This window comes from Sphingobium sp. SJ10-10 (assembly GCF_036038995.2).
Classification (GTDB): domain Bacteria; phylum Pseudomonadota; class Alphaproteobacteria; order Sphingomonadales; family Sphingomonadaceae; genus Sphingobium.
This window is the reverse complement of sequence record NZ_CP158132.1, coordinates 2481352-2537778: the sequence shown is the minus strand read 5'-3', so window position 1 is coordinate 2537778 and position 56427 is coordinate 2481352. Positions and strand designations below refer to the sequence as shown.

The following is a 56427-nucleotide window of genomic DNA, read 5'->3' as shown; positions in this document are numbered from 1 at the left end:
TGATGTACCCCCCTCATAAAGCCGTGTCGATAAGGCTTTACCACGCTTGAACGATCCCGCGCCTTTCGCCACATAGAATGCGAACGGGTTTTTCTTCGAACAAGGATGCATGAACGGCGATGGCTGCTGATCCCTACTCCATTTTGGGCGTCGCGCGCGGCGCGAGCGAGGCAGAGGTCAAGTCCGCCTATCGCAAGCTGGCCAAGGAACTGCATCCCGACCGGAACAAGGACAATCCCAAGGCGGCGGAGAAATTTTCCGCCGTTACCAGCGCCTATGACCTGCTGTCGGACAAGGACAAGCGCGCGCGCTTCGACCGGGGCGAGATTGACGGGGAAGGCAATCCGACCTCGCCCTTCGGCTTCGGCGGCGGGGGGGCAGGGGGCTTCCGTGGCCGGCCGGGACAGGGCGGCGGCTTCGAATTCCAGGAAGGCGGCGGGGATTTCGGGGATATTTTCGAAGGCCTGTTCGGTGGCGGCGCGGGACGCCGGGGCGGAGGGGGCGGGGGCTTTGGCGGCTTTGGCCGTGGGGCGCCGCCGCAAAAGGGCGCCAACGTCACCTATCGCCTGGCCGTCCAGTTCGTCGACGCCGCCACGCTCGCGCCGCAGCGGATCACGCTTCAGGACGGCAAGACCATCGACCTGAAACTGCCCGCGGGGGTCGAGACGGGCACGCAGATGCGGCTTTCCGGCAAGGGCCAGCAAGGCTCCGGCGGCGCGGGCGACGCGATCGTCACGATCGAGGTCAAGCCGCACGCCTTCTTCACCCGCGACGGCGACAATGTGCTGCTGGACCTGCCGATCACGCTCGACGAGGCGGTGAAGGGGGCGAAGGTCAAGGTTCCCACGGTCGATGGCCCGGTGATGCTGGGCGTGCCTGCGGGCGCATCCTCCGGCAAGACGCTGCGCCTGCGCGGCAAGGGCTTTACCGGCAAGAACGGCGGCCAGCGCGGCGACCAGCTCGTCACTTTGCTGATCGATGTGCCCGCCGACGATCCGGCGATCAAGGCGCTGGTCGAAGGCTGGCAGGACAGCCGCGCCGTGCGGACCCATCTCGGCGTCTAGGGTGTTAGAGGGGGATGCCGCAGCCTTCGCCTTATTCCCCCGAATCCCGCCGCCAGCGGCTTGCCGACGAAGCCCGCGCCCATTTCAACCGCCATATCGATCGGGTGCGTCCGGGCAGCCATGCCTTTGAAATCGCCAAGCGCGTGGCCGTCGGCACCTATAGCGACGGTTTCATTCATGCCGGGAACCTCGCCTATCTCTCGCTGATGACGCTGTTCCCCTTCTTCATCGTGGCGGCGGCGGTGGCGAGCATCTTCGGCCATTCGCAGGACGGGCTGGCGGCGGTCGGCGCCTTTCTGGCAACCGTGCCGCCGGGGGTTGCCGACGTGGTGCGCCAGCCGATCATCGACGTGCTGAACGCGCGCACGGGGCCATTGCTCTGGTTGGGCGGGCTGGTCGGGCTGTGGACGGTCGGCAGCCTGATCGAGACGATCCGCGATATCCTTCGCCGCGCCTATGGCACGAAAAGCACGCGGCCCTTCTGGCATTATCGGCTGACCGCCATCGGCATCACCCTGATCAGCGTCTTCGCGGTGATGTTCGCCTTCTCGATGCAGGTCATCATCACCGGCATCGACCAGTTCCTGCACCAGATCCTGCCCTTTGCCGACGAGGCGATCCAGATCGTCGCCTTCACCAAGCTGGTGCCGATGGCGATATTGTGCGTCGCGCTCTATTATCTCTATGTCTCGCTGACTCCCAGCCTGTACAAGGATCCGCGCTTCCCCAAATGGCCCGGCGCCATCGCCACGGCCCTGTGGTGGTATGGCGTCACATTGTTGCTGCCGGCCACGCTTTCGCTACTGGGCGGCTATGACATGACCTATGGCAGCCTGGCCGGCGTGATGATCACGCTCATTTTCTTCTTCCTTGTCGGGCTTGGCGTGGTAATTGGCGCGGAATTGAATGCGGCGCTGGCGGAGTTCCCGGAAGAGGAAGCCGAAGCCGCCGCGCAGGTCGACAAAGGGAATGGGACGACGAGATGACAGGCTTGATGGCGGGAAAACGCGGTCTGATCATGGGGCTGGCGAATGACAAGTCGCTGGCCTGGGGTATTTCGAAGGCGCTGCATGCGCAGGGTGCGGAACTGGCCTTCTCCTATCAGGGCGAAGCGCTCGCCAAGCGGGTGCGGCCGCTGGCGGAGGAACTGGGTTCCGATTTCCTGATCGACTGCGACGTGTCGGACATGGAAAAGCTCGATGGCGCCTTCGACGAGGTCAGGGCGCGCTGGGGCAAGCTGGATTTCGTGGTCCACGCCATCGGTTTTTCCGACAAGAATGAGCTGCGCGGCAAATATGTCGACACCAGCCTGGAAAATTTCCTGCTGACGATGAACATCTCGGCCTACAGCTTCGTCGCCGTCGCCAGGCGCGCGCGAGAATTGATGGCGGAGGGCGGCAGCCTGCTGACGCTGAGCTATTATGGCGCGGAAAAGGTCATCCCGCATTATAACGTCATGGGCGTGGCCAAGGCAGCGCTGGAAACCAGCGTCAAATATCTGGCGATGGACCTGGGCCCGGAAAATATCCGTGTCAACGCCATCTCCGCCGGTCCGATCAAGACGCTGGCGGCGAGCGGCATCGGGGATTTCCGCTACATCATGAAGTGGAACGAGCTGAACAGCCCGCTCCGCCGCAATGTGACGATCGAGGATGTGGGCGGCGCGGGCCTGTACCTGCTGTCCGATCTGGCATCGGGCGTGACCGGCGAAGTCCACCATGTCGATGCGGGCTACAATGTCATCGGTATGAAGGCCGAGGATGCGCCCGACATCGCACTGGACAAATGAGTCCATTGCTCATCTCCATGGCAATGACGGTTGCTCAGCCGGATGCTCCCGTTTCGCTATGCGGGCGTGAAGCCATATCTCTCCAGCTTTTTTCCCAGGCACTGGATGATGCGGTGGCGAAGCGAACCATGGTGCGTATGGATGAGGCCGGCCTGCGGATCTATAATCTGGATGAGCGGTCCATCCCGATGCCCCGGACCCGTATCTGGATGGGGACCTCCGCAAAGGACAAGGCGCATCCGGCCATTGCCTGCTATGATTATCATTATGGAACCGATGGTCTCGAGATCACGACGGACTTCCGCTGTGATGGAGAGGCTGCCGCCTGTGCAGCGCTCGCTGAGCGTTTGAAGATCAAAAAGGATCCAGGCTGATGTCGTTTAACAGCTTCGGCCGCGTCTTCCGCTTCTCGACCTGGGGCGAATCCCACGGTCCCGCCATTGGCGCGATGGTCGACGGCTGCCCTCCGGGCCTGCCTCTGTCCGAAGCCGACATCCAGCCTTTCCTCGACAAGCGCAAACCGGGCACGTCGAAATTCACCACCCAGCGCCGCGAACCGGACGAGGTGCGCATTCTCTCCGGCGTGTTCGAAGGCAAGACCACCGGCACCCCGATCAGCCTGATGATCGAGAATACCGACCAGCGCTCCAAGGATTATTCGGAGGTCGCCAAGGCCTATCGTCCCGGCCATGCCGACTATGCCTATGACGCCAAATATGGCTTTCGCGACTATCGCGGCGGCGGGCGTTCCTCGGCGCGTGAAACCGCCAGCCGGGTCGCGGCGGGCGCGGTGGCGCGGCTCGTTATCCCCGATGTCGACATCTTCGCCTATGTCAGCGAGATCGGCGGCGACGCCATCGACCATGCCCGCTTCGATGCGAGCGAGATCGACAACAACCCCTTTTTCTGCCCCGACCCGGAAGCGGCGAAGCGCTGGGAAAAGCTGGTCGATGATGCCCGGAAGGACGGCTCGTCGCTCGGCGCGGTGGTCGAATGCATCGCCAGCGGCGTCCCGGCTGGTTGGGGCGCGCCGCTCTATGCCAAGCTCGACAGCGAACTCGCCGCCGCGATGATGAGCATCAATGCGGTCAAGGGTGTGGAGATCGGTGACGGTTTCGCCGCCGCCCGCCTGCGCGGGGAGCAGAATGCCGATCCGATGCGGCCGGGCAATGACGGCAATCCGGTCTTCCTCGCCAATCATGCGGGCGGCATTGCGGGCGGCATCTCAACGGGGCAACCCATCAAGATTCGCATCGCCTTCAAGCCTACCAGCTCGATCCTGATCCCGGTCGAAACCGTCACCCGCGAAGGGGGTGCGTCGGACATCATCACCAAGGGCCGCCATGACCCCTGCGTCGGCATTCGCGGCGTGCCGGTGGTTGAAGCGATGATGGCGCTGGTGCTGGCGGACCAGAAACTCCTTCACCGGGCCCAGTGCGGCGAGGACTGAACGCGTCGAATGGAGCCATAATTCGGGCAAAGGCGCGATTCCCGCGAGACGACTCGCCCAATCTACGGTAACATCCCCGGCATGGATCGCCCGCGGGAGGGCGAGCGGCAGTGCGTAAGCCTGGGGAGCGCCATTCCTCTGCAACCTTCGGGTTCAGCATGGATTGACGGTCAAAACGTCCCCTTCAGCCGCGAACACGGGCCAGCCATCTTGCATGGCTGGCCCATTTCGTTTTTCGATTGCGGGCGGATGGGTCTGCGCATGCACGGCACTCAAGACCAGTTCCGCCCGATCGGCCCTGTCCCGGCGCCGATCGCAACGGCATGATGACGGGAAAATGCCAAAGGATCGCCCGTGACCAGCCTGCCCTTCATCCAGGTCGACGCTTTTGCCGACGCCCCCTTCACCGGCAATCCGGCTGCTGTCATGCCGCTCGGCCAATGGCTGGACGACGCCACGCTTCAGGCGATCGCGGCGGAAAACAATCTTTCCGAAACCGCCTTCACCATGCTCACGCCTGATGATCCGGATGCAGATTACGCGCTGCGCTGGTTCACCCCCGCCGTGGAGGTCAAGCTTTGCGGCCACGCCACGCTGGCGAGCGGCCATGTGCTGATGGGCGGCCGCACCGCCGTGCGTTTCCGCACGACTCATGCGGGGGTGCTCACCGTATCGCGCGACCGCGACGGCTATGCGCTCTCGCTCCCCGCCTGGACGACCGAGCCCAAGCCGTTGCCGGACCTTGCCATGGCCATGGGTGGCGATGTCCTCGAAACCCATTGGCGGGAGGGCGGCTATGCGATCTTCGTCTATAGCGACGCCGCTGCGATCCGGGCGCTGCAACCCGATTTCGCTGCGCTCAAGCAGGCGGGAGACATCCTCCTCATCGCCACCGCGCCCAGCGAGGACAGCGACATCATCAGCCGGGTCTTCGCGCCCGGCGCGGGCATAGACGAGGATCCCGTCACCGGCTCGGCCCATTGCCTGCTCACACCTTATTGGGTCAAGCGCCTCGACAAGAGCGGGCTTACCGCATTTCAGGCGTCCAGGCGCGGTGGTCGCCTGACCTGCCGCCTGTCCGGCAACCGGGTGATCCTGACCGGGGCTTGCCGGACGGTGATAGAGGGCAATTTCCTGCTTTAGCGTGGCTGCAATCACGAGATCCCAGCGAAAGCTGGGATGACGGACGGAAGCTCCACCTTCAACGCGAATAAAGTCCGACTAGCTTCGCCAGCCCCGCCTTCAGGGCATCGCGCTGCTCTTTGCCGGGCGACATGCCCAGCCGCACCACGGTCAGGCGCTGCGAAGGCGACACAAGAATATATTGCCCATCATGCCCCACGCAGCCGAACAGGCTCCGCGGCGCCCGCCCCGGCATCAGCGCGCTTTCCTCGCTATCCCGGTTGAGCCACAGATGCGCCCCATAAGCCGCATTGCGCGGCGATGGCGCGCGCATAAAGTCGATCCACTTTTCCGGCACGATCTGGTGCCCCACCACCCCGCGCCCATGGTTGCGCAGCAGCTCCCCGAAGCGCGCATAATCCCGCGCCGTCATATGCATGAAGCTGCCTCCGATCATCGTGCCCGCCGCATCATATTCGACGGTCAGGCTGTCGAGGCGCGCCGGAATCTTCAGCCGCCCGTCGATGAACATCTGCATCGCCCGCCGCCGCGCATCGGGGTCGGCGCTGTTGGTCAGCATCCGCGCCATCAGGTCGGTGAGGATGATCGTGCTGCCGGTCGAATAGGAGAAGACCGACCCCGGCGCATGGGCGAGCGGCTTGGCCCCCGCAAAGGCGCCCATATCCTGCGCGCCGTCGGTGAACAGCATCCGCACCGTATCGGCCTGCGCCACCGGCTCCGCATCCTCGACATGATCCAGGCCGGAGGTCATGGCCAGCAACTGCCGCAGGGTGATTCGTCCCCTTGGATCGCCCGGCTGGCCCCAGGCCGCCACCGGCACCGGCGAATCGAGCGCCAGCCGCCCGTCGGACACCATCAGCCCGATCAGCACCGCCGTCACGCTCTTGGCGGTGGACCAGGACGGCAGCCGGGTCTGCGGCTCATAGCCCGGCGCATAGCGCTCGGCCACGATCTCCCCATCGTGCATGACGACCAATGCCCGCGTCTCGCCAACCGAATCGTCGAACAGCGGATCGATGGCTGCACCCAGCGCCGCCGCATCCACATCCGAATCGCCTGCTATGTGGACGACCGGCTCTGGCCCGGCGGCGCGCACGGTCCACAGGCCGGCCACCGCCAGTGCGGCCAACATGCCGCCAATCGCGCCAAGGCGCTTTACGCTTTCCCGCTCAAGCCTCATAAGCCGCGGCCTTAGCACGGAGCGCGGGAAAGGGGAGTATGTCCGGTCGCCGGAAATGGATTTATGGGGCTTTGGCGGTGGCTCTGTTGCCGCTGGCGCTGTTTGCGTGGAACTGGAGCGACCTGCGCGCCCATGCCCAGGTCGGCGCGGGCTTCGGCGCGCGTGTCACCTGCTCCTGCCGCTATGTCGAGGGCCGCTCAATGGAGAGCTGCAAGGGCGACAAGGAACCCGGCATGTGGGCCGTGTCGTTGAAGGACTTGCCTGAATCGCAATCGGTCAACGCGGCGGTTCCCCTGCTTGCCTCCCGTACGGCGCGTTATCGCCAGGGCTGGGGCTGTTTGCTGGAGCCCTAGACTCAGACCCTTGGGCTGGCCCTCTGCCGATTGAGCCGCTAGAGCCATCCCGCATGCGTCCCGACATCCCGACCCTCCTCCACGACGTTTTCGGTTTTCCCGGCTTCAGGGGCGTGCAGGAACAGGTGGTCAGCCGCATCATGGCGGGCCAGCCGACGCTCGCGATCATGCCGACCGGCGCGGGCAAGTCGCTCTGCTACCAGCTTCCTGCCGTCGCGCTCGACGGCTGCTGCGTCGTCGTGTCCCCCTTGATCGCGCTGATGCACGACCAGCTTCGCGCCGCGCAGGCAGTCGGCATCCGCGCCGCCAGCCTCACCAGCGTCGACGCCGACTGGCGCGAGACGCAGGACCGGCTGCGCAATGGCGATCTCGACCTGCTCTATGTCGCGCCCGAACGCGCCAGCGGGGAGGGGTTCCGCAACCTCCTGCGCAGCGCCAAAATCGCTCTCTTCGCCATAGACGAGGCCCATTGCGTCTCCGAATGGGGCCATGATTTCCGCCCGGACTATCGCCTGCTGCGTCCGTTGCTGGATGAATTTCCGGATGTCCCGCGCCTTGCGCTCACCGCCACCGCCGACCATCACACCCGCGACGATATCCTGGTCCAATTGGGAATCCCCCGCGACGGCCTGATCATCGCGGGCTTCGACCGTCCGAACATCCGCTACGCCGTCCACCCCCGCGACGGTTTGCCACGCCAGCTCTCCGACCTGATCGCCAGCCGGACCGGCCCCGGCATCGTCTATGCGCCCACCCGTGCCGCGACCGAGAAACTGGCCGAGACTCTCGCCAAGACGGGCCGCCCGACCCGCGCCTATCATGCCGGGCTGGAGCCCCAGCTCCGCGCCGCCAATCAGGCCGCCTTCATCGCCAGCGAGGATATGGTGATGATCGCGACCATCGCCTTCGGCATGGGTATCGACAAGCCCGACGTCCGCTTCGTCGCCCATGCGGCGCTGCCCAAGTCGATCGAAGGCTATTATCAGGAATCCGGCCGCGCAGGCCGCGACGGCGAACCCGCCGAAGCGCATCTTTTCTGGGGCGCCGACGATTTCGCGCGCGCCCGGCAAAGGATTGGGGAACTCGACCCTCTCCGCCAGCAGGGCGAGCGCGTCCGCATCACGGCGCTGGGCGGGCTGGTCGAAACCGGCACCTGCCGCCGCGCCATATTGCTCCGCCATTTTGGCGAGAATCCTCCGCCGGGCTGCGGCAATTGCGACAATTGCCTCAATCCGCCGCCCAGCATCGACGCGACCCAGACCGCCCGCAAATTCCTGTCCGCCGTCTATCGCACCGGCCAGAGCTTCGGTGTCGGCCATATCGAGCAGGTGCTGACCGGTGCCGTCAGCGACAAGATTCGCGAGCGCGGCCATGACAAGATCTCGGTCTATGGCATCGTCGACGGCGAGGAGACGGCGCTGCTCCGTCCCGTCTCCCGCGCGCTGTTGGTTCGCGATGCGCTCCAGACGAACGAACATGGCGGCCTGGAATTCGGCCCCAATGCCCGCCCGATTCTGCGCGGCGAGGAAGAGGTCAGCCTGGTCCTTCCGCCCCGCAAGGAACGCCGCCGCAAGAACGCCCGCAACGGCAGCGCCGAGAACCCCGTGGGCGATCCGCTGTTCGACGCCCTGCGCGCCTGCCGTCGCGAACTGGCGCAGGAAGCGGGCGTGCCGCCCTATGTCGTCTTCCACGATTCGACCCTGCGCGAAATGGCGGAGCAGCGGCCCACCACGCTCACCGAACTGGGCCACATCAGCGGCGTGGGCCAGCGCAAGCTCGACGCCTATGGCGATGCGTTTCTGGCGGCGATCCGGTCTTATCTTTGACCGGAAAGTAAGGGATAGGAGCATGGCATTTTACAGCCTTATCCCTTGAAACGCTCGCTTCTTAGGAGCATGGCACGTCCGAAGAAGGAGTCCCGCCCATGTTCCGCCAGCTCACGCCTAATCTCTACGTTGCCCCGCAGATAAGCGTCGATCAGGTGGCGGAGGCCAAGGCGCTGGGCGTGACGATGATCGTCAACAACCGCCCCGACGACGAGGAACCGGGCCAGACCAACGGCGCGGAAATCGAAGCCGCCGCCAAGGCCGCTGGAATCGCTTATGCCGCCGTCCCGGTCGCCCATGGCGGCTTCGCCCCATGGCAGCTCGACGGCATGGCCGCCGCGCTCGAACAGGCGGGCGAAGGCAAGGTGTTGGCCTATTGCCGTTCCGGCACGCGCAGTACTCTGCTCTGGGCGCTGACCCGCGCTCGCGCGGGCGATCACCCCGCCGCCCTCACCGAACAGGCCGCGTCGGCTGGCTATGACGTCGCCCCGGTCCGCCAGATCATGGACGCGCTCGCCGCCGGTTGATGGCTTCCACAGCGGAAACCTATGACGCCATCGTCCTGGGCGCTGGCGGCGCCGGCCTCATGTGCGCGGCCATGGCGGGCCAGCGGGGCAAGCGCGTCCTCGTCATCGACCATGCCGACCAGCCGGGAAAGAAAATCCTGATTTCCGGCGGCGGCCGCTGCAACTTCACCAATATCCACACCGCGCCCGACCGCTATCTGTCGGCCAATCCGCATTTCGCCAAATCGGCGCTGGGCCGTTACACCGCGCAGGATTTCCTCACGCTTGTCGAACGCCATGGCATCGCCTGGCATGAAAAGACGCTGGGCCAGCTTTTCTGCGACCAAAGCGCGCGCCAGATCGTCGCCATGCTGCTGGCCGAATGCGAAGCGGGCGGCGTCGCGATCCGGCTCGACCAAGCCATTTCCTCCGTCACCCACGCCGACGGCCGTTACAGCGTCACCCATAGCGACAGCACCGCCACGGCCCCCGCACTCGTCATCGCCACCGGCGGCCCCTCCATCCCGAAGATCGGCGCGACCGCCTTCGCCTACGACCTTGCCCGCCAATTTGGTCTGAAGGTCGTGGAGCCTCGACCGGCGCTCGTCCCCTTGACCCTGGGCGGCGAAGACCTGCTTTTCCGCTCGCTTTCGGGGGTCTCGACCGAAGTCATCGCCCGCCATGGCAAGACCACCTTCCGTGAAGCCGCGCTGCTCACCCATCGGGGTCTGTCCGGCCCGGCGATTCTGCAGATTTCCTCCTATTGGCGGCATGGGGAAGCCATCACCCTCGACTTCCTGCCCGACCGGCCGCAAGGCTGGTTGACGGAGGCGAAGCGGAGCAAACCCCGCGCCACGGTGACGCAATCCTTGCGCGGTCACCTGCCCGATCGCCTGGCCGATGCCCTGGCGGAGCGGCTCGCGCTTCCCGGCGATCTCGGCAATATCCCGGACCGCAAGCTCCAGGACGCCGAACGCCGCCTCTCGGCCTGGTCCTTCACCCCCAATGGCACGGAAGGCTTCGCTAAGGCGGAAGTCACCATCGGGGGCATCTCGACCGCCGGATTGTCTTCGCAGACGATGGAGGCGCGGCACCTCCCGGGCCTTTACGCCATAGGCGAAGCGGTCGACGTCACCGGCTGGCTGGGCGGGTATAATTTCCAATGGGCATGGGCAAGCGGCTGGGTGGCGGGCCAGTTTATTTAGGGCCAATCGACATTCAGCCCTGACGGCCTGCAAATGGCGCTTTTCCGTGCTTCCGGTGCTCACGTACTTTTAGTACGCTGCGCTCCGGGTCACGAAAAACCACCATTTTCGGCACGTCATCATCTGAATGTCGATTGGCCCTAGCGAAACCGGCTCACCCAAAAAAAGCCCCGGCGCAAGGGGACGCCGGGGCCACAAAGAGGGATGTCCCGGCGGAAGGGGGGAGGAGAGCCGGGACAAGAACGAAATAGGAAAGTCTTTTTCCGTTTCAAGATGCTACGGAGAATATTCTCGAACAGGATTCTTCACGGCGTTGCTTTCCGCTCGAAAGGGTCGACATCCGCGCCGACGGAGCCGCGCCGAGGGCCATCAGGGCTGCGTTGATCATCTGCCGGTGCGCATCACTTCCCTTGGCCACATCGCGCCAGTCCTGCCCGGTCATCGATCCATGGCTGTCCTGCCAGATCTTGGAAGCGACCGAGTCCACCTCATCGTCGGTGGGCCGTCGCTGTTCGGCCAAACATTCCATCAAGAGGGCGTGGAAAATCCTTCCCGCAAAGGGCTTCGCAACAGGCATAAGGCCTCCTCTCCGACGGTATTTTCTTTGTTTCCGTAGGGGAAATTGGATGGCTGCCTGAGTCGAGTCAAGCCATTCCCAACCCGCTATCGCAGGAAATTGTCTGTGTGTCCGGTAGTTTCGCCATCCTAACCCTTAAGGATTACCTCTTCGGGGTAAGGGTGTCGGGCGCGCTTCCTATCCGCACTCCACCGTCACATGCTCCATGCGCGGCAAGGCGTGGACCTGACGGCGCACGGCGGCGACATCGGCGCCGGGGGCCAGGCTGATGATCGCGGCATGGGCATGCGGTCCGATGCGCCAGACGTGCAGGTCGTGGATGGTCGCCCCTTCCGCCTCGGCCAGTCTCTTGATCCGCGCCATCAGCGCCGGTTCGGCCGTGTCGAGCAGGATCGCGGCGGTATCCTGCATCAGCCCCCAGGCCCAGCGGGCAATGACCACCGCGCCCAGCAGGCCCACGGCAGGGTCGAGCCACCACCAGCCCATATAGCGTCCGGCCAGCAAGGCCACGATCGCCAGCACCGACGTCAGCGCATCGGTCAGCACATGCACATAGGCGGCGCGAAGATTATTGTCGGCATGGCCCGGTTTGTGATCATGATCGTGGGAATGGCCATGGTCATGGCTATGGTCATGCCCCAGCAGCAGCGCGCTGATCAGGTTGATGACCAGGCCAATCACCGCGACCAGCGTCGCTTCGCCAAAGGCCACCTTCACCGGCTCGAAAAAGCGCATGGTCGATTCGACGGCGATGAACAAAGCGGTGAAGGCCAGGATCAACGCGGAGGCGAAGCCGGACAAATCCCCGACCTTGCCGGTCCCGAAGGTGTAGCGCGGATTGCGCGCATGCCGCCGGGCATAGCCATAGGCGGCGGCCGCCACCGCCAGCGCGCCCGCATGGGTCGCCATGTGGAAGCCGTCGGCCAGCAAGGCCATCGACCCGGTCAGCCAGCCGAAGACGATTTCGACCACCATGGTCGCCGCGGTCAGCCACACCACCCACATCGTCTTGCGGGCATTTTCGTCATGCCCATGGGCCAGGTAGATATGGTCGAAATAATGGCTTTCCTCGCCATCTTCCATATTGGCCACCGGGACGTCATGCGCGTGGTCATGACCTTCATGATGGTGATGGCCGCCATGGCGGTGATCGTCATGCATGCTCATTTCCCGTAACGCCGGATCAACGCCAGCATTTCCTCTGCCGCGGCCTGTCGCGTTTCATCGCTGATGCCTGGGCGGGCGACATGTTCCCGCATATGCTGCTCGATCAGTTCTTCCATCAGGCTGCCCACGGCCCCCCGGACGGAGGCGACAAGTTGCAGCGTTTCCGAACAGCCCGCATCGCCCGACAATTGCCGTTCGACGGCGCCGATCTGCCCGGCGATGCGCCGCACCCGCGCCAGCAGCTTGTCCCGATCCGCTATGATATGCATAGGGTACCCCCCTATCCTATATTCTACCGGAAATCAATCCGTGCATTTCCCCGCGTACCCCCTAACAAGGGTGCGATGGCGACCATGACCGATTGCGACCTGGCGATAGTGGGCGGTGGCCTTGCCGGCAGCCTGACCGCGCTCGCCTTCGCCGCGCGCCATCCCGATGTCTCCCTGCTGCTGCTGGAAAGCGGCGACACGCTGGGCGGCAATCATATCTGGTCCTTTTTCGACAGCGATGTGGATGCCGGGGACCGCTGGCTTGTCGAGCCCCTGATCGCCCGTCGCTGGCCTGAAGGCTATGAGGTTCGCTTCCCCGGTCACAGCCGTCAGCTTGCCATGCCTTATAACAGCATCATATCGGCACGGCTCGACGCCCATGTTCGCGAGGTGCTTGGCGATGCGGTGCTGACCGGCGCGCAGGCCGCTGAATTGACGCCCACCACCGTCGCCTTGTCCGATGGCCGCATCATCCGCGCCAAGGCGGTGCTCGACGCCAGAGGGGGAGGCGATCTTTCCGTCCTGCGCTGCGGCTGGCAGAAATTCGTTGGCCAGACCCTGCGCCTGCATGCCCCGCACGGCCTTGCCCGCCCGGTCATCATGGACGCCACCGTCGAGCAGTTGGACGGCTATCGCTTCGTCTATCTGCTGCCCCGGGATGAGCGGACCCTCTTCGTCGAGGATACCTATTATAGCGACACCCCGGACCTTGACGGGCCCACGCTCGATGCCCGGATCGCCGCCTATGCGCAGGCGCAGGGCTGGCAGGTCGAGGCGGTCGTCCACAGCGAGAACGGCGTCCTGCCGGTCGTCCATGGCGGCGATTTCGACCGCTTCTGGCCGGAGGCAGACCCTGTGGCGCGGGCTGGGGTGAGGGCCGCGATGTTCCAGCCCATGACCGGCTATTCCCTGCCCGATGCGGTGCGCTTCGCGCTGCGCCTTGCGGACGAATGGCCGATGGAGGGGCGCCTGCTGGCGCATGTGACGCGGGAATGGGCCGCCATCCATTGGCGGCAGGGGCGCTATTGCCGGCTGCTCGGCCGCATGCTGTTCGGCGCGGCCCGGCCCGAGCAGCGCTGGCGCATCTTCGAGCGTTTCTATCGGCTTAGCCCTTCCCTGATCGGTCGATTTTATGCGGGGCGCTCCACGCTCGGGGATCGCATCCGCATCTTGTGCGGGCGGCCCCCGGTGCCCATAAGGGACGCCATGCGAGCATTGCTGAACCCTCCCGCCTGATGCACAGGCTCCGATGAACCGGAAAGCGATCGTCATCGGCGCGGGCTTTGGTGGCCTTGCGCTCGCCATCCGCCTGCAATCCGCCGGAATCGATACCACGCTGGTCGAAGCGCGGGACCGGCCGGGCGGTCGGGCCTATATGTGGGAAAAGGACGGCTTCGTCTTCGACGCCGGGCCGACCGTCATCACCGATCCCGATTGCCTGGGCGAGCTTTGGCGCCTTTCCGGCCATGACATGGCGGAGGATGTCAGCCTCGTCCCCGTCTCGCCTTTCTATCGGCTCAACTGGCGTGACGGCACCAATTTCGACTATTCCAACGACGAAACCGCGCTCCGCGCCCAGATCGCCAAGCTCAATCCCGAAGATATCGCAGGCTATGAAAGCTTCCTCGACTATGCCGACGGCGTGTATGAGGAGGGCTATCGCAAGCTTGGTTCGGTCGCCTTTCTCGACTTCGCCTCCATGGTCCGGGCCGCACCCGCGCTGATGAAGCATCAGGCGTGGCGATCGGTCTATTCGGTCGTTTCCTCCCATGTGAAGAATGAGAAGCTGCGTCAGGCGCTCTCCTTCCACACGCTGCTGGTCGGCGGCAATCCGATGCAGACCAGTTCGATCTACGCGCTGATCCACAAGCTGGAGAAGGATGGCGGCGTCTGGTTCGCTCGAGGAGGCACCAATCGCCTCGTCCAGGGGATGGCGACGCATTTCGAGCGCTTGGGCGGCACGCTGCGCCTGGCCGATCCGGTGGTGCAGATCGAAACCTATGGCGACCGCGCCGTCGCCGTGCGCACCGTTTCGGGTTGGCGGGGGGAGGCGGATGCCGTCGCCTCCAATGCCGACCTGATGCACAGCTATCGCGACCTGATCGGCCACCATCCGCGTGGGCAGAAACAGGCGGAAAAGCTCGCCCGCAAGCGCTGGTCGCCCAGCCTGTTTGTCCTGCATTTCGGCATCAAGGGAAGCTGGCCGGGTATCCCGCACCATATGATCCTGTTCGGCCCGCGCTATGAAGGGCTGTTGACCGACATTTACGATTATGGCGTGCTGCCGCAGGATTTCTCGCTCTATCTGCACCACCCGACCGTCACTGACCCAAGCATGGCACCGGAGGGCCATTCGACCTTCTACGCGCTTGCGCCAGTGCCGCATCTGGGCAAGCTGCCGATCGACTGGGAACGGTTCGCGCCGGTCTATGCTGAACGTATCCTCGACGAGATCCAGCACCGCCTGATCCCCGACATCCGCTCGCGCATCGTCACGCAATTCCACTATGCGCCGCCTGATTTCCGCCACGACCTGTCGGCGCATCTCGGCAGCGCCTTCAGCCTGGAGCCGCTGCTCACCCAAAGCGCCTGGTTCCGCGCGCATAATCGCGACGACGTCATTCCCAACCTCTATCTGGTGGGGGCGGGCACGCATCCGGGCGCAGGCATCCCCGGCGTGGTCGGCAGCGCCAAGGCGACGGCCGCGCTGATGCTGGAAGATCTGGCTCAATAAGCGAAGGATTTATGAAGAGACTGGCTGTCTATTGCGGCTCGGCTAACCCCGCTGATCCCATCTATGTCGAGGCCGCCCGCCATGTCGGGCGCGTCCTTGCCCGGCGCGGCATCGGCGTCGTCTATGGCGGCGGCCGCCTCGGCCTGATGGGCGCAGTGGCTGACGCCGCGCTGGAAGCGGGTGGCGAAGTCATCGGCGTTATTCCCGAAGCGCTGGTGGGGGCCGAAGTCGCCCATCGCGGCTGCACCGAACTGCGCGTCGTCCAGACCATGCACCAGCGCAAGCAGCTCTTCACCGACCTGTCCGATGGTTTCGTCACCCTGCCGGGCGGCGTCGGCACGATGGACGAATTGTGGGAAGCGATCAGTTGGGCGCAGCTTGGTTATCACCAAAAGCCGGTCGGCCTGCTCAACGTCGCGGGCTTCTACGACCAGCTTATCGCCTTCAACCGGCATATGGTCGGCGCGGGTTTCATCCGTGCCCAGCATGCCCATATCCTGATCCATGCCGATGCGATCGAAGCGCTGCTGGACAAGATGGCGGCCTATCAACCGCATGAGACGATCTTCGCTATGAAGGCTGAACGTCTCTGACTTTTTTCCCTCGCCTCCCGCTTGCGTCGCGGCGAGGCAAGTGACTCGACGCGAGGGGCGGGGGAGGGCATGTCGAGAACATGCCTCCTCTCACCTCTCTTCCTGACCGCTCCACCCTCGTTGCCCAAGCGCGCGACAGCATCGCTCGCGGCTCCAAATCCTTCGCGCTCGCCTCGAAGCTGTTCGACCGCCAGACTCGCGAGCGCGCCTGGCTGCTCTACGCCTGGTGCCGCAAATGCGACGACATAGCCGACGGCCAGGACCATGGCGGCACGATGCGCGGGGTCGCGGACGGCCAGGCCCGCCTCTCCACCATTCGCGTCCTTACCAGTGCAGCCCTCCGGGGCGATCCGACCGGCGATCCGGCTTTCGACGGTTTCGGCCTCGTCATGCGCGAATGCGCGATCCCGGAGCGCTACGCCCACGACCTGATCGAAGGCTTCGCCCTCGATGCCCGCGAATGGCGCCCCCGCAGCGAGGCGGACATGCTGCGCTATTGCTATCATGTCGCGGGCACGGTCGGCTGCATGATGGCGATCCTGATGGGCGTCGATCCCGATGACGAAGCCACGCTGGACCGTGCCTGTGACCTGGGCCTGGCCTTTCAGCTCGCCAATATCGCCCGCGACATCAGCGAGGATGAAGCCGCCGACCGCTGCTACCTGCCGGAAGAATGGCTGGTCGAAATGGACATCCCGCCCGGCGAGCATATGAAACCCTGGGTCCGCCCGCGCCTTGCGATCCTTGCCCGCCGCCTGGCCGACATGGCCGCCGCCTATGAGGAAAGCGCCCGCCACGGCACCGGGGTCTTGCCGCCCCGATCCGCCTGGGCAGTCCTCGCCGCCGCCGGCATCTATGGCGACATCGCCCGGGAAGTCGCCCGCCGGGGCGAACATGCCTGGGACCACCGCGTCACCACCCCAAAGAGTGACAAGCTGGGCTGGGTGCTGCGCGCGGGTCTCCAGGTTCCGGGCCGTGCCCACCGCTGGCCTGCCGCGACGTTCCGTCCGGCCACGCTCTGGACCCGCCCTCGAAGCTGACAGGCAAAAAAGGGACCGATACTTGCGTACCGGTCCCGAGGCATGTTCGCAGGAGGAACATCGTGAAGCGGGCGGGCCGTTCTTTCCGGCCCGCCCTGCCGAAGCTTAATAGTTGTAAGCGCGTTCGCCGTGGCTGGAGAGGTCGAGACCTTCCATTTCGGCTTCCTTGCTCGGACGCAGACCCAGGGTCTTGTCGATGATGAAGTAGAGGATCGCGCTGCCGATGCCGGAGAAGAGCAGGGTGAAGACCACCGCCTTGACCTGGATCCAGACCTGGGCCGGGATGCTGTAGGCTTCCGGATGGAAGGCCGCCGGGAAGACCGTGTAGTCGAACACGCCCTGACCGCCCAGCGAGGGAGCCGCGACGATGCCGGTGCCGATGGCGCCGACGATCCCGCCGATGCAGTGCACGCCGAACACGTCCAGACTGTCGTCATAGCCGACCTTGCCCTTCACGAACGCCACGAAGATGTAGCAGATCGGGGAGACGACGAAGCCGAGCGCGATCGAGGTCATCGGAGCCGCGAAGCCCGCAGCCGGGGTGATCGCGACCAGACCGGCCACGGCGCCCGTGACCGCGCCCAGCAGCGAAGCCTTGCCATGGTGGACCTGTTCGACCAGCGACCAGCTCACCGCCGCCGCGCAGGTGGCGACCATGGTGTTGATGAAGGCGACGCCGGTGACGGCATTGGCTTCCAGGTTGGAGCCGGCGTTGAAGCCGAACCAGCCGACCCACAGCAGGCTGGCGCCGATCATGGTCATGGTCAGCGAGTGCGGCGGCATGGGTTCCTTGGGGAAGCCGACGCGCTTGCCGATCATCAGCGCGCCCACCAGACCGGCGATACCGGCGTTGATGTGCACCACGGTGCCGCCCGCGAAGTCGAGCGCGCCCCAGCCCCAGAGCAAGCCGTAGTCGGTAGGCGCATCAACCAGGAAGTCCGGGCCGGCCCAATACCAGACCATGTGGGCCATCGGGAAATAGATCACGGTCAGCCACAGCACGACGAACACGATCAGCGAAGAGAATTTCACGCGCTCCGCGAAGGCGCCGACGATCAGCGCCGGGGTGATCATGGCGAAGGTCATCTGGAAGACCACGAACACGAATTCGGGCAGATAGACGTTGTTGCTGAACGTCGCGCCATAGGTCGTGCCGTCGACGCCCATCAGGAAAGCCTTGGAAAGGCCGCCGAAGAACGGGTTCGATCCGCCCGAGGTGAAGGCCATCGAATAGCCCCAGCAGCACCAGACCAGGCCGGCGACGGAGACGATCATGAACACCTGCATCAGGATGCTCAGCATGTTCTTGGTGCGGACCAGGCCGCCGTAGAACAGGGCGAGGCCGGGAACCGACATCATCAGGACCAGAGCGGCCGAGACGAGCATCCAGGCGACGTCGCCCTTGTTGACCATAGCGGCCATGGCGGCGGCGTCTGGCCCCTTGATCGGCGCGGCCAGCGCCGGTGCGGCTGCGAGCAGGGACAGGCCGACTGCCCCCATCACGCCGCAAAGCTTCTTGGAAAAGGTCATCAATTCCCCCTTCTTACAGTGCGGTTTCGCCGGTCTCGCCGGTACGGATGCGCACCGCCTGCTCGACATCGAGGACGAAGATCTTGCCATCACCGATGGCGCCCGAATTGGCGGCCGCCTGCGTGGCTTCCACGACGCGTGGCGCAAGGTCGTCGTCGCAGACCACCTCGATCTTGATCTTCGGAACCATGTTGGTCGAATATTCGGCGCCGCGATAGATTTCGGTCTGCCCCTTCTGGCGGCCGAAGCCCTTCACTTCGCTCACCGTCATGCCGGCGATGCCAAGCGAGGAAAGTGCCTCGCGGACATCGTCAAGCTTGAACGGCTTGATGATAGCCATGACAAGTTTCATGTCGCCCCCTGTTACTGGTGTGCGGCGACATACTCAGCAAGAGGCGTGCCAGTTTCTTAAAGGCGCGTTAATGCGGGGTTTTCATGGGGCGCCTTAGAATGTGCCGCCAAAAAAACAGGCATATAGGCCTGCCTGCCTAAAAATTGGGCAGCTTTACCAGCCAGCGCCCCGTGCCGCCGCCTCGGCCTCTTCGGGCAAGGTTGGACGCCCCAGCAGGGCGTTGCGATGCGGAAAGCGGCCGAAGCGCTCGATCGTGGCATAATGTTCCTGCGCGAACGCCAGGGACCGCGCATCGCCCGCTCCCTCGAACAGGCTGATCGAAAATTTCTGATCGTCCAGCGCCTCGCTGTGCTGGAACGGCATGTAGAAGAACAACCGCCCGGCTCCGCCGATCTGAATGTCATAGCCATGGGCGATGGCCCCGCGTGCCACATCGCGCGCCAGCGGATCGGTGGCGAAGGCGGCCGGCGAACCCCGGAACATATTGCGCGGCAACTGGTCGAACAGCAGCACCGCCGCGAGCGCGTCATCGGCGCGCTCCAGAAATTCCTCGGCGGGCAATTGCCGCTTTTCTTCCCATAAGGCGCGAAACCTTGCCTGGCAGATTTTATCGAATGCAGGATCATGACTCCACCAACCCTGCTCGCCGGTCTGATTGAACCAGAAATCCAGCAAAGCGGCCGCCCAGTCGGCGGTCACTGCATCATGGCTGTCGGTCAACATGTTCATGAAAGGATAAAGACGGACCTTGACGCTGGTTCCTCCGCCCGTGGCGTTGCTGCCTCAGGTCGCCGTGCCGCCGACGGTCAGGCCTTCCATCAGCAGGGTCGGCTGGCCCACGCCCGCGGGCACGCTCTGCCCGGCCTTGCCGCACATGCCGATCCCTTCGTCCAGCGCCCAGTCATTGCCGATGCCGATCACCTTGGTAAGCGCCGTCGGCCCGTCACCGATCAGCGTCGCACCCTTGATCGGCTCGCCCAGCTTGCCATTCTCGACCTTATAGGCTTCGGTGCAGGAAAAGACGAACTTGCCCGACACGATGTCGACCTGCCCGCCGCCGAAGCTTTTCGCGAAAATGCCCGACTTCATGCGGGAAAGCAGCTCTTCCGGATCGTCATTGCCGCCCTTGATGAAGGTGTTGGTCATGCGCGGCATCGGCGCATGGGCATAGCTTTCGCGGCGGCCGTTGCCGGTCGGCTCCACGCCCATCAGCCGGGCGTTCAGACGATCCTGCATATAGCCCTTCAAAATGCCGTCCTCGATCAGCACATTTTCCTTCGTCGGCGTTCCCTCGTCATCGATGGAGAGCGAGCCGCGCCGGCTCAGGATCGACCCGTCATCGACCACGGTAACGCCCGGCGCCGCGACCCGCTCACCGACACGGCCCGAGAAAGCGCTGGTCCCTTTGCGATTGAAGTCGCCTTCAAGGCCATGGCCGATCGCCTCGTGCACCAGCACGCCCGGCCAGCCCGGTCCGAGCAGCACGGTCATCTCGCCCGCCGGCGCCGCGACCGAGCGCAGATTGACCCGCGCCTGCGCCAGCGCCTCGTCAATCGCCCGGTTCCAGATCGCAGGGTCCATCACCTCATCATAGAGATAGCGCCCGCCAATCCCGAACACGCCCGTCTCGCGGCGGCCATTTTCCTCCAGGATGACGGAGACGTTGAGCCGCACCAGCGGGCGGATGTCGGTCGCGGTGAAGCCGTCGGCGCGTACGATCTCGACCACCGACCAGCTTCCTGCCAGGCTCACCGACACCTGCGCGACGCGCGGATCGCGGGCGCGGGCAGCGGCGTCGATCGCGGCGCAGAGCGTCACCTTCTCGGCAAAGGGCACGATCTCCAGCGGATTGACGTCGGTGTAGAGATGACGGTTGGTGTGTTGCGGCGGCGGGGCGGGCTGGCCCTTGGCGGGATCGAGCAAGGTCAGCGTCTCGGCAGCGCGGCGGATCGCGGCTTCGCTGATGTCGTTGGCATGGGCGAAGCCGGTCATCTCGCCCGACACGCCGCGCAGGCCAAAGCCCGCATCGGTGGAATAATCGGCGGTCTTCAGCCGTCCATCATCAAAGCCGAAGCTCTCGCTCGCCCGATATTGCAGGTACAGTTCGCCATCGTCGCAGCTTTTCAGCGCTTCGGCGGTCAAGCGGCGGGCGCCATCGGGATCGAGCAGGCCCGGGCGATAGAGCAGGCCACGGGCATCAGTGAACTGGGGAGCAGCGTCGGTCATGCCGTCCGATATAGGAGCGGCATGGCGCGAGCCCAATCAAAATCGTAGGCTTAAAGGCTGGCGCCCGAGGAAATATCCGGCAGCCCGGCGATTTCCGGCGTGTCGGCGGCGCTGCCGATCAGTACGAACCGGCGGTCGCAATAGCCGCAGTCGATATAGCCATGCTCATCGATCTCAAGGAAGACGCGCGGATGGCCGAGCGCGGCGGGAATGTCGCCCGAACCGTCACAGGAGACGCGGGACTTGGTGACTCGGATGATTTCAGGCGGCTGGATCATGGCGGCACCGATTAGCAGCGCTGGCGTTGCGCCGCAATATCCGTGGCGACGGGAGCCTTACATCAGCAGGAAGGGCGGCTTCCTTTTCGGGCAGGGCTTTTCCGCGGCGATGTCCACCGCCTTGGCTGGCGCGTTCCAATCCAGGCAATCGCGGGCGGCGGCCAGCGAAACCGGCGACACCATCAGCAGAAAGGGCGCTATCGTTCCAGCAAAGAGAAGCGTGAGAGACATGATGCAACTGCCTCACCAAAGCGTTCCGGTGCCGGAACCCTACGCCATTGCGCCCCAAGCGGGAACAGATTTCTCCAGGGAAGGCATGGTGGGCGATGACGGGCTCGAACCGCCGACATTCTCGGTGTAAACGAGACGCTCTACCAACTGAGCTAATCGCCCGATGCCCGTCCTGACCGCAGGCGTCCGGTGCGCGCCTATCTACGGCAATCGGGGCGCGGGTCAAGCGGGGATGACGGCATATTCGTCATGCACACAGGAAACGGCGGCTGGCGGTGAACCAGCGGCTCAACGCTTCGGCAGTGTGATCGGCAAGCGCGATGAAGACGCGGCGCCCGTCATGCGGATCGGCCTGACGGTCGACAAAGCCCTGTTCGGTCAGCGTCCGTATCCAGCGCAGCGCGGTGGTCGGCGGCACCGCCGACGCGATGCACAGGCTGGACACGGACACGCGCTCATGCTCCAGCCGCGCCGCCAGCAGGTCCAGCAGCATGTCCCAGGCGGGGTCCGCGAACAGATCGGCGGGCAGGAAATCGTCGCGCAGCCGCCGCGCCCGCAGCAGGTCGCGCACCTGCGCCGCATCCACGCTCGCGGCGTCGGCGGATTTGGCGGCGCTGCCGATCGGCTCCAGCGACGGCATGCCGATATAGTCGTTGGGCTCATCCGATATGCGCGGGCCCAGGTCGAAGGACGGCGTCGCATGACGGGGGCGAAGCGTCAGCGCCTCCAGCGTGCGGGCGAGGCGGCTCACCTCATCGCTCAATTGCTGCAACCGCAGACCCTCATTGTCCCGGTTGGCTTCGTGGAAGGATCCGGACGGCGTCTGGCGGGCGGCGGCCAGAAGGGCGGCGGCCAGGTCCGTATGGCCCGGCCTGCAAAGCAATTGCGTCCGGTCGCTGCGCAGGCAGGCATAAGCAAGGTCGACAGTTTCCATATCAGCCACCAGGATGACCGGCATGTCGTTCTGCAACGCCAATGTCTCGATCTGCACCAGCAGCCGCTCGATCATCGCATCGGGCGACGGGCAGAAGCACAGGATGATGTCGCAGCCGATCTGCACATCCAGCCGGGTCGATGCCTGGTCCAGCGGCACCGTGCCCAGCAGGCGAAGGCCCGCGGCCCGGCTCAGCAGCGCGGCATCGTCCAGATAGATGTCATTCGCCAGGATCAGCAGTCCCGGCCGCTCATCCCGCGCGCCAAAGGGTTGGTCCAGGGATGCGCCGAAACCGATCTCATCATGATCCAAACCCACGCCGAAAATCTCCGTCCTGTTTGTTCCAGCTTATCGCAATGCCGTCGTTACGCAGCCAGACCATTCTCCATTATGGAGATTCGTGCCGCCCATTGCGTCCATCGAGCGCCCTGTAAACGGGTCTTTTCCGGCAACGCCATAACGGACTGCCAAAATGGAGCCTTGATCCCCGCCGAAATGGCGGAAATGACGGCGGCATCTTTTTCCATCCGAAATGGATCAGCTTTTGCGCGTTGTTTTGCTCAAACGGCGGTGCGCCGGGCAAAGTCGATATAGAGTGCGCGCAATCGCATCGCCACCGGGCCGGGCGTGCCGTCCCCGATGGGCTGGCCGTCGATCCGCACCACCGATTGGCAGAGGGTCGAGGCGCTGGTGATGAAGGCTTCCCTTGCCGCCAACGCCTCGGCAATGGTGAAGGGACGGCGGATGATGGCGATGCCGCTTTCTTCCGCCAGCGCGGTCAGCGCCGCGCCGGTGCAGCCCGCCAGCACCGCCTGGCTATAGGGCCGGGTGACGATGCCTTCCTGCGTGACGATGAAGGCGGTGGAGGAGGCGCCTTCGGTCACGAAGCCATCCTCGACCATCCAGGCCTCCTGCGCGCCCGCTTCGGCAGCGGCGCGCTTGGCCATGGCCTGGGCCAGCAGGCCGACGCTCTTGATGTCGCGCCGCGCCCAGCGCAGGTCGGGCATCGTAACGACCGCTATGCCGTTGCGCACGGCGGGCACGTCGAGAAAAGGCTTGGCTTGGGTGAACATCACCAGCGTCGGCTGGATATCGGGCGAGGGCAGGAAATCGCGGGTCGCGTCGGCCCCCCGCGTGATCTGGAGATAGACCAACCCTTCGGTGAGCGCATTGCGGGCCACCAGTTCCTTCTGTGCAGCCTCGATCTCCGGGAGGGAGAGTGGCAGAGCGATGCCGATGGCCCCGGTCGACCGCTCCAGCCGGGCGAGATGGGATGCGCTGTCGATCAGCCTGCCGTCGATCACCGCCGCGACTTCATAGATGCCGTCCGCGAACAGGAAACCGCGATCCAGCACGGAGACCTGGGCTTGCTCCAGCGGCACGAAACGGCCGTTCAGATAGGCGACGGACATGATGGGGTTCCTTGTTATGGGGCGGCCGATCTGGCTTGGCGGCGCATCCGGGTCAAGCATAGGTTTCGTCAGGCCGCTTGCCCGCGCAACGCCTTCTGCCGCCGCCGCTGCACGGAGGATCCGATTCCCATGGCCTCGCGATATTTGGCGACGGTGCGGCGGGCGATGTCCATGCCCTTGGCCCGCAGCAGGTCGACCAGCGTGTCGTCGGACAATATGGCGTCGGCCGTTTCTGCCGCGATCAGCGCCTTGATATGGCTCTTGACCGCTTCGGCCGACACCGCGCCGTCGCCACTGGATGCCGAAACGCCGCTGGTGAAGAAATATTTGAGTTCGTAAAGCCCACGCGGGCAGGACAGATATTTGTTCGACGTCACCCGGCTGACGGTTGATTCATGCATCTGGATCGCATCGGCCACCGCTTTGAGCGTCAGCGGCTTCAGATGCTCCACGCCCTTGCGGAAGAAATCTTCCTGTTGGCGGACGATCTCGCTCGCGACCTTGATGATGGTCTTCTGCCGCTGGTCCAGCGCCTTCACCAGCCAGTTGGCGCTGGCGAGGCAATCGGCCAGCCAGGCTTTCGATGTCCTGTCCTGCGGTCCGGAAGCCAGCTCGACATAATAGCTCCGGTTGATGAGGACGCGGGGCAGGGTGGTGCTGTTGACCTCGATCGACCAGCCCTCGCGGGTCTGCCGCACGAACAGGTCGGGCGTCACCGGCGCGGCGCTTTCCGTGGAAAAGCGCAGGCCGGGCTTGGGATCATAGCCGCGCAGTTCGCGGATCATGTCCGCCATATCCTCCTCATCCACGCCGCAGATCCGGCGCAGCTGCGGCAGCGCGCCCCTGGCGAGCAGGTCGAGATTGGCAAGCAGCTTCGCCATGCAGGGATCATGGCGATCCGCCTCCTTGGCCTGCAAAGCCAGACATTCCGCCAGCGATCGTGCCCCGACGCCCGTGGGATCGAAGCTCTGGATCACCGCCAGCACATGTTCGATCTGGTAGAGCGGCACCCCCATGCCATGGGCGGTTTCCAGTAGATTGGCCTCCAGATAGCCCGCCTCGTCAATCTGTCCGATCAACTGGGTCGCTATGGTCAGGTCCATGCCCGACAGGGCACTGCGGGCCTGATCCATCAGATGTTCCTGAAGACCCTGTTCCGGATTGGCGAAACTGTCGAAATCGGGCGCTTCGCCGCTGCCGCCGGACAGCATGTCCAGGCCGCTGGAGCCGATAGCCGCGCTCGCTACCCGGTCGCCCGGCCCATCGTCGATGAAGGTTTCCGCGCCATAGTCGACATCCAGCGGCGAATCCGCGGCGCCCAGTCCCTGACCGATCAACTGGTCGGCATCGCCAGTCTCGGCGGGCAGGTCATGCTGTTCCGCCGCCCGGTCCACGCCGTCGGCGGGCGGCGCGAAATCATCGCTGGGCACTCCGGCCTCCAGCAGCGGGTTCTTCTCCAATTCGCCCGAAACGAACGCCTCGATTTCCAGATTGGACAGCGCCAGCAGCTTGATCGCCTGCTGAAGCTGCGGCGTCATCACCAGCGATTGGCTCTGCCGCAGGTCGAGACGGGGGGCGAGCGCCATCAGCCCTTCCCCTTGCCGCTGTCTGGAAGGGGCCGCTTGCCGGTCATGTCAGAGCGAGAAATTCTCGCCCAGATAGAGCCGCCGCACATCTGCGTTGGCCACCAGTTCGGTCGGGCTGCCCGCGAACAGCATCTTGCCGTCGTAGATGATGCAGGCGCGGTCGACGATCTCCAGCGTCTCGCGGACATTATGGTCGGTGATGAGCACGCCGATGCCGCGGGTCTTCAACTGCTTCACCAGACCGCGAATATCCGCGATGGACAGCGGATCGATGCCCGCGAAAGGCTCGTCCAGCAGCACGATCGACGGATTGGCCGCCAGGGCGCGGGCGATCTCGCAGCGTCGCCGCTCGCCGCCCGACAGTGCCATGGCCGATGAATCGCGCAGCCGGGTCAGGCCGAATTCCTCCAGCAACTGTTCCAGCCGCGCCTGCCGCGCCGCCTTGTCCGGTTCCGCCAGTTCCAGCACCGCGCCGATATTCTGCGCGACGGTGAGGCCACGGAAGATCGAGGTTTCCTGCGGCAGATAGCCCAGCCCCAATATGGAGCGCCGGTACATCGGCAGGCCGGTGATGTCCTGCCCGTCCAGCACGATGCGGCCATGGTCCGGCCGCACCAGCCCCATCACCGAATAGAAGCAGGTCGTCTTGCCCGCGCCATTGGGGCCGAGCAGGCCCACCACCTCGCCCTTGCCGACGGTCAGCGACACGTCGGCCAGCACGACGCGCTTGTCATAGCTTTTGGCGATGGAGATGACGGACAGGCCTTCACCCACTTCCTGCGGGGGAAGGGGCGATGCCGGGGCTGTCCGGTCCTGCATCATGACGTCGTCCATCACACTATCCTTGCTGCCGCATGGTTGATCGCGGGATAAATCCATGACCCGCACGGCAATTGGCAAGCTTTGTGCATGGGATCGCCGCCGGGGCAAGGGGGAAAATGGTTTTTGTCGGCACGAAGGCCATGACCCGCGGCAAGATTGGGACTGACAGGGCCGCTTTCAATGACGATGGCGCGAAGAGCCGCCCGCCTTTCGATGATCTCACTCCGTTCCAAAACGGCGAGAACATATCAGTAACATTTTCCAACAAGTCAACAATTTGCTGCCGACGCACGCATTGCTGCGTCATGGATTGCGTGATGACAGGACTTATTGGATTTTCAGGAAAAATGGTGCGGTCGAGAAGACTCGAACTTCCACGGCCTTTCGGCCACAACGACCTCAACGTTGCGCGTCTACCAATTCCGCCACGACCGCACATCAACAGGGAAACCGGCGGGGCCGGTGCCTTGGTAGGAGGCGGCCCTTAGCAAAGGCTTTCGGGCCATGCAACAACCTATCTGCATCTGCGTTATTTTGGAGAGAGAAAGTCGGGAGCGGGCGAGAATGGAGGAGGAGACGATCATGTCCGCGCGCTTCTGGTTGTTTTCATGTGTGAGTGCAGGGGTTGCCCTGACCGGAGGATATGGGCTTGGCCTCTACGCCACCACACAGCCCAAGGCCGCGACCGAAACGCCGTTGCCGGAGGCGGTCCTGCCGGAGGATGCCGCCTATGATCCGGCAAAGCTGACCGGCCCGGCGATCATTCACTGCACGGGCTGCGGCCCGACCTTGGCCGATCGGCAAATGGCTGCGGACATGGCGAGCTGGGACGGGATGAACGATCCCGTGGTGCGCGATTACGCCGCGCAGGACACTGTGAGCGAGGTCGATGATGTTGAGCCGCCTCCGGCAGCGCGAACCTTGCCTGCATCGATCGAAAGATTCGACGCTGGGGAAAGCGAAGGCAGTCTGCAACCCGTGAAGATCGCCCAGGCTCCCAATAGCAGAACGCCCGCCGAGGATAGCCCGGCGGACGCTGCTTTTTCCTACTGAGCCGGCCGCTTATTCGGCGGCGACCACTTCCGCGGGGGCGTCGCTCAGCGGATGAGCGAGGCGGTTCACCATTTCCTTCGGGCAAATCTGCCAGAAATAACGGCGCCAGCGGTCCCAGTCGTCCAGGATGGTGTTCGACCATTTGCTGTCGGTCGCCACCGCATGCTGGGCGATCAGAGCCTTCAGTTCCGCTTCCCAATGGGCGCTTTCCAGCCGCTGCCAGACGATGCTTTCCGGGTTGGCGCGCGTAGGGAAGCTACCATCCTCGTCCAGGATGAAGGCCATGCCGCCGGTCATGCCCGCGCCGAAATTGGCGCCGGTCTTGCCCAGGATCACCGCCGTGCCGCCGGTCATATATTCGCAGCCATTGGCGCCGCAGCCCTCGACCACCACCTGCGCGCCCGAATTGCGGACGGCGAAGCGTTCCCCGGCCTGTCCCGCCGCGAACAGCTTGCCGCTGGTCGCGCCGTAGAGCACGGTGTTGCCGATGATCGTGTTGTCCTTGCTGCTCAAGGGGCTGGAGACGGTCGTGCGCACCGTGATGATGCCGCCCGACAGACCCTTGCCGACATAGTCGTTGGCGTCGCCAAAGATCTCCAGCTTGATGCCCTTGCAGAGGAATGCGCCCAGCGACTGGCCGGCCGAGCCGCGCAGACGCACGGTCAGATGACCGTCCGCTAGGCTAGACATGCCGAACTTCTCGGTGACGGCGGCTGACAGGCGCGTACCCACGGCGCGATGCGTGTTGCGCACCGTATAGGTGAGCTGCATCTTCTCGCCGCGTTCGAACACCGCTTTGGCGTCGCGCATCATCTGCGCGTCAAGGCTGTCGGGAACGGCATTGCGCCATTCGGTCAGCGAGAAACGGCGCTGATCGTCGGGTGCGTCCACCTTGGCGAGGATCGGGTTCAGGTCGAGATCGTCCAGATGCTCGGCACCGCGGTTGACCTGCTTGAGCAGTTCGGTGCGGCCGATCACTTCGTCCAGGCTGCGATAGCCCAGACGCGCCAGAATTTCGCGAACCTCTTCCGCGATGAAGGTCATGAGGTTGATGACCTTCTCCGGCGTGCCGGTGAACTTCTCGCGCAGGCGTTCATCCTGCACGCAGACGCCGACCGGGCAGGTGTTGCTGTGGCACTGACGCACCATGATGCAGCCCATCGCCACCAGCGACAGCGTGCCGATGCCGAACTCTTCGGCGCCCAGAATCGCCGCGATCACGATGTCGCGGCCAGTCTTGAGGCCGCCGTCGGTGCGCAGCTTCACGCGGTGACGCAGACCGTTGAGGGTCAGCACCTGATTGGCTTCCGACAGGCCCATTTCCCACGGCGTGCCCGCATATTTGACCGAAGTCTGCGGGCTGGCGCCGGTGCCGCCGACATGGCCCGCGACCAGAATGACGTCTGCGTGGGCTTTTGCCACGCCCGCAGCCACGGTGCCGATGCCCGCCTGGCTGACGAGCTTCACGCAGACCCGCGCCCGAGGATTGATCATCTTGCAGTCGTAGATGAGCTGCGCGAGATCCTCGATCGAGTAGATGTCGTGATGCGGCGGTGGCGAGATCAGCGTCACGCCGGGCGTCGCATGGCGCAGCTTGGCGATGAACTCGGTCACCTTGAAACCGGGCAGCTGGCCGCCTTCGCCGGGCTTGGCGCCCTGCGCGACCTTGATCTCGATTTCCTCGGCCGACCCCAGATATTCGGCATGGACGCCGAAGCGGCCCGACGCGATCTGCTTGATCACCGAGTTCGCATTGTCGCCATTCTCATAGGGCTTGAAGCGGTTCGCATCCTCGCCGCCTTCGCCCGACACGGCTTTGGCACCGATGCGGTTCATGGCGATGGCCAGCGTCTCATGCGCTTCGGGGGAGAGGGCGCCCAGAGACATGCCCGGCGTGACGAAGCGCTTGCGGATTTCGGTGGTCGCTTCCACCTCGTCGATCGGCACGGCTTCGCGGGCGAAGTTGAACTCCAGCAGGTCGCGCAGATAGACCGGCGGCAAATCGCGCACGCCCCGCGAGAATTGCAGATAGGTCGAATAGCTGTCGGTCGCGACCGAAGTCTGCAGCAGGTGCATGAGCTGCGCCGAATAGGCGTGCGTCTCGCCACCATTGCGCTGGCGGTAGAAGCCGCCGACGGGCAGCCGCACCACGGCGCTGTCATAGGCGGTGTCGTGCCGCATCTTCGCGCTGTAGTGGAGCGAAGCATAGCCCTCGCCCGAAATCTTCGCGGGCATGCCGGGGAAGAGATCGTTGACCAGCGCGCGGGACAAGCCGACCGCTTCGAAATTATAGCCGCCGCGATAGGAGCTGATGACCGCGATGCCCATTTTGGACATGATCTTCAGCAGGCCTTCGTTGATGGCGATGCGATAGCGTTCGAAGCACTGGTCGAGCGACAGGTCACCGAACAGCCCGCGTGCATGGCGGTCGGCAATGCTGGCCTCGGCCAGATAGGCGTTCACCGTGGTCGCGCCGACGCCGATCAGCACCGCGAAATAATGGGTGTCGAGTGCTTCGGCGCAGCGCACGTTGATCGACGCGTAGCTGCGCAGCCCCTTGCGGACGAGATGGGTATGCACCGCCGCCGCCGCCAGCACCCCGGCAATGGCGATCTTATCAGAATTAAGATGCTCGTCGGTCAGGAAGATTTCGGTGCGGCCCTCGCGCACTGCCTGCTCCGCTTCCTCCCGGATGCGGGCGATGGCGGCGCGGAGCTGCTCCTGGCTACCTTCGGCCGGGAAGGTGCAGTCGATCTCGGCCACGGCCGGGCCGAAATGCCCCTTCAGCTTCGCCCATTCGGACGAGGTCAGCACCGGCGAGTCCAGCACCAGCACATGGCTGTTCTGCGCGTCATGCTCCAATATGTTGTGCAGGTTGGAGAAGCGCGTCTTCAGGCTCATGACATACCGTTCCCGCAGCGGATCGATCGGCGGGTTGGTGACCTGGCTGAAATTCTGGCGGAAGAAATGGCTGACCGTGCGCGGCTTGTCGGAAATGACCGCGAGCGGCGTGTCGTCGCCCATCGAGCCGACGGCTTCCTTCGCATCCTCGACCATCGGGGCGAGGATCAGCTCCATATCCTCCAGCGTCATGTTGGCGGCGACCTGACGGCGGGTCAGTTCGGCCTTGTCCCAGCTACGCAGCGCGCTCGGCGCGTCGGCCAGATCGTTGACCGTCATGAAGTCCTTGATCAACTCGCCATAGGGGCGCTCGCCCGCGATCTGGTCCTTGATCTCCTTGTCGTCGAAGATCACGCCTTCCTGCAGGTCGACGGCGATCATCTGGCCCGGACCCATGCGGCCCTTCCGCACGATGGTGGTTTCGGGCACCACGACCATGCCGGTTTCCGAACCCACGATCAGCAGATTGTCGCCGGTCAGCGTGTAGCGCAGCGGGCGCAGCGCGTTGCGGTCGACGCCCGCCACGACCCAGCGGCCGTCGGTCATCGCCAGCGCGGCGGGACCGTCCCACGGCTCCATCACGGAGGCGAGATATTCGTACATGTCCGAATGGGACTGCGGCAGTTCGGGGCTGGCCGACTGATAGGCTTCGGGCACCAACATCAGCTTGGCGGTCGGCGCATCGCGGCCCGAACGGCAGATCGCCTCGAACACGGCGTCAAGCGCGGCGGTATCGGACGCGCCCGCCGGGATCACGGGCTTGATGTCCTCCGACTGCTCACCGAAGGCGAGCGAAGCCATTTTGATCTCGTGGCTCTTCATCCAGTTCTTGTTGCCGCGGATCGTGTTGATCTCGCCATTATGCGCGAGCGTGCGGAAGGGCTGGGCCAGCCACCATTGCGGGAAGGTGTTGGTCGAATAGCGCTGGTGGAAGATCGCGACGCGGCTCTCGAACCGCTCGTCCTGAAGGTCGGGATAGAAGACCGACAGCGATTCCGCGAGGAACAGCCCCTTGTAGATGATCGAGCGGCACGACAGCGAGCAGACGTAGAAGTCCTGGATCTGCGCGGCGATGACCTGCTTCTCGATCCGGCGGCGGATGAGGTAGAGGTCTTTTTCGAACTCGGCCTGATCGCGCTCCTCCGGCATCGGCCCGGCGATCATGATCTGTTCGATCTCGGGACGGGTGCGCTGCGCCTTCTCCCCGATGACGGAGACGTCGACGGGCACCTGACGCCAGCCATAGATGGTGTAGCCCGCGTCGATGATCTCGGCCTCGACGATGGTGCGACAGGTTTCCTGCGCCGACAGGTCGGTGCGCGGCAGGAAGATCATGCCGACGGCGAGGCGATTGGGCAGCGGCTTGTGGCCGGAGTCGGCAATGGCGTCGTCGAAGAAGCGCACCGGCAGGTCGACATGGATGCCCGCGCCGTCGCCGGTCTTGCCGTCGGCATCGACCGCGCCACGGTGCCACACGGCCTTCAGCGCGTCGATCGCGCTTGCGACCACACGGCGGCTCGGGCGGCCATCGGTCGCGGCGACGAGGCCGACGCCGCAGGCGTCGCCTTCCATCTCGGGATGATACATGCCCTCAGCGGCAAGGCGCGCGCGCTCTTCGGGGCTCGCCATATAGGGGGTGTTGGCCATGAATGCCTCCTCGTCAAATCCGTCGGTTCGAGCCTGTCTCAAATCTCACGCCACGTTCTCGACAAGCTCGAACCGAACGGGCTGAAATGGCTTAAGCGGCTTGCCTTTCCCCGGCAGAGGCCTTGGCCTTTGCCTTGAGATAGCGGTGCATATGCTCGGTCACGTCGCGGCCGTCGCGGATCGCCCAGACCACCAGCGAAGCGCCGCGCACGATGTCGCCAGCGGCGAACACGCCGTCCATGCTGGTCATCATCGTCTTGTGATCGACGCGCAGCGTGCCCCAGCGGGTGACCGACAGATCCTCCGCGCCAAACAGCTTGGGCAGTTCTTCCGGATCATAGCCCAGCGCCTTGATCACGAGATCGGCCTCCAGCGTGTGCTCCGTGCCCGGATCGGCTTCCGGCGCGCGGCGGCCCGATGCGTCGGGCTGGCCGAGGCGCATCTTGGTGACCTTGACGCCGGTGACATGCTCCGTGCCTTCGAAGGCGATGGGGGCGGAGAGCCAGACGAACTCGACGCCCTCTTCCTCGGCATTGGCGACTTCGCGCTGCGAGCCGGGCATATTGTCGCGGTCGCGGCGGTAGAGGCACTTGACCGAAGTCGCGCCCTGACGGACGGCGGTGCGGACACAGTCCATCGCCGTGTCGCCGCCGCCGATGACGACGACCTTCTTGCCATTGGCGTGCAGCGAGCCATCCTCATGCTCCGGCACGGCGTCACCGAAACCGGCCTTGTTGGAGGCGATCAGGAAGTCGAGCGCTTTGACCACGCCCGGCGCGCCGACGCCCGGCGCCTTGATGTCGCGGGGCTTGTATACGCCGGTGGCGATCAGCACCGCGTCGTGGCGGCTGCGTAGTTCTTCCATCGTCGCATCGCGGCCGACCTCGAAGCTCTCATGGAAGATGATGCCGCCGTCCTTGAGGCGCTGGATGCGGCGCATGACGACGTCCTTCTCCAGCTTGAAGCCGGGGATGCCGTAGGTCAGCAGCCCGCCCGCGCGGTCGTGCCGGTCATAGACATGCACTTCATAGCCCGCGACCCGCAGATATTCCGCTGTGGTCAGCCCCGCCGGACCCGCGCCGATGACGCCGACCGACTGGCCGGTCGCTGCGCCTGGCGCCAGCGGTTCGACCCAGCCTTCCTTCCAGGCGGTGTCGGTGATGAACTTTTCCACCGATCCGATGGTGACCGAGCCGTGGCCCGAAAATTCGATGACGCAATTGCCTTCGCACAGGCGATCCTGCGGGCAGATGCGGCCGCAGATTTCCGGCATGGTGCTGGTCAGGTTCGACAGCTCATAGGCCTCGCGCAGCCGCCCCTCGGCGGTCAGGCGCAGCCAGTCGGGGATATGGTTGTGCAGCGGGCAATGGGTCGAGCAATAGGGCACGCCGCATTGCGAGCAGCGCGACGCCTGTTCTTCCGCCTTGTCCAAGATGAAGCTGCGACTGATTTCGAGGAAGTCGTCGGCGCGATCGTCGGCCGAACGCTTCTCGGGATAGGCTTGGCCCGTTCCCACGAATTTCAGCATTGGATTGTCAGCCATGGTGAGTCCCTAGAATGAATTTGCAGGGTGCCCATAGCAGAAAAACCCGCAGAGTCACGTGGATTCTGCAATTTATGTCAGCCTATATGTCCTAATTTATACCCGTTTTCCGCAGAAGCGAAGAAATGGCGAAATAATCTTGCGCATATTGGGTCCGATTCGGTCTTATCGTAGGGAGAGCCACACCAATGCAGTGATTCCCGCAATGATTCGATACCAGGCGAAGGGGGTGAAGCCGTGCCGCGACACCAGGCCCACGAACCATTTGATCACCAGCACCGCGACGATGAAGGACACGATGAAGCCCAGGGCGATGCTGTCCCATCCGACCGTGGCTGAGGTTAGCTTGTCGCCATTTTTCAGCAGTTCCAGCGTGGTCGCGCCCAACATCGTCGGAATGGCGAGGAAGAAGCTGAACTCCGCCGCCGTGCGCCGCTCGACCCCCAGCGTCAGCGCGCCCATGATCGTCGCGCCCGACCGGCTGATGCCCGGGATCATGGCAAGGCACTGGATCAGGCCGATGCCGATCACCCGGACGAAAGGGATGTCGGCTATGCCGTGGAAGCGGTTTTCCTTCACCATCCGCTCGATCGCCAGGATCGCGATGCCGCCGACGATCAGCGCCCAGGCGACGACCTTCGGCGCGCCCAGCAGTTGCTCGATATATTTGTGCAGGGCAAGGCCGATCACCGCCGCCGGGATGAAGGCGACCAGCAGATTGCGCAGGAAACGCCAGCTCGTCGGATCGTTGCGCAACAACCCCATGCCGACGGCCCAGAAGGTCCGCCAGTAAAGCACCACCACCGCCAGGATCGCGCCCAATTGGATGATGACGTTGAACATCGCCCAAGTGGACGAATCATAACCCAGCAACTCACTCGCCAGGATCAGATGGCCGGTTGAGGAAACAGGCAGAAACTCGGTCAGCCCCTCGACAATGCCAAGCAGGATGACTGTCAGATAATGCAGGTCCATGGGTGGATCGGATCCTTGTAGGGCGAACGGGAAGAAGCCCTCCCCCGGACGGGAGAGGACGCGAAGGCGTGATATCTATTGTGCAAAAGCGAAAGGCGCGCGCAAGGCGGCCTGTCGCGGTCCGATGTCGGTCCGGCTGATCGGCTTTGCCCGATCAGGCCTGAACCCGCCCGGCAAAGCGACCATGCTTGCGATAGCGGACCAGCCATTTTTCCGCGACGGCCGGCATCGGCGTGGCCGCGACGCCCAGATCGGCCAGCCCGTTCGCATCCTCTGCGACGACATTGTCCTTGCCCAGCATCGCCAATTGGTCCCGCGTGATCGGCCCGCCCGGCAGCATTGCCAGCAGCGAGGCGAGCGAAGCGGGAACCGCGCACAGGCTGCGCTCGCGGCCGATGGCCTTGGCGATCCAGGCGTTGAGTTCCAGCATCGAATAGGTCTGCGGCCCGCCCAGTTCATAGGTCTTGCCGCCATGGACGCCGGGCTTTTCGGCGGCATTGGCGATGGCCTGCGCCACGTCCGCGACATAGACGGGCTGGAACCGGGTGCTGGCGCCGATCACCGGCACCACCGGGGCAAGGCGGATGATCTCTGCAAAGCGGTTGAGGAACTGGTCCTCCGGTCCGAAGATGATCGACGGGCGGATGATGGTGGCGTTGGGGAAGGCGGCCTTGACCGCCGCTTCGCCCGCGGCCTTCGACCGGCCATAGGCGGACGGGCTTTGCGCGTCCGCGCCGATCGCGGAGATATGCACCAGCGCCTTGACGCCCGCATCCGCCGCCGCCTTGGCGACATGGGCCGCGCCGTCGTGATGCGATCCTTCGAAATCGCCGGAAAGGATGCCGACCAGATTGACGACGATGTCGCTGCCGGCAATGGCGCGGGCGACGCTTTCAGGCTTGCGGATGTCGGCCGCGACGAACTGGGTCTGACCCAGCCCACCCAGCGGCTTGACGCGCAGGGCGGTCGCCAGATCGCGCTGCACCACCCGCACCCTGGCGCCGCGCGCCATCAGCGCCTGTGCGACCTGTCGGCCCAGAAAGCCGCCGCCGCCGAACACCGTAACCAGACTGTCCTTCATCACGCGTCCCATGCCTGTTTTTGATAGGGGTGCGCATTCCCTTGCAACAGCCGCCGCCCGCTGACAACTGGTTTACCGGCGTTTACCCGATCCAGCCCTGCAAATCAGCAATCATCCACAGGCCAAGGCCCAGGAACAGCAGAGCGGCGCCGATCTGAAGCGCGCGCATCGGCACCTTTTTCGCCAGCACGTCCCCGAACAGCACGGCAGGCACATTGGCGATCATCATGCCCAGAGTCGTTCCGGCGGTGACGGCAAAGATATTGTCGAACCGCGCGCCCAGCATCACGGTCGCCACCTGCGTCTTGTCGCCCATCTCGACCAGGAAGAAGGCGATAAGCGTGGTCATGAACACGCCTGCCCCGGAAGGGGCCTTCAGCGGCTCGTCCTCGTCGAACTTGTCGGGGATCAGCGTCCAGGCGGCCATGCCGATGAAACTCGCCGCGACGGCATAGCGGAACCAGGGCTGGGTCAGCACGCCGGCGATGGAATGGCCGACCAGCGCAGCGAGGAAATGGTTGGCGAGCGTCGCGAAGAGGATGCCCAGGATGATCGGCACCGGCTTGCGGAACCGGGTGGCGAGCAACATCGCCAGCAATTGCGTCTTGTCGCCCATTTCCGCGAGCGCGACGAGAGTGGTGGAGGTGAAAATTGCTTCCATAGGGGATTTGTCCGGGCCGGGCGAAGGATGAAGGACACAATGTCACCACCTCCCCCCACCCGGCCGGATGGGGAAGGCGATGCCATTGGTCTCGCCCGATGCGAAAGATTTGCATCCCTCGCGTCCCGCCCGCCATGACCTCTCGGCCAAATATGTTGACGAACGGCCCGCTCCTTATGCGGAACGGCTGGCTACTCCCCAGATGACGCACGGGTATCTAGGATAGATCAGGCAAGAAGGCAAGCCGCACGCGCGGCCCCAATGACGGCTTGCGGCTATCCTCCGTTCCTTTGATGGATGGAATGAAGACTGCAGATGGCCATTTGCTGCCGTTAAGCGCGCCGTGCTCCTGCGAAAGCAGGAGCCCAGTTCAGACGGTCCGATAATCCACAGAGGGCAAGACTGGGCTCCTGCCTTCGCAGGAGCACGGTTCAACCAAGGCGAACATCAATGTCCACCCTCCACCTAAATCCGAACTCGCCCATCATCAGCCCAAACCTACCAGCGGCACGATGTCGACCGGCCGCCCGTTGCGCCGCAATTCGACGGTGATGCTCGGCCGCCCCGGTCCCGCATTGCCGATCGGATCGCCTTGCCGCACGCTGTCCCCCACCGCCGCGTTGAGGCGCAGCAGGCCGGTGATCAGCGTCGTCCAGCCGCCCCCATGGTCGATGATCACGATCTGCCCATAGCCGCGATACGGCCCGGCAAAGACGATGCGCCCCGCGGTCGGCGCCACCGCCAGAGCCTCCGGCCGGGTGGCGATGGTAAGCCCCCGCGAGCGGACGCCGCTTTCGGACACCTCGCCCATGCCCGTCACCAACTGTCCGACGACTGGCAGGCGATAGGGCGGCGCCGCGCCAAGGCCGCGTGGGCGTTGGGGCGCGGGGGCGCGGGCCTGGTCGGGCCGGGCGGGGCGCGGCAAGGGGCCGGGCAAGGCCGCCAATCGGTCGCGCAGGTCGCCCGCTTCCTCCAGCTTGTCCATCAGGTCGACGATATCGCGCGCGCGCTCGCCCAGCGCCAGGGCGCGATCGCTTTCCAGATCGGCATTGGCCCGGTAATCCTGCGCGGCGAGCCGCTTTTGCGCTTCCAGCGTCTGGAGCGCGGCTTGGCGCTGCTTCAGATCCTGCTGGCTCTGCGCGAGCGAATCCGCTGCCTGTTCTGCCGTTGCGCGCAGGGCATGGCTGCGGTCCAGTTCTGCGCGCAACCCGGCGGTGCGTTCGCGGATGACGGGCAGTACCTGGCCCAGCACGGCGCGCATATGGATGGCGTCGCTGATCGATCCGGGCTGGACCAGGGCGAGAGCCAGCGGTCGTTGCGCCATCATTTGCAAGGCGGCGGTCAGCCGGACGACGGGCTCTTGTTTCGCGGCGAGGCGGGCGGCCTGGGCGCGCTGAAGCCGGGCGATGATGGCGATGCGGGCCTGGGCGGCCTGGATGTCGGCTTCTGCCTGCTGGATGCGGGCGGCCATGGCGGCGGCGCGGCGGCGGGCCTGGTCGGCTTCGTCGCGGGCCATTGCGGCTTGCCGTTCGAGCCGTTCGGAGCGGTCGCGGGCCTCATCCGACTGGCGGCGCGCGGTCTTGAGGGCGGATTGTTCTTCGCCAAGGCTGGTGCCGCCGGTGCCAGGCATGATGATGGCTTGGCCATCGGCGGCGGGCAGGCGCGAGGACGCGAGGGCCGCCGCCCCAGCGAGCAATGCCGCGATGATCGCCGTCCGTTTCACCTTTGCCCCCTGCCGGTTCCGGGTTCGGGACCGACTGGGCCTAACTAAGCCCTGTTCCGATAGAAGGAAAGCGCCTCTATCCTTCCCTGTGGTATGGATGCCCGGCCAGGATCGAGCAGGCGCGCCACAATTGCTCGGCCAGCATGGCGCGGGCCATCATATGGGGCCAGGTCATAGCGCCGAAAGCGATCAGCAGGTCGGCATCGTCGCGCTCCGTATCGTCGAAGCCATCCGCCGCGCCGATCAGGAAGCGGCATTCCCGCTTTCCGGAATCGCGCCAGCCTTCGATCCGCTTGGCGAAATCCATGGAGTTAAGCTGGCGGCCCTTCTCGTCTAGCATCACCGTCACGCAAGCCGGCGGGGCGGGAGGCAGCTTGCCGCCCCGATCCGGCAGTTCGGTGATCTTGAACGGCATGGTCAGCCGCTTGGCATAGCGGTCGACCAATTCCGCCTCGGGCGAGCGCCCGATCTTTCCGCGCGCGATGATATGGAGGAGCATGTCCTCCCCCTAATGGCTCAACGCGCGCTTGTCGAAGGGTGGATCAGGCCGTTCCCGCCACCGGCGCGTCGACAAAACCCCACATCCGCTCCAGATTGTAGAAGCTGCGCACCTCCGGCCTGAACAGGTGGACGATCACGTCGCCGGCATCGATCAGCACCCAGTCGGCCACAGGCAGACCTTCGACGCGGGCGGACCGCCCGGTGGCCTGCTTGATCCGCTCGGCCAGCTTCTGCGCCATCGACGCGACCTGACGCGACGAGCGCCCGCTCGCGATCACCATATGATCAGCGATGCTGCTCTTGCCTTCGAGGGGGATGGAAATGGTTTCCTGCGCCTGGTCGTCGTCAAGCGACTTGAGGACAAGGTCATGCAGGGCGGCAACGCTGTCGGCGCTCTGGGCCGTGTCGTTGGCGGGATGCGGTCTGGTCAAACGGGCTCCATTCTAGACAATCAACCGGCGCGTGAGCGGGTCGCGCACGCGTTTCTGTTCATATTCGCGATGCCAGAGGGGGTCTGCCTGCCGCAGCAGGGTCGCCGATCTTGGATCAGGGCGAAAGCGCAGAAGCACAAGCGCCGGCGGTCTCCAATCCGTCCATGCTGCACTCTGGCGTGCGGGCCGGACGAAGCGCCGCAGCCAGCTCATGGCCGATGAGCCACGGGCAAGCCCATCATAGCCGGGCCGGGCGATTACGGCAATGGGCATAATCCGGGCTATGCCGCGCCAGTCCTTCCATTGGCCGAACTGGGCAAGATTGTCGGCGCCCATCAGCCAAATAAAGCGGTGCCGGGGATAGCGGCTCTGAAGCGATTTCAGTGTGTCGACGGTATAGCGGGTGCGAAGCTGCGCTTCGATCGCTGTGGGGCGGATAGGGTTGCGCCGCGCAACTTTTTGCGCGTGGGCGAGGCGCGCGGGAAGGGGCGCCATGCCGGATTTGGGCTTCAGCGGATTTCCGGGAGACACCAGCCACCAGACTTCATCGAGCTTCAGCGCGTCCATCGCGAACAGGGAAATGGCCCGATGCCCGCCATGCGCTGGATTGAAGGAGCCGCCGAGAAGGCCGATGCGTTTCATGATTCGCCCATGCCAGTTGGCGGAGTTCGGAGCAAATCTCCTGCGCAAGTGGATAGATGTTTAGCGAGCTAAGCTGATTGTCGTAGTCTCGACAAAGGCCGGGCTTTGGGAGGCTGGGTTGCGTGCCATTCATCTATGGTTCTCGCCGGATTAGCGAAATGGAAGGCGGGTTTTGGTCTTTCCGGACATTTTCGAAGTTCGTCATCCCCGCGAAGGCGGGGATCCATCTCCTGACCTAACCGCTTGATGCAACGCTGGGAGATGGAATGGACCGGAAGTATAATTAGCTTCCTAATCTCCTATCGAGCCTGTCTGTCCTATTCCGCCGCATTCGGCAGAGCCTCCGGCAACGCCCGCACGGCTTCCGCCGACACAGGTTCCCGGACCAGCGCCTCCACCGGCTCCAGTTCTTCCAGTTCCTTGCCACCGGTTTCGATATTGAGGTCGCGCAGCTTGCGTCCCGTCACCAGCACGCGGCCTTCGAAGCTTCCCACGAAGCTGTTATAATCCGCCACCGCCCCAGTGAGCCGGTTGCCAAGCTTCTTGAGCGAGCCCGCCGCCGCCGCCAGTCGTTCATAAAGTTCCTTACCGAGCATGCCGATTCGCTTGGCCTCGTCCGCCATCTTCTCCTGACGCCAGACCGCCGCCACGGTTCGGGCGATGGCAATGAGGTTGGTCGGCGTGGCCAGCAGCACGCGTTTGCCGAAGGCATGGTCCCAAAGCTGCGGATCATGCTCCAGCGCCGCGGAGAGGAAATGTTCGCCCGGCACGAACATGATCACATAGTCGGGCGCGTCCTCGAACTGGTCGGCATAACTTTTCCGCCCCAGCGTCTCGACATGGGCGCGCATCGCGGCGGCATGGGCGGACAGGAAACGCTTCTTCTCCTCGTCGCCCTCCGCCCCATAGGCGTCCTGATAGGCGTTCAATGACACCTTGGCGTCAATCACCAGCGCCCGCCCGCCCGGCACCCGCAGGATCGCGTCGGGGCGCAGGCGGCCATCCTCGCCCTCCACGCTGACCTCGGTATGGAAATCGACATATTCGGAAAGGCCGCAGGTTTCGAGGACGTTGCGCAACTGCTGCTCGCCCCACCGCCCGCGCGCCTTGGGGGCATGGCGCAGCGAATCGACCAGACGCTGTGCTTCGGCGCGCACCGCCTCCTGCCCGGTCTTCATCGATTCGATCTCGCCGCGCAATATGCCATAGGCCTCGGTACGCTGCTGCTCGATCTGGGTGATCTTCTGGTCGTAGCGCTGGATCGTCTCATTGACTGGATGCAGCAACTGCTTGAGCTGCGCCTCGCTCTTCTCATGTGCCTGCGCCATGCGCTGGTCGGCGCGTTCGAGGAAATGGCTCTGCGCCTGGTGCAGCAGCTTGCCGCCAATCTCGCTGAACTGGGCCGAAAGCTGCTCCTTGGCGTCCTTGAGCGCAGCGATCTGCGCCTCGAACGCTTCCGCCCGCGCTTGTGTGTCGGATTGCAGCGCCGCCAGCTCCCGCGCCACCAGTTCCCGCGCCGATCGCTCCGCATCCAGCCTTTGCGCCAGATCCGCCGCCTGCGCCGCGCGCTCCTGCGCCACCACCAGTTCCTGAAGCGCCGCGTTGCGCTGGGTCGCCGCCATGTCGAGCTTGCCCGCCAGATCGGCCTTTTCCGCCACAAGAGGCGTCACGGACTTGCCCCGCAACAGCCAGCCGATCCCCAGCCCGGCGACCAGGGCTACAACAACAAGAATGACGGTCAGGCTGTCCATATATACCCCTTTATGGAACGAAAGGTGAACCTAGCGGCGTGACGTCATTGCCGCAAGCCTCCTCATGCCGCCTGCGCATGGGGCACCGCGAAGCGCTGGCGATAATCGCCGGGCGACAGGCCGACCAGCCGGTGGAACAGCTTGCGGAAGGCGGCGGCGTCCTCATAGCCGACGCTCCAGGCGATCTGGTCGACCGTGCGCCGGGTGAATTCCAGAAGCTCGCGTGCCTTGGCGATCCGCAGATGCTGGGCATATTCGATCGGGGTCATGCCGGTCGCGGCCTTGAAACGGCGCTGGAAGGTGCGTTCTTCCATGCCCACTTGCCCGGCCATTTCCCCGACGCTGACCACTTTGGCCTCCCGCGCCTGCAACCAGTGCTGGACCTTCAATATCGGCTCGTCGCCATGGGTGAGGCGCGGCACGAAGCGGGCATAATGGCGCTGCTCGCGGCCTGCCGGATCGACCAGCAGGAATTTTCCCGTATCCAGCATCACCGTCGGCCCCAGCAGCCGGTCGACCAGCCGCAGGCCCAGATCGGTCCAGGCCATCAGCCCGCCCGCCGTGATGATGTCGCCATCGTCGATCACCATCCGGTCGCTGTCGAGCCGCACTTTGGGAAAGCGTTCGCGAAAGCGGTCCGCGAACAGCCAGTGCGTCGTCGCCGGCCGCCCATTCAGCAACCCCGTGGCGGCCAGCATGAAGGCGCCGCCGCAATTGGACGCGAGCGTCGCCCCCTGCGCATGGCGGTCGAGCAGCCAGCGCGCATAGGGTGCCGATTCCTCCGCATCCGGCGGGCCGGTGAGGCGCCCCGGGATCAGCAGGATCTCGGGCGTGCCGCCCAAGGCTTCGGCCTCATGCGTGTCATAGCTGCGCGTGAAGCCGTGCTCCTCGTCCCGTTCCCAATGGCTGACCCGCAAGACCGGGCCGCCATGCTCGGCCGAAAAATGCCCGGCGATCGTCAGCAGGTCGGTCACGCCATGGACCATCGCCATCTGGCAACCGGGATAAAGCAGTATCCCGACCTCCGCCCTGGGAAGCATCGTGTCAGCCATCATCGACGCCCTCATGTCGGAATCGGCCCGTTTAATGTCGGGTCCGCCAATTCCGACCATGAGCCGCTTCTCCTATTTCCGCAAGCACAGGGCGTCGGAAGCGCCCTTCATCGGAAGGGAAGTCATCATGAGCCATTTCATCACCGCCAAGGACGGCACCCGCATCTTCTATAAGGATTGGGGACCGCGCGACGGACAGCCGATCATCTTCTCCCATGGCTGGCCGCTGAGCGCCGATGCCTGGGACGCGCAGCTCGTCTTCTTCGCCAATCAGGGCTTTCGTGCCATCGCCCATGACCGCCGCAGCCATGGTCGTTCGGACCAGGTGTGGGACAATAACAATATGGATGGCTATGCTGACGATCTGGCCGATCTGATCGAGACGCTGGACCTGCATGACGTCATATTGGTCGGCCATTCGACCGGCGGCGGCGAAGTCACCCGCTATGTCGGCCGCCATGGCACCAGCCGCGCCGCAAAGCTGGCGCTGATCGGCGCCGTCCCGCCGCTGATGCTGAAGACCGAGGCCAATCCCGGCGGCCTGCCGATCGAAGTGTTCGACGGCATCCGCAAGGGCACGTTCGACAATCGCAGCCAGTTCTTCAAGGATCTCACCATCCCCTTCTACGGCTATAACCGGAAAGGCGCGGCGATCTCCGAAGGCCTTCGCGAAGAATTCTGGCGGCAGGGCATGGCGGGCGGCTTGAAGGGCCAGCTCGACAGCATCCGCGCCTTTTCGGAAAGCGACTTCACCGCCGATCTGAAGAAGGTCGATGTGCCGACGCTCGTTCTGCACGGCGACGACGACCAGATCGTGCCGATCGGCGCTTCGGCCCTCTCCACCGTCAAGATCGTGTCCCATGCTGTGCTGAAGGTGTATGAAGGGGCGGATCATGGACTGACGCAGACGCATCAGGATCGGTTCAACGCCGACCTGCTGGATTTCATCAACGGCTGAACCGCGAAGGGGGACTTCGCGCCCCCGACGCTGTGCTTACTGCAAGGAAACGACCATGGCTCAGGAAACATTCCTCATCACCGGCGCCTCGGACGGGATCGGCGCGATCTATGCCGACCGGATCGCCCGGCGCGGCGCCAATCTGATCCTCGTCGCCCGGCGCGTGGACAAGCTTGCCGATCTCGCCAACCAACTGCACGCCCAAACCGGCGTGCATGTCGAGGTGCTGGCGGCCGATCTCGCTGACCCAGAAGACCTCGCCCGGATCGAAGCCCGGCTGCGCGATGACGACAGCATCACCGGCCTCGTCAACAATGCCGGGATCGCGGGCGAGAGCGGCTTCGTTGACACCGACCCCGCCCATCTGACCGGCATGATCGACCTCAACGTGCTGGCGGTGACGCGGCTCTCCTCCGCCATCGCGCCGCGCCTCGCGAAAAAGGGAGCGGGGGCGATCATCAACATCACCTCGGTCACGGCGCTGATGCCGGAGAGCTTCAGTGCCGTCTATCCCGCGACCAAGGCGTTCGTGCTGGCCTTCACCGAAGCCCTCCAGGCGCAATTGGGGTCCAAGGGCGTGCGCGTGCAGGCGGTGCTGCCCGGAATCACGCGGACCGCGATCTGGAGCGATGAGCAACTCGCCAACTTTCCGCCGTCCATGGTGATGGAAGCGGGCGAGATGGTGGATGCCGCGCTCGCCGGTTTCGACATGGGCGAGCCGATCACGATTCCCGCCTTGCCCGACAATGCGCAGCTTGACGCTTATCTGGCGGCCAGGGCGGCGCTGCGGCCCAATCTGTCGCTCGCCCATGCGGCGCCCCGCTATGGGGTGATGCAAGCGGTGGAGTAATATGGCGCACCTCTCCTCCCCGTCATATCCGCGAAAACGGGAATGACGGGGAGGAGAGCGACGGTTTCATCAAGGAGGCGTGACATGATCCTCGATCTCATCCCCCTGCCGCAGTTCATCGCGCTGCATGTCGGCATCAGCCTGATCGGCATCGTCAGCGGCCTCATCGCTCTCCCCGCCATGGCGCGGGGCTGGTGGGTGCCGCGCACGCAGGCGGTGTTTCTGGTGACGACGCTGCTCACCAGCCTCACCGGTTTCCTCTTCCCCTTTCACGGCTTCACGCCCGCAATCGGGGTAGGGGTGATCTCGACCGTCGATCTGGCGGTGGCCTTCGTCGCGCTCTTCAACCTCGACCGAGCAAGCTGGGCGCGGGCGGCCTATGCGATCAGCGCGACCGTGGCGCTATGGCTCAACCTGTTCGTGCTGGTGGTGCAGGCGTTTCAGAAGGTGGCGGTGCTGAGCGCTCTGGCACCCAGCGTCATGCTCGCCGGGCAGGTCCTGCTGTTGATCGCGATGCTGGTCCTCGGCGCGGCGCTGCTGCGGCGCGCTCAGGCCAAGGACGAGCGGAACGCCGCCAATCGCGCCACCGCCTGATCCAGAACCTCGTCCGCCTTGGAAAAGCAGAGGCGGACGAGGTGCGTCACCGGATCGGCGGGGTAGAAGGCGGAAATCGGGATCGCCGCGACAACTGCTTCATCAATGATCCGCTCGCAGAAGGTGACGTCATCCATATCGATGCCCGAAGCGGGCAGGTCGACGGTCACGAACCAGGTGGCGGCGCTGGAATTCACGACATAGCCCGCCGCGCGCAGTCCCTCTACCAGACGGTCGCGCGATGCCTGATAGCCCTCGCGCATGGCGGTGAACCAGCCTTCCGGCTTTGTCAGCCCCTCGGCCACCGCCCATTGCAGGTTGGGCGGGGTGGTGAAGGTGACGAACTGATGCGCCCGCGCCAGCAGGGTGGCTATGGGCGGCGCGGCGCACATCCAGCCGACCTTCCAGCCCGTGAGCGAGAAGATCTTCCCCGCCGATCCGATCTTCACCGTCCGTTCCCGCATGCCGGGGAAGCCGATCAGTGGCTTGTGCGCGATGCCATCGAAGGTGACATGCTCCCACACCTCATCGCAGATTGCGATCAGGTCATGCTCCACGCAAAACGCCGCCAGCAGCGCCAGTTCTTCGTCGCGCAGGGCGATGCCGGTGGGGTTCACCGGATTGTTCATCAGCAGGAAGCGGGTGTTTCCGGTAACGGCGGCCTCCAGCGCGTCACGCCCGATCCGCCAGTCGGGCGGGGTAAGGCGAAGGACGCGCGCTACGCCGCCGGCGCGCTCGATCAGCGGCAGATAGGCGTCGTAAAGCGGCGCCAGCACCAGCACTTCGTCGCCCGGCCGGACCAGCGCGAGCAGGCTGGCGGCGATCGCCTCGGTCGCGCCGGAGGTGACGATAACCTCCTGCGCCGTGAGGTCGAGGTCTTGATGCCGCGCATAATGCGCTGCCACCGCCTCGCGCAGTTCGGCAATGCCCGCCATGGGCGGATATTGGTTGGATCGGGTTAGCAGCGCATCGGCGGCGGCACGCAGGATCTCCTCCGGTCCCTGGGCGTCGGGAAAGCCCTGCCCCAGATTGATCGCGCCGGTTTCCCTGGCGCGGGCCGACATTTTTTCGAAGATGGTGGTGGGCATGTTCCGATAGACGGGATGGCCGAGAGGATCGCGAGCGCTCATGCCGGTCGACATGCCGGTTTTTGGGGCGAGGGGTCAAGTTGCATGCGATCGGCTCTCTCCTTCCGCCTTCCGATGCATTATTATGCCGCCTTTCCCATCGTCACGAGCGAGCAAAGATGATCGACCGCCTGTTCCTGCAACATCCCAGAGACGTGAACGAAAGCTACGGCCAGCATTTTCAAGTGGCGACGCGCTTCGGTTTCCTGATGGTGCGGGCGGGGTTCGCCTGCATGGTCCACGGGCTGGTGCCAGCCTTCTTCACCCGCACCGGCAGCGCCACGGTCAAGCGGCTCTATGGCGAAATGCGCCAGCGCCAGCCCGATCTGGCGGAACAGCAGCCGGCTTATCTGAGCCCGCAATGGCGGCCGGATTATGAGATTTGAGGCATAGAAAAAGCCGCCCGGTTGAGGCGGCTTTTGGTTCTGTAAAGGCTGCGGCACCTTGCGGTGCCGAGTAAATCGGATGACCGTCCCCCGGACGGTCATTTGATCCGATTTACTCCCACTCAATGGTCCCCGGCGGCTTCGACGTATAATCGTAAACTACGCGGTTGATGCCCTTCACCTCATTGATGATCCGTGTGGCCACGCGGCTGAGGAAGGCGGCATCGAAGGGGTAGATATCTGCCGTCATGCCGTCGGTGGACGTCACTGCCCGCAGCGCGCAAACCGAGTCATAGGTGCGGTGATCGCCCATCACGCCCACGGTCCGTACCGGTAGCAGCACCGCAAAGGCCTGCCAGATCGCATCATAGAGCCCGGCGTTGCGGATTTCCTCCAGATAGACCGCGTCCGCCTTGCGCAGGATGTCGCAGCGGTCCTTGGACACCTCGCCCGGAATGCGGATGGCAAGGCCGGGGCCGGGGAAGGGGTGCCGCCCGACGAAAATCTCAGGCAGGCCGAGTTCGCGGCCCAGCACGCGCACTTCGTCCTTGAACAGTTCGCGCAGCGGCTCGACCAGCTTCATGTTCATGCGCTCTGGCAGGCCGCCGACATTGTGGTGCGACTTGATCGTCACCGACGGCCCGCCGGTGAAGGACACCGATTCGATCACGTCGGGATAGAGCGTGCCCTGTGCCAAGAAGTCCGCCCCGCCGATCTTCTTCGCCTCTTCCTCGAACACCGCGATGAACTCGCCGCCGATGAACTTGCGCTTCTTCTCCGGGTCGGTCAGGCCCGCAAGGCCGCCCAGAAAGCGCTCCTCGGCATTCACATGGACCAGCTTGATGCCATAATGCTCGCGGAACAGGCTCACCACCTGCTCCGCCTCGCCCAGCCGCATCAGGCCATGGTCGACGAACACGCAGGTCAGCTGATCGCCAATGGCTTCGTGGATCAGCACGGCGGCGACGGCGCTGTCGACGCCGCCCGAAAGCCCGCAGATCACCCGGCCTTCACCGACCTGCGCCCGGATGTCGGCAATCTTGGTCGCGCGGAACTCCGCCATGGTCCAGTCGCCCGCCAGCCCGCAGACATGGCGCACGAAATTGGCGAGCAGCTTCGCGCCGTCGGGGGTGTGGACGACCTCGGGGTGGAACTGCGTCGCGTAAAAGCGCTTTTCCTCGTTGGCGGTGATCGCATAGGGCGCGCCCTCGCTGACCGCCACGACCTCGAAGCCCGGCGCAAGCTGCGTCACCTTGTCGCCATGGCTCATCCAGACCTGATGGCGTTCGCCGTCGGTCCAAAGGCCGTCGAACAGCGCGCAGCCCTTCTTCACCTCGATGAAGGCGCGGCCGAATTCGCCGCTTTCGCCGCCTTCGACATTGCCGCCAAGCTGCTGCATCATCGTCTGCTGGCCGTAGCAGATGCCCAGGATCGGAATGCCCGCCTCGAAGAAATGCTGCGGGGCGCGAGGGGAATCCTCCCACATCACCGAGGAGGGGCCGCCGGACAGGATGATGCCCTTGGGCTTAAGCCGCTCGAAAGCTTCGGCGGCGCTATTGAACGGAGCGATCTCGGAATAGACGCCCGCCTCGCGCACGCGGCGCGCGATGAGCTGCGTCACCTGGCTGCCGAAGTCCACGATAAGGATGGAATCCTGAAGGGGCAGCGTCATCGAATCGCCTTTATATGTCCAGTGGAAGGGATTCGCGCCCGGTTAGTGCGCTTGGGCTTCCTTGTCCAGCGAAGCCGCGTCCTGCGCCCGCCCCGCAGCCCATCCCAGCAGCGCGCCGCCCGCCAATACCGCCGCGGCGATCAGGAAAGCGCTGCCGATGAAGGGCAGCAGCGGCTTGGCGCCCACCGACATCGAATAAACCGCCCCGAAGAACAGCGGCGACACTATGCCCGCGATCGAGCCGACGCTGTTGTTCGCGCCCTGCAACTGGCCCTGCTCGGACTCCGACACGTGTTGCGTCATCAGCGATTGGATGGTCGGCATCGCCAGTCCCCAGAGCGCATTGGGGAACATCGCCGCGACGAACAGCCAGCCCGTCGACGCCAACCCCATGGCCAATATCCCGACCGCGCCGAAGCCAAGCCCGATCACCATCGTCGTCCGATCGCCCAGCCGCTTCACCACCGGCCCGACCAGCACCCCTTGCACGCCCATGTCCATGAGGCCCATCAGCGCGAACAGCGCCCCCACCTGCCACGCCCCCCAGCCGTAGCGGTCACCCGCATAAAGCACGAACGCGGCGGTGAAGAGGTGATGCGCGAAATAAAGCAGGAAGTTGACGACAGCCAGGCTGGAGAGTTCCGGATGCGACCGCAGCAGTCGCAACGCGCCAAAGGGATTGGCCCGCTTCCACGAAAAATCCATCCTTCTGTCCGCGCCAAGCGATTCCGGCAGCACGAACAATCCATAGAGAAAGGCCAGCCCCGACAATCCCGCCGCCGCCCAGAAAGGCGCCCGCAGCGAAATCTCGCCCAGCACCCCGCCCAGCAGCGGTCCGGCGACAAAGCCCCCGCTGAACGCCGCCCCGATCAGGCCATAGCCCCGCGCCCGGCCTTCGGGCGGGGTGATGTCGGCCATATAGGCGAAGGTCGAGGTAAAGCTGGAGGACGTCACCCCCGCCAGCATCCGCCCCACCGCCAGCCACCAGAGATTGGGCGCCAGCGCCATCAGCAGGAAATCAAGCGCCAGCCCGGCCACCGAAACCAGAATCACCGGCCGCCGCCCGAACCTGTCGGAGAGCGACCCGATCACGGGCGAGCAGAGAAACTGCATCGCCGCCCAGAGCGCGACGAACAGCCCGTTCCACATCCCCGCCGCCGCATTGGAGCCGGAGAGCCTTTCGATGAGCTGCGGCAGCACCGGGATGATGATCCCCATCGACATGACGTCGAGCAGCGCCGTCACCAATATGAAGGCGATCGCGGCGGTTTGGCGATGGGGCATGCGGGCGGGCACGAGAAAACTCCTGGACGAGTTTCTCGCCTAGAGACTCCGCCTCGCCCTGCCAAGCCTTTGAGGCCGGTTACCGCGCGGCGCGGTCCCGGCGGAAATAGACATCCGCGATCCGGCCGTTCTGCACCGAACAGGTGAAATGCTGCGACCTGCCGTCCTGCGTTCGCCAGCCGGAGCGTACCTCGACATCTCCCTCCACATCATAGCCGCCGCGGGTTTCGCGCGGTTCCTGCACCTGGCGCACTTCGGCATAACCGCCGTCGCGTTCGGCTTCGTCGCGGGCGGCGAGGGCGCAATGGGTGATCGCTTCCTCGCTGGCCTGATCGGCCGGGGTGGCGGCGGGATCGTCCTGCCGGCCGTAGCGATCGGATTGGGGGCCGGAACGGGCGGGCTCCTGATCCGCCGCCACGACGTCCGAAAAATCATCGTCGGCGCGGGGTGGGCTTGCCTGATCCTCGGGCGTCTGAGGCTCGTCGGCGGGCGGCTGCGCCTCGTCGGACAGGTCGTCCTGTTCCTGCGGAGAGCTTTGCCGTGGTTGGAATGCCTGCGCCGAAGCCGCGCCGCCCGTCAGCAGCGCCAGCGTCATCAGCGATCCCGTCATCCACCTTGTCCTGTTCATCGGCCCGCGTCCCTCAACCAGTTTTGCAGGAGTGCTATGCCTGTCCGGCTGTCAGAGTGCTGAACGGCTATTTCGGTTCGTCGCGTATCCGCAGCCCGGTGAACTGCGCGGCGAAGGCATAGCTGTCGGCATATTCGTCGATCAGCTTGTCGACCGGCTTGCCGGAGCCATGGCCGGCCTTGGTATCGATCCGGATCAGGCGCGGTTTCGGCCCCAGCTCCGCTGCCTGAAGCGCGGCGGCATATTTGAAACTGTGCGCCGGGACTACCCGGTCGTCGGTATCGCCGGTGGTGACGAGGATCGCCGGATAATCCTTGCCGCCGATGATGTTGTGATAGGGCGAATAGGCATAGAGCAGGTGGAAATCCTCTTCCCGGTCCGGCGATCCATAATCGTCGATCCAATAGCGCCCGGCGGTGAAGCGGTCGAAGCGCAGCATGTCCATCACCCCGACGGCGGGCAGGGCGGCGGCGAACAGGTCGGGCCGCTGGTTCACCACCGCCCCGACCAGCAGGCCGCCATTGGACCGCCCCTCGACCGCCAGGCCGTCTTTCGTCGTATAGCCATTGGCCTTCAGATATTCGCCCGCCGCGATGAAGTCGTCGAACACATTCTGCTTGTTGGCGAGGCGACCCGCGTCATGCCACGCCTTGCCGAATTCCCCGCCGCCGCGCAGATTGGCGATGGCATAGACGCCGCCCTGCTCCAGCCAGGCCATGCGGGTGGCCGAATAGCCGGGCGTCAGCGCGATGTTGAAGCCGCCATAGCCGTAAAGGATAGTCGGCGCGGGGGTCTTGGCGAGAGCCAGCGCCTTCTTGCGGATCACCGTCATCGGAATCATCGTGCCGTCCTTCGACGGGTAGCTGATCTGCTCGATGCCGTAATCGTCGGGATTGAAGGGCAGGTCGGGCCGCGCGAACAGCTCGTACCGCAGCGTCGCGGTATCGAAGCGATAGATGCTCGACGGCGTGGTGAAGCCAGAAAAGCTGAAGAAGGTTTCCGGGTCGCCGTCGCGTCCGCCAAAGCCTGCCGCCGTGCCCATGCCGGGCAGCGGCACGTCGCTGACCTTGCGCCCGTTCAGGTCGACCAGCTCCGCCACGGTTTCCGCATCGGACAGATAGGCGAGGATCAGCCGGTCCCCCACCAGCGATCCGCCGGCCAGCGTATCCATGCGTTCGGCCACCACCTGCTTGCCGCTGCGCCGGGGATAGCGGGCGTCGATGCTGACGACGCGGAGATGCGCGGCATATTGATCGGTGATGAAATAGAGCGTCGGCCCCCGGCTGCCGATCAGCCGCCAGTCATTGGTGATGCCCTTGACCAGCGATCGGATCTTCACCTTGCCGCCGGTCAGTTCGGCCAGATGCAGCTCCCGGCGCGGATCGGTGCCCTGGAAACTGCTGATGATCAGCCAGCGGCCGTCCTGGGTCACTTGCGCCATGTGGCTGAGCCGGGGTTGGTCGGGGGTGGCGTAGATCAGTTGGTCCTGTGCCTGCGACGTGCCGAGGCGGTGATAATAAAGCTGCTGCCCGACCGTGGAGGACTGAAAGCTGGCCCCATCCTGCGGCGCGGCGAAGCGGGAATAGAAGAAGCCCTGCCCCTGTCCGTCCCAGGCGAGCTGGGAGAATTTCACCCATTGCACCGCGTCGTCGAGCGGCCTGGCGGTGGCTACGTCCAGCACCTTGAGCGTGCGCCAGTCGCTTCCGGCCTCCTGCACGGCATAGAGCAGGAAGCGGCCGTCGGGGGAGGGCGCCCATTCCGCCAGCGCGTCCGACCCGTCTTCGGCCCAGTCATTGGGGTCGATCAGCAGGCGCTGCTGGCCATTGATGCCCTCGCGCACATAAAGCGGCGTCTGGTTTTGCAGCCCCTTGTTATAGCCGTAGAAGTAGCGCCCTCCTGCCTTGCGCGGGATGGTGTAGCGGCCATGGGCGAGCAGAGCCTGCATCCGCGTCTTGAGGATGTCGCGGCCCGGCAGGGCGTCGATGAACCGGCGGGTGAGGCGGTTTTCCTGTGCTACCCAGTCGCGAATGGCGGGATCGCCGCGCAGGTCGTTTTCCAGCCAGCGATAAGGGTCGGTCACCTTGACCCCGAAATGATCCTCGACCAGATCGAGCCGTCTGGCGGCGGGATAGTGCAGTCCGGAGCTTTTGGCGCTGGCCTTGGCGGCGCTGGCGGCTGCATCCGGCTCTGCGTGGGCGGGAAGGGCGGCCAGCAACAGCGACGCCAAAGCAAGCCAGCCAAAGCCGCGCATCCTCTCTTTTTCCCCTATCCCGATGGAAACAAAACGAAACAGGCCGTGGCCCTTATCAAGCCACGGCCTGTTCTGAAATCAAATTACCACTTTTGAGTAAGCGGTATCAGCGGATCATGCCGCTTCCAGCTCGTCGGCGTCGGCGCTCTGGACCGGACCGGAATCCTGACCCTTGGCGTCGACGTCGCGGTCGACCAGCTCGATGATCGCGATCGGCGCCGCGTCCGAAGCGCGGATGCCGGCCTTGATCACGCGGGTGTAGCCGCCATTGCGATCCTTGTAACGCTCGGCCAGGACTTCGAACAGCTTGGTGAGCTGCGTATCGTCCTGCAGGCGGGCATGGGCCAGACGGCGGTTCGACAGGCCACCCTTCTTGGCGAGGGTGATCAGCTTTTCGACGTAGGGACGCAGTTCCTTCGCCTTGGGCGTGGTGGTGAGGATTTGCTCATGCTTGATGAGCGAAGCCGCGAGGTTGCGGAGCAGCGAGTTACGATGCCCGGCGCTGCGCTGCAGCTTGCGATGACCAACCTTGTGACGCATTTTGTCTTCCTTCGTTCGTTAAGGGCCCGTTTGAGGTAGCCCAGACCAGGCGGCAATCGGGGGCGCCGCCGTTCCCCTGCCTGAAAAACAGGCGAAGTTCACACCGTCCATGGAGCCATGTCCATGGGGGTGTTCATTCCCCTCTCCGCGTGTCCGGGAGAGGGGAAAAGGATTAGCCCAGCAGCTCCTGTTCGAGCTTCTTGGCCATTTCCTCGATATTTTCCGGCGGCCAGCCGGGGATGTCCATCCCCAGGCGCAGGCCCATGGACGACAGCACTTCCTTGATCTCATTGAGCGACTTGCGGCCGAAATTCGGGGTGCGCAGCATCTCGGCCTCGGTCTTCTGGACCAGATCGCCGATATAGATGATGTTGTCGTTCTTGAGGCAGTTGGCGCTGCGGACCGACAGTTCCAGCTCGTCCACCTTCTTGAGCAGATAGCGGTTGATCTGGTTCGCGTCGCTTTCGCCTTCGCCAGCCGAGGCACCCGCAGAGGCACCGGCGGCCGGAGCGGCGACGGGCAGCGCGTCCTCGAAGTGGACGAAGAGCTGGAGCTGGTCCTGCAGGATGCGGGCGGCATAGGCCACCGCGTCTTCCGGCGTGACGGTGCCGTCGGTCTCGAGCGTCAGCGACAGCTTGTCATAGTCCAGTTCCTGGCCGACGCGGGTATTGTCGACCTTGTAGGCGACCTGACGGACCGGCGAGTAGAGCGCATCGATCGGGATCAGGCCGATCGGGGCGTCCGCCGGACGGTTGGCAACGGCGGGGACATAGCCCTTGCCGATGTCAGCGGTCAGTTCCATGTTGAGGGTCGCGCCCTGGTCCAGATGACAGATCACCAGATCGGGGTTCATCACTTCGATGTCGCCAACGGTGATGATGTCTCCCGCGCGCACTTCGGCAGGGCCGGTGGCGGACAGCTGGAGACGGCGCGGACCGTCGCCTTCCATGCGCAGCGCGACCTGCTTGATGTTGAGGACGATGTCCGTCACATCTTCGCGCACGCCGGCGAGCGAGGAGAATTCGTGGAGGACGTTCTCGATCTTGATCGAGGTGACCGCCGCGCCCTGGAGCGAGGACAGAAGAACCCGGCGCAGCGCATTGCCAAGCGTCAGACCGAAGCCGCGCTCCAGAGGTTCAGCGACGAACGTCGCCTTGCGCTTGCCGTCGCCCGCCACCTTGATCTCAAGGCTGTTGGGCTTCTTCAATTCCTGCCAGTTCTTCATGTTGACAGTCATGTATTTCCCCTGGGGATGAGGCCGAAACGTTCAAAAATCCTGACCCGACAGGACGTTCCGACCGATGCAGATGGGTAAGCGGGCGACGCGTCCGCCGCCCGCCAAAGCCTTGGCGTCGATGATCAGACGCGGCGGCGCTTGGAAGGACGCACGCCGTTGTGCGGGATCGGCGTCACGTCGCGGATCGAGGTGATGTGGAAGCCGACGGCCTGCAGAGCGCGCAGAGCCGATTCACGGCCCGAACCCGGACCCTTCACTTCGACTTCCAGGGTGCGCACGCCATGTTCGGCTGCCTTGCGGCCAGCGTCTTCGGCGCAGACCTGCGCGGCGTACGGGGTCGACTTGCGGCTGCCCTTGAAGCCCATCATGCCGGCCGAGGACCACGAGATGGCGTTGCCCTGGGCGTCGGTGATGGTCACCATGGTGTTGTTGAAGCTGGCGTTGACGTGCGCGACGCCGGCCGAGATGTTCTTGCGTTCGCGGCGCTTGATGCGCTGGGGTTCGCGTGCCATTTTTGCTCTATCCTACTGAAATCGTTTGAAAGTAGAAGTCGCCGGAGGGTCATGCCAAAGGCTCGACCCTCAACGATTACTTCTTCTTGCCGGCGATCGGCTTGGCCTTGCCCTTGCGGGTGCGCGCATTGGTATGCGTGCGCTGGCCGCGGACCGGCAGACCCTTGCGGTGACGCAGGCCGCGATAGCAGGCCAGATCCATCAGGCGCTTGATGTTCATCGCGGTTTCGCGGCGCAGGTCGCCCTCGACCGTAAGGTCGGCGTCGATCGCTTCGCGGATCTGCAGGACTTCGGCGTCCGACAAATCCTGAACGCGGCGGCTGTGGTCGATGCCCAGCTTGTCAGCGATGTCGGCGGCGGTCTTGCGGCCGATGCCGTGGATGTAGGTGAGCGCGATGATCACGCGCTTGTTGGTCGGGATGTTGACACCCGCAATACGTGCCATGGTATTCTGTACTCCTGCTCCACGGGGCGGTTGGCGCCGCCCCATCTCAAAGCGTCAGGGCTGAAAATCCTTGAATAAGGATTCGCAACCGATTCGATAGACCCCAAGACGCAAAAAAGACGGCCAGTGCCACCGCACTGCCGCTTGTCAGCGTATTGGGAAGGGGTGCCCTTACCGATTCGATCCCAGACTGTCAATGACGGGTCGGCGCAAAAGCGGTGAGATCTAGCGCTTCTTCGGACCCGCTCATCCGGCCGGAGCGGACGCATCATCCCGCCCTTTTCGGTTGATGCAATCCCTTTCCCTGGGGCATGGAGGGGGGATGCGCTTCACTCTGCCCTCCGCCGCGCTGGCGCCCATCGCCATCCCGACCGCTTGCCTTCTGCTGGCGTCCTGCGTTGGCGCGTCCGAGCGGCCCGCCCCGGCCCCTGTGCCCCGGCCTGTTCCGGCGCCGCAGTCGGCGCCGCCTCCACCTGCGCCGCTCCAATGGCAGGACCGCGACACCACGTCCGGCGACTGGCGCTATCAGGTCGACGGCGCCGGATCGGTCGCCCTGTTCGGCGCCGATGCGCAAAGCAGCCTGTTCGTCATTCGTTGCGACAAGACGATGCGACGCATCAGCCTTTTGCGCCCTGGCATCGCCCAGCCGGCGATGACGCTACGGACAAGCTATGGCGCGGTGAGCTGGCCCGCCAGCGCGGCCGCCGGGACGGTCCCTGCGACGCAGGCGATCCGCGCCGCCAACGACGCGGCGCTCGATCAAATCGCCTATAGCCGGGGCCGTTTTGCGGTCGAGGTGCAGGGTCTGCCCACGCTGATCCTGCCCGCCTGGGCGGAGGTCGGCCGCGTCGTCGAGGATTGCCGCGCCTAAGCCTCTGATTTCAGGGAGTTTCCGCGATTTTCAAAGCAAATCGCCTGTAAAATGCGGACGTAGAAGTATGATTCGAAAAAAGAATTTTACAAGCCTTGAACATGCGGCCCGTCTGATTCACATATCATTTCATAGACGGCGAAGGACCAGTACCGGGAACGGCTATAGGGGCTTCAACTAGCGAAAGGAGGTGATCCGATGTCTCATGGTTCAGCAATGGGGTCGGTCAAGTCCATTCGGGGAACGCGCCGCTGAGCGACGCCGTTAGCGTCGGTTTTGCAGAATTTCGGTGACTGTCGACTGCGGTTTTCGCGGGCGAAGCATCGTATCTGGAAAATAGCGCGATTATCGTTTCCCTTGGGCGGCGCTTCCGGCCGCTGACCATGTCAATGATGGGCCGTTGGGTAGACCACCCAACGGCCCCTCTCATTTTCTGGCAAGATCGTTGTTTACGATTTGTCGCGCTTTGGCTGGCAACTGTTCCACGGAAAATTGGCGGGTCTGCGCGTGCGCTCGCAGACCCGCCGGGGCATGATGCTGGCTGAAGGCTGGTTGACGATCAATCCGGTAGGGTGGGGTGCAAGCCTGTCTGGATTGAGCGTCGGGCCAATGCCCCTACCCCCGCATCGTGCCCGTATCGATATAACGCTGGTGCCAGGCCAGCGCCTCGCCCGGCAACATGGGCGATTGCAGCCCGAACGACCCGGCCATCGCCCGCTTGAAATAATCCTTCAGCATCGGCCGGAAGTCCGGATGCGCGCAATTTTCCATGATCAGTTCCGCCCTCTGCCGGGGCGCCAGCCCGCGCAGGTCCGCCAGCCCCCGCTCGGTCACGATCACCTGC

The 56427-nt window shown here is 64.6% G+C and carries 55 protein-coding genes, 2 tRNA genes and 1 riboswitch (1 of these 58 only partly in view); of the genes, 20 read left to right on the top strand and 37 right to left on the bottom strand.

The features are described 5' to 3' along the window. Positions 1-119: 119 nt before the first annotated feature. The 6 genes from VVT58_RS12315 (at position 120) to VVT58_RS12290 (ending at position 5446) form a co-directional block, all read left to right on the top strand. Complete coding sequence (locus tag VVT58_RS12315; RefSeq protein ID WP_066560888.1) at positions 120-1064, top strand: DnaJ C-terminal domain-containing protein; 945 nt, start codon at positions 120-122, stop codon at positions 1062-1064. A gap of 14 nt (positions 1065-1078) precedes the next feature. Further along, entirely contained in the window at positions 1079-2050 is a 972-nt protein-coding gene (locus tag VVT58_RS12310) for a YihY/virulence factor BrkB family protein (RefSeq protein ID WP_327752819.1), read from the top strand. After that, positions 2047-2853 (top strand): enoyl-ACP reductase FabI, encoded by an 807-nt coding sequence (gene fabI, locus VVT58_RS12305; protein WP_327752820.1) that lies wholly within the window; start codon positions 2047-2049, stop codon positions 2851-2853. Before VVT58_RS12310 ends, fabI begins: the two co-directional genes overlap by 4 nt. A gap of 128 nt (positions 2854-2981) precedes the next feature. Next, on the top strand, positions 2982-3227 hold the full coding sequence (locus VVT58_RS12300) for a hypothetical protein (protein WP_351999982.1): 246 nt from the start codon (positions 2982-2984) through the stop codon (positions 3225-3227). Continuing rightward, positions 3227-4303, top strand: a complete 1077-nt coding sequence (gene aroC, locus VVT58_RS12295) for a chorismate synthase (RefSeq protein WP_327752822.1) — start codon at positions 3227-3229, stop codon at positions 4301-4303. The genes VVT58_RS12300 and aroC overlap by 1 nt, the downstream gene beginning before the upstream one ends. Before the next feature lie 354 nt (positions 4304-4657). Beyond that, positions 4658-5446: a PhzF family phenazine biosynthesis protein gene (locus VVT58_RS12290; protein ID WP_327752823.1), complete on the top strand. Its 789-nt coding sequence runs from the start codon at positions 4658-4660 to the stop codon at positions 5444-5446. A 58-nt stretch (positions 5447-5504) separates the two neighbouring features. On the opposite strand, the gene VVT58_RS12285 is transcribed toward VVT58_RS12290, so the two are convergent. After that, complete coding sequence (locus VVT58_RS12285) at positions 5505-6626, bottom strand: serine hydrolase (RefSeq protein ID WP_327752824.1); 1122 nt, start codon at positions 6624-6626, stop codon at positions 5505-5507. Positions 6627-6664: 38 nt separating this feature from the next. On the opposite strand from VVT58_RS12285, the gene VVT58_RS12280 reads away from it, so the two are divergent. From VVT58_RS12280 to VVT58_RS12265, 4 genes are all read left to right on the top strand, one after another. Further along, positions 6665-6979 carry a hypothetical protein gene (locus tag VVT58_RS12280; RefSeq protein ID WP_066560866.1) on the top strand — a complete coding sequence of 105 codons (315 nt, stop codon included), beginning with the start codon at positions 6665-6667 and terminating at the stop codon, positions 6977-6979. Between the two features lie 53 nt (positions 6980-7032). Beyond that, a complete protein-coding gene (gene recQ, locus VVT58_RS12275) occupies positions 7033-8805 on the top strand; it encodes a DNA helicase RecQ (protein WP_087575253.1) in 1773 nt (590 codons plus the stop codon). 98 nt (positions 8806-8903) lie between these two features. Then, a complete protein-coding gene (locus VVT58_RS12270) occupies positions 8904-9332 on the top strand; it encodes a TIGR01244 family sulfur transferase (RefSeq protein WP_087575254.1) in 429 nt (142 codons plus the stop codon). Then, the gene (locus tag VVT58_RS12265; RefSeq protein WP_087575255.1) at positions 9332-10516 is read left to right on the top strand and encodes an NAD(P)/FAD-dependent oxidoreductase; all 1185 of its coding nucleotides are present in this window, start codon (positions 9332-9334) and stop codon (positions 10514-10516) included. The genes VVT58_RS12270 and VVT58_RS12265 overlap by 1 nt, the downstream gene beginning before the upstream one ends. A gap of 268 nt (positions 10517-10784) precedes the next feature. Here the strand turns inward: VVT58_RS12265 and VVT58_RS12260 are convergent, their stop codons facing one another. The 3 genes from VVT58_RS12260 to VVT58_RS12250 all read right to left on the bottom strand — a co-directional run bounded on the left by VVT58_RS12260 (position 10785) and on the right by VVT58_RS12250 (position 12529). After that, complete coding sequence (locus VVT58_RS12260) at positions 10785-11093, bottom strand: hypothetical protein (RefSeq protein WP_087574691.1); 309 nt, start codon at positions 11091-11093, stop codon at positions 10785-10787. A gap of 177 nt (positions 11094-11270) precedes the next feature. Next, entirely contained in the window at positions 11271-12260 is a 990-nt protein-coding gene (dmeF, locus tag VVT58_RS12255; RefSeq protein WP_087574690.1) for a CDF family Co(II)/Ni(II) efflux transporter DmeF, read from the bottom strand. Next, positions 12257-12529, bottom strand: coding sequence for a metal/formaldehyde-sensitive transcriptional repressor (locus tag VVT58_RS12250; RefSeq protein WP_066560846.1), 273 nt, complete (start codon positions 12527-12529; stop codon positions 12257-12259). Before VVT58_RS12250 ends, dmeF begins: the two co-directional genes overlap by 4 nt. Positions 12530-12604: 75 nt before the next feature. On the opposite strand from VVT58_RS12250, the gene crtY reads away from it, so the two are divergent. The 4 genes from crtY (at position 12605) to VVT58_RS12230 (ending at position 16896) form a co-directional block, all read left to right on the top strand. Then, a complete protein-coding gene (gene crtY, locus VVT58_RS12245) occupies positions 12605-13765 on the top strand; it encodes a lycopene beta-cyclase CrtY (RefSeq protein WP_087574689.1) in 1161 nt (386 codons plus the stop codon). A gap of 13 nt (positions 13766-13778) precedes the next feature. Further along, positions 13779-15263 (top strand): phytoene desaturase, encoded by a 1485-nt coding sequence (locus VVT58_RS12240; RefSeq protein ID WP_066560843.1) that lies wholly within the window; start codon positions 13779-13781, stop codon positions 15261-15263. An 11-nt stretch (positions 15264-15274) separates the two neighbouring features. Continuing rightward, positions 15275-15856: a TIGR00730 family Rossman fold protein gene (locus VVT58_RS12235; protein WP_087574688.1), complete on the top strand. Its 582-nt coding sequence runs from the start codon at positions 15275-15277 to the stop codon at positions 15854-15856. 80 nt (positions 15857-15936) lie between these two features. Then, positions 15937-16896, top strand: coding sequence for a phytoene/squalene synthase family protein (locus VVT58_RS12230; RefSeq protein ID WP_087574687.1), 960 nt, complete (start codon positions 15937-15939; stop codon positions 16894-16896). Positions 16897-17001: 105 nt separating this feature from the next. On the opposite strand, the gene VVT58_RS12225 is transcribed toward VVT58_RS12230, so the two are convergent. The 12 genes from VVT58_RS12225 to VVT58_RS12170 all read right to left on the bottom strand — a co-directional run bounded on the left by VVT58_RS12225 (position 17002) and on the right by VVT58_RS12170 (position 26702). After that, the gene (locus VVT58_RS12225) at positions 17002-18426 is read right to left on the bottom strand and encodes an ammonium transporter (RefSeq protein WP_066560837.1); all 1425 of its coding nucleotides are present in this window, start codon (positions 18424-18426) and stop codon (positions 17002-17004) included. A gap of 13 nt (positions 18427-18439) precedes the next feature. Further along, positions 18440-18778, bottom strand: a complete 339-nt coding sequence (locus tag VVT58_RS12220) for a P-II family nitrogen regulator (RefSeq protein WP_013847864.1) — start codon at positions 18776-18778, stop codon at positions 18440-18442. 153 nt (positions 18779-18931) lie between these two features. Beyond that, entirely contained in the window at positions 18932-19507 is a 576-nt protein-coding gene (locus tag VVT58_RS12215) for a DUF924 family protein (protein ID WP_087574686.1), read from the bottom strand. 54 nt (positions 19508-19561) lie between these two features. Beyond that, positions 19562-21004, bottom strand: coding sequence for a metalloprotease TldD (tldD, locus tag VVT58_RS12210; protein WP_066560833.1), 1443 nt, complete (start codon positions 21002-21004; stop codon positions 19562-19564). A gap of 50 nt (positions 21005-21054) precedes the next feature. Continuing rightward, on the bottom strand, positions 21055-21282 hold the full coding sequence (locus tag VVT58_RS12205) for a zinc-finger domain-containing protein (RefSeq protein ID WP_066560832.1): 228 nt from the start codon (positions 21280-21282) through the stop codon (positions 21055-21057). 57 nt (positions 21283-21339) lie between these two features. Then, positions 21340-21513: a hypothetical protein gene (locus tag VVT58_RS12200; protein ID WP_176392369.1), complete on the bottom strand. Its 174-nt coding sequence runs from the start codon at positions 21511-21513 to the stop codon at positions 21340-21342. An 86-nt stretch (positions 21514-21599) separates the two neighbouring features. Further along, a tRNA-Val gene (locus VVT58_RS12195) sits at positions 21600-21675 on the bottom strand. Between the two features lie 85 nt (positions 21676-21760). Further along, complete coding sequence (locus VVT58_RS12190; protein WP_082748730.1) at positions 21761-22765, bottom strand: MarR family transcriptional regulator; 1005 nt, start codon at positions 22763-22765, stop codon at positions 21761-21763. Positions 22766-23007: 242 nt separating this feature from the next. After that, positions 23008-23859: a D-amino-acid transaminase gene (locus VVT58_RS12185; protein WP_087574685.1), complete on the bottom strand. Its 852-nt coding sequence runs from the start codon at positions 23857-23859 to the stop codon at positions 23008-23010. Between the two features lie 68 nt (positions 23860-23927). Next, positions 23928-25445, bottom strand: a complete 1518-nt coding sequence (gene rpoN, locus VVT58_RS12180) for an RNA polymerase factor sigma-54 (protein ID WP_087574684.1) — start codon at positions 25443-25445, stop codon at positions 23928-23930. A gap of 48 nt (positions 25446-25493) precedes the next feature. Next, positions 25494-26279, bottom strand: a complete 786-nt coding sequence (lptB, locus tag VVT58_RS12175; RefSeq protein WP_013847841.1) for an LPS export ABC transporter ATP-binding protein — start codon at positions 26277-26279, stop codon at positions 25494-25496. A gap of 336 nt (positions 26280-26615) precedes the next feature. After that, positions 26616-26702: transfer RNA gene (locus VVT58_RS12170), tRNA-Leu, on the bottom strand. A 147-nt stretch (positions 26703-26849) separates the two neighbouring features. Between VVT58_RS12170 and VVT58_RS12165 the strand changes: the two genes are divergently transcribed. Beyond that, positions 26850-27320 (top strand): hypothetical protein, encoded by a 471-nt coding sequence (locus VVT58_RS12165; RefSeq protein WP_327752825.1) that lies wholly within the window; start codon positions 26850-26852, stop codon positions 27318-27320. A 9-nt stretch (positions 27321-27329) separates the two neighbouring features. On the opposite strand, the gene gltB is transcribed toward VVT58_RS12165, so the two are convergent. The 11 genes from gltB to VVT58_RS12110 all read right to left on the bottom strand — a co-directional run bounded on the left by gltB (position 27330) and on the right by VVT58_RS12110 (position 42231). After that, positions 27330-31868, bottom strand: coding sequence for a glutamate synthase large subunit (gene gltB / locus VVT58_RS12160; protein ID WP_327752826.1), 4539 nt, complete (start codon positions 31866-31868; stop codon positions 27330-27332). A gap of 91 nt (positions 31869-31959) precedes the next feature. Continuing rightward, positions 31960-33411, bottom strand: a complete 1452-nt coding sequence (locus VVT58_RS12155) for an NAD(P)-dependent oxidoreductase (RefSeq protein WP_087574682.1) — start codon at positions 33409-33411, stop codon at positions 31960-31962. A 165-nt stretch (positions 33412-33576) separates the two neighbouring features. Beyond that, positions 33577-34386, bottom strand: coding sequence for an undecaprenyl-diphosphate phosphatase (locus VVT58_RS12150; protein ID WP_066560818.1), 810 nt, complete (start codon positions 34384-34386; stop codon positions 33577-33579). 154 nt (positions 34387-34540) lie between these two features. Next, positions 34541-35479 (bottom strand): complex I NDUFA9 subunit family protein, encoded by a 939-nt coding sequence (locus VVT58_RS12145; RefSeq protein ID WP_327752827.1) that lies wholly within the window; start codon positions 35477-35479, stop codon positions 34541-34543. Between the two features lie 70 nt (positions 35480-35549). Then, complete coding sequence (locus VVT58_RS12140) at positions 35550-36128, bottom strand: TMEM165/GDT1 family protein (protein ID WP_066560813.1); 579 nt, start codon at positions 36126-36128, stop codon at positions 35550-35552. A 20-nt stretch (positions 36129-36148) separates the two neighbouring features. Beyond that, positions 36149-36341: riboswitch (yybP-ykoY riboswitch) on the bottom strand. Positions 36342-36615: 274 nt separating this feature from the next. Then, positions 36616-37851: a murein hydrolase activator EnvC gene (locus VVT58_RS12135; RefSeq protein WP_087574678.1), complete on the bottom strand. Its 1236-nt coding sequence runs from the start codon at positions 37849-37851 to the stop codon at positions 36616-36618. Between the two features lie 76 nt (positions 37852-37927). Then, positions 37928-38350, bottom strand: coding sequence for a 23S rRNA (pseudouridine(1915)-N(3))-methyltransferase RlmH (locus VVT58_RS12130; protein WP_087574677.1), 423 nt, complete (start codon positions 38348-38350; stop codon positions 37928-37930). 43 nt (positions 38351-38393) lie between these two features. After that, positions 38394-38783 (bottom strand): ribosome silencing factor, encoded by a 390-nt coding sequence (rsfS, locus tag VVT58_RS12125; RefSeq protein ID WP_037462830.1) that lies wholly within the window; start codon positions 38781-38783, stop codon positions 38394-38396. A gap of 12 nt (positions 38784-38795) precedes the next feature. Further along, complete coding sequence (locus VVT58_RS12120; RefSeq protein ID WP_254911519.1) at positions 38796-39473, bottom strand: nicotinate-nucleotide adenylyltransferase; 678 nt, start codon at positions 39471-39473, stop codon at positions 38796-38798. Between the two features lie 269 nt (positions 39474-39742). Next, on the bottom strand, positions 39743-41176 hold the full coding sequence (gene rmuC / locus VVT58_RS12115; protein WP_087574293.1) for a DNA recombination protein RmuC: 1434 nt from the start codon (positions 41174-41176) through the stop codon (positions 39743-39745). A gap of 62 nt (positions 41177-41238) precedes the next feature. After that, positions 41239-42231, bottom strand: a complete 993-nt coding sequence (locus VVT58_RS12110) for a GlxA family transcriptional regulator (protein ID WP_327752828.1) — start codon at positions 42229-42231, stop codon at positions 41239-41241. Between the two features lie 124 nt (positions 42232-42355). On the opposite strand from VVT58_RS12110, the gene VVT58_RS12105 reads away from it, so the two are divergent. From VVT58_RS12105 to VVT58_RS12095, 3 genes are all read left to right on the top strand, one after another. Beyond that, positions 42356-43186 carry an alpha/beta fold hydrolase gene (locus VVT58_RS12105; protein WP_087574296.1) on the top strand — a complete coding sequence of 277 codons (831 nt, stop codon included), beginning with the start codon at positions 42356-42358 and terminating at the stop codon, positions 43184-43186. Positions 43187-43241: 55 nt separating this feature from the next. Beyond that, on the top strand, positions 43242-44036 hold the full coding sequence (locus tag VVT58_RS12100) for an SDR family oxidoreductase (RefSeq protein ID WP_087574292.1): 795 nt from the start codon (positions 43242-43244) through the stop codon (positions 44034-44036). Between the two features lie 84 nt (positions 44037-44120). Then, positions 44121-44630 (top strand): hypothetical protein, encoded by a 510-nt coding sequence (locus VVT58_RS12095; RefSeq protein WP_087574291.1) that lies wholly within the window; start codon positions 44121-44123, stop codon positions 44628-44630. Here the strand turns inward: VVT58_RS12095 and VVT58_RS12090 are convergent. Then, positions 44585-45772, bottom strand: a complete 1188-nt coding sequence (locus VVT58_RS12090; protein WP_087574290.1) for an aminotransferase — start codon at positions 45770-45772, stop codon at positions 44585-44587. The genes VVT58_RS12095 and VVT58_RS12090 overlap by 46 nt on opposite strands. A gap of 104 nt (positions 45773-45876) precedes the next feature. Here VVT58_RS12090 and VVT58_RS12085 point away from each other — a divergent pair, with 104 nt between their 5' ends. Further along, positions 45877-46143 (top strand): DUF6356 family protein, encoded by a 267-nt coding sequence (locus tag VVT58_RS12085; RefSeq protein WP_066553319.1) that lies wholly within the window; start codon positions 45877-45879, stop codon positions 46141-46143. Between the two features lie 112 nt (positions 46144-46255). On the opposite strand, the gene guaA is transcribed toward VVT58_RS12085, so the two are convergent. The 8 genes from guaA to rpsM form a co-directional block, all read right to left on the bottom strand. Continuing rightward, positions 46256-47815, bottom strand: a complete 1560-nt coding sequence (gene guaA, locus VVT58_RS12080) for a glutamine-hydrolyzing GMP synthase (protein WP_066553321.1) — start codon at positions 47813-47815, stop codon at positions 46256-46258. Positions 47816-47857: 42 nt separating this feature from the next. Next, complete coding sequence (locus VVT58_RS12075) at positions 47858-49111, bottom strand: TCR/Tet family MFS transporter (protein ID WP_237229903.1); 1254 nt, start codon at positions 49109-49111, stop codon at positions 47858-47860. Between the two features lie 67 nt (positions 49112-49178). Continuing rightward, positions 49179-49709, bottom strand: a complete 531-nt coding sequence (locus VVT58_RS12070) for a hypothetical protein (protein ID WP_254911473.1) — start codon at positions 49707-49709, stop codon at positions 49179-49181. Positions 49710-49794: 85 nt separating this feature from the next. Next, positions 49795-51978 carry a prolyl oligopeptidase family protein gene (locus VVT58_RS12065; RefSeq protein WP_087574288.1) on the bottom strand — a complete coding sequence of 728 codons (2184 nt, stop codon included), beginning with the start codon at positions 51976-51978 and terminating at the stop codon, positions 49795-49797. A gap of 114 nt (positions 51979-52092) precedes the next feature. After that, positions 52093-52518, bottom strand: a complete 426-nt coding sequence (rplQ, locus tag VVT58_RS12060) for a 50S ribosomal protein L17 (protein WP_066553334.1) — start codon at positions 52516-52518, stop codon at positions 52093-52095. Positions 52519-52690: 172 nt separating this feature from the next. Next, positions 52691-53755, bottom strand: coding sequence for a DNA-directed RNA polymerase subunit alpha (locus tag VVT58_RS12055; protein WP_066553338.1), 1065 nt, complete (start codon positions 53753-53755; stop codon positions 52691-52693). A 122-nt stretch (positions 53756-53877) separates the two neighbouring features. Next, positions 53878-54267, bottom strand: coding sequence for a 30S ribosomal protein S11 (rpsK, locus tag VVT58_RS12050; protein ID WP_004208752.1), 390 nt, complete (start codon positions 54265-54267; stop codon positions 53878-53880). A 76-nt stretch (positions 54268-54343) separates the two neighbouring features. Then, positions 54344-54712: a 30S ribosomal protein S13 gene (gene rpsM / locus VVT58_RS12045; RefSeq protein WP_066553341.1), complete on the bottom strand. Its 369-nt coding sequence runs from the start codon at positions 54710-54712 to the stop codon at positions 54344-54346. Positions 54713-55034: 322 nt separating this feature from the next. On the opposite strand from rpsM, the gene VVT58_RS12040 reads away from it, so the two are divergent. Further along, positions 55035-55583 (top strand): hypothetical protein, encoded by a 549-nt coding sequence (locus VVT58_RS12040; RefSeq protein ID WP_087574287.1) that lies wholly within the window; start codon positions 55035-55037, stop codon positions 55581-55583. A gap of 615 nt (positions 55584-56198) precedes the next feature. Here VVT58_RS12040 and VVT58_RS12035 read toward each other — a convergent pair. Then, positions 56199-56427 carry the 3' portion of an acetyl-CoA hydrolase/transferase family protein gene (locus VVT58_RS12035; RefSeq protein ID WP_087574286.1) on the bottom strand. It continues 1283 nt past the right edge of the window, so only the last 229 of its 1512 coding nucleotides appear in the window; the start codon falls outside the window, past its right edge; its stop codon occupies positions 56199-56201.

Excerpts from the sequence above, each read along its gene's own strand:
- VVT58_RS12065 (WP_087574288.1), bottom strand. The coding sequence starts at position 51,978 with ATGCGCGGCTTTGGCTGGCTTGCTTTGGCGTCGCTGTTGCTGGCCGCC.
- gltB (WP_327752826.1), bottom strand. The coding sequence starts at position 31,868 with ATGGCCAACACCCCCTATATGGCGAGCCCCGAAGAGCGCGCGCGCCTT.
- VVT58_RS12040 (WP_087574287.1), top strand. The coding sequence starts at position 55,035 with ATGCGCTTCACTCTGCCCTCCGCCGCGCTGGCGCCCATCGCCATCCCG.
- VVT58_RS12110 (WP_327752828.1), bottom strand. The coding sequence starts at position 42,231 with ATGATGGCTGACACGATGCTTCCCAGGGCGGAGGTCGGGATACTGCTT.
- VVT58_RS12200 (WP_176392369.1), bottom strand. The coding sequence starts at position 21,513 with ATGTCTCTCACGCTTCTCTTTGCTGGAACGATAGCGCCCTTTCTGCTG.
- VVT58_RS12095 (WP_087574291.1), top strand. The coding sequence starts at position 44,121 with ATGATCCTCGATCTCATCCCCCTGCCGCAGTTCATCGCGCTGCATGTC.
- tldD (WP_066560833.1), bottom strand. The coding sequence starts at position 21,004 with ATGACCGACGCTGCTCCCCAGTTCACTGATGCCCGTGGCCTGCTCTAT.
- VVT58_RS12235 (WP_087574688.1), top strand. The coding sequence starts at position 15,275 with ATGAAGAGACTGGCTGTCTATTGCGGCTCGGCTAACCCCGCTGATCCC.
- VVT58_RS12155 (WP_087574682.1), bottom strand. The coding sequence starts at position 33,411 with ATGGCTGACAATCCAATGCTGAAATTCGTGGGAACGGGCCAAGCCTAT.
- VVT58_RS12070 (WP_254911473.1), bottom strand. The coding sequence starts at position 49,709 with ATGACGGGATCGCTGATGACGCTGGCGCTGCTGACGGGCGGCGCGGCT.
- VVT58_RS12185 (WP_087574685.1), bottom strand. The coding sequence starts at position 23,859 with ATGTCCGTCGCCTATCTGAACGGCCGTTTCGTGCCGCTGGAGCAAGCC.
- VVT58_RS12270 (WP_087575254.1), top strand. The coding sequence starts at position 8,904 with ATGTTCCGCCAGCTCACGCCTAATCTCTACGTTGCCCCGCAGATAAGC.
- lptB (WP_013847841.1), bottom strand. The coding sequence starts at position 26,279 with ATGGACGACGTCATGATGCAGGACCGGACAGCCCCGGCATCGCCCCTT.
- rpsM (WP_066553341.1), bottom strand. The coding sequence starts at position 54,712 with ATGGCACGTATTGCGGGTGTCAACATCCCGACCAACAAGCGCGTGATC.
- VVT58_RS12090 (WP_087574290.1), bottom strand. The coding sequence starts at position 45,772 with ATGTCGACCGGCATGAGCGCTCGCGATCCTCTCGGCCATCCCGTCTAT.
- VVT58_RS12230 (WP_087574687.1), top strand. The coding sequence starts at position 15,937 with ATGCCTCCTCTCACCTCTCTTCCTGACCGCTCCACCCTCGTTGCCCAA.
- VVT58_RS12100 (WP_087574292.1), top strand. The coding sequence starts at position 43,242 with ATGGCTCAGGAAACATTCCTCATCACCGGCGCCTCGGACGGGATCGGC.
- VVT58_RS12240 (WP_066560843.1), top strand. The coding sequence starts at position 13,779 with ATGAACCGGAAAGCGATCGTCATCGGCGCGGGCTTTGGTGGCCTTGCG.
- VVT58_RS12285 (WP_327752824.1), bottom strand. The coding sequence starts at position 6,626 with ATGAGGCTTGAGCGGGAAAGCGTAAAGCGCCTTGGCGCGATTGGCGGC.
- VVT58_RS12165 (WP_327752825.1), top strand. The coding sequence starts at position 26,850 with ATGTCCGCGCGCTTCTGGTTGTTTTCATGTGTGAGTGCAGGGGTTGCC.
- VVT58_RS12310 (WP_327752819.1), top strand. The coding sequence starts at position 1,079 with ATGCCGCAGCCTTCGCCTTATTCCCCCGAATCCCGCCGCCAGCGGCTT.
- recQ (WP_087575253.1), top strand. The coding sequence starts at position 7,033 with ATGCGTCCCGACATCCCGACCCTCCTCCACGACGTTTTCGGTTTTCCC.
- aroC (WP_327752822.1), top strand. The coding sequence starts at position 3,227 with ATGTCGTTTAACAGCTTCGGCCGCGTCTTCCGCTTCTCGACCTGGGGC.
- VVT58_RS12250 (WP_066560846.1), bottom strand. The coding sequence starts at position 12,529 with ATGCATATCATAGCGGATCGGGACAAGCTGCTGGCGCGGGTGCGGCGC.
- crtY (WP_087574689.1), top strand. The coding sequence starts at position 12,605 with ATGGCGACCATGACCGATTGCGACCTGGCGATAGTGGGCGGTGGCCTT.
- VVT58_RS12130 (WP_087574677.1), bottom strand. The coding sequence starts at position 38,350 with ATGCTCCTCCATATCATCGCGCGCGGAAAGATCGGGCGCTCGCCCGAG.
- rpoN (WP_087574684.1), bottom strand. The coding sequence starts at position 25,445 with ATGGCGCTCGCCCCCCGTCTCGACCTGCGGCAGAGCCAATCGCTGGTG.
- VVT58_RS12105 (WP_087574296.1), top strand. The coding sequence starts at position 42,356 with ATGAGCCATTTCATCACCGCCAAGGACGGCACCCGCATCTTCTATAAG.
- VVT58_RS12150 (WP_066560818.1), bottom strand. The coding sequence starts at position 34,386 with ATGGACCTGCATTATCTGACAGTCATCCTGCTTGGCATTGTCGAGGGG.
- VVT58_RS12280 (WP_066560866.1), top strand. The coding sequence starts at position 6,665 with ATGTCCGGTCGCCGGAAATGGATTTATGGGGCTTTGGCGGTGGCTCTG.
- VVT58_RS12205 (WP_066560832.1), bottom strand. The coding sequence starts at position 21,282 with ATGATCCAGCCGCCTGAAATCATCCGAGTCACCAAGTCCCGCGTCTCC.
- VVT58_RS12145 (WP_327752827.1), bottom strand. The coding sequence starts at position 35,479 with ATGGGACGCGTGATGAAGGACAGTCTGGTTACGGTGTTCGGCGGCGGC.
- VVT58_RS12300 (WP_351999982.1), top strand. The coding sequence starts at position 2,982 with ATGGTGCGTATGGATGAGGCCGGCCTGCGGATCTATAATCTGGATGAG.
- fabI (WP_327752820.1), top strand. The coding sequence starts at position 2,047 with ATGACAGGCTTGATGGCGGGAAAACGCGGTCTGATCATGGGGCTGGCG.
- VVT58_RS12140 (WP_066560813.1), bottom strand. The coding sequence starts at position 36,128 with ATGGAAGCAATTTTCACCTCCACCACTCTCGTCGCGCTCGCGGAAATG.
- rpsK (WP_004208752.1), bottom strand. The coding sequence starts at position 54,267 with ATGGCACGCGAACCCCAGCGCATCAAGCGCCGCGAACGCAAGAACATC.
- VVT58_RS12220 (WP_013847864.1), bottom strand. The coding sequence starts at position 18,778 with ATGAAACTTGTCATGGCTATCATCAAGCCGTTCAAGCTTGACGATGTC.
- VVT58_RS12315 (WP_066560888.1), top strand. The coding sequence starts at position 120 with ATGGCTGCTGATCCCTACTCCATTTTGGGCGTCGCGCGCGGCGCGAGC.
- VVT58_RS12265 (WP_087575255.1), top strand. The coding sequence starts at position 9,332 with ATGGCTTCCACAGCGGAAACCTATGACGCCATCGTCCTGGGCGCTGGC.
- VVT58_RS12085 (WP_066553319.1), top strand. The coding sequence starts at position 45,877 with ATGATCGACCGCCTGTTCCTGCAACATCCCAGAGACGTGAACGAAAGC.
- guaA (WP_066553321.1), bottom strand. The coding sequence starts at position 47,815 with ATGACGCTGCCCCTTCAGGATTCCATCCTTATCGTGGACTTCGGCAGC.
- rplQ (WP_066553334.1), bottom strand. The coding sequence starts at position 52,518 with ATGCGTCACAAGGTTGGTCATCGCAAGCTGCAGCGCAGCGCCGGGCAT.
- VVT58_RS12055 (WP_066553338.1), bottom strand. The coding sequence starts at position 53,755 with ATGACTGTCAACATGAAGAACTGGCAGGAATTGAAGAAGCCCAACAGC.
- VVT58_RS12215 (WP_087574686.1), bottom strand. The coding sequence starts at position 19,507 with ATGAACATGTTGACCGACAGCCATGATGCAGTGACCGCCGACTGGGCG.
- VVT58_RS12260 (WP_087574691.1), bottom strand. The coding sequence starts at position 11,093 with ATGCCTGTTGCGAAGCCCTTTGCGGGAAGGATTTTCCACGCCCTCTTG.
- rmuC (WP_087574293.1), bottom strand. The coding sequence starts at position 41,176 with ATGGACAGCCTGACCGTCATTCTTGTTGTTGTAGCCCTGGTCGCCGGG.
- dmeF (WP_087574690.1), bottom strand. The coding sequence starts at position 12,260 with ATGAGCATGCATGACGATCACCGCCATGGCGGCCATCACCATCATGAA.
- VVT58_RS12225 (WP_066560837.1), bottom strand. The coding sequence starts at position 18,426 with ATGACCTTTTCCAAGAAGCTTTGCGGCGTGATGGGGGCAGTCGGCCTG.